The sequence below is a fragment of the Rhodopseudomonas pentothenatexigens genome (genome assembly GCF_900218015.1).
GTDB classification, from domain to species: Bacteria; Pseudomonadota; Alphaproteobacteria; order Rhizobiales; family Xanthobacteraceae; genus Rhodopseudomonas; species Rhodopseudomonas pentothenatexigens.
This window is the reverse complement of the sequence record NZ_UFQQ01000015.1, coordinates 1-57,139: the sequence shown is the minus strand read 5'-3', so window position 1 is coordinate 57,139 and position 57,139 is coordinate 1. Positions and strand designations below refer to the sequence as shown.

The window sequence follows — 57,139 nt, the reverse complement described above, 5'->3', positions numbered from 1 at the left end:
GGAATGTAGCCGGACACCGGGTTGAAATACACCGCGCAGACCAGCGCCGGTCCGCGATAGCCTTTTTCGGCCTTGATCGTCTCGGTGCGCTTGTACTCGAGACGGAGGTCGTAGCGCATCCGACCGTCGAAGATCGGTGTCGAAATCCGGCAGGACTCCGGGCTGAGAAGATCACCGGTCCCCGGCACACGCAGGAACGATGCGGTCATCGGATCGATCACGCCGCGGCGATGCGCGTCGGTCACCGGGATGCGGTCGTCGTCCGGCGGGGGCTCCGGCTCGATGCTGGAATCCTTGACGTTGCCGTTGGCGAGCGTGATCCGGATGGTCTCGGTCTTCTTGCCGCCGGTGATGCTCGCCGTGTAGCTGCTCGGCACCAGCTGGCCGTTGACGACCCGGCCCTGCGACTCGCCGCGGCCGTGTCCGCTGGAAAATGCCTGCATCACGCCGGATGTCGCGCCGCTCGCTGATGCCGAGTACCAATTGTCGTCGACCTGAATCACCCAGGCTCCCTTGCCGACCTCGATACCGGCCAGCGACGCCTCGTAGCGGGCGTCGAGAGTGGCCTGCGCTGCCGCCGGTTCGGCGGCCGCCACAAGGGCGACGAAGGTCAGCGGCCAGGCAAAAGTCTCTGCACGGCGGATCGCGGGAAAAAGGCGGCGGATACTGGTGCTCACGAAAGATGTCCTGCCAGACGTCGGCGACGCCGTCCAATGGTCAAACTCACGCACCTGGCCGATCGTTTCGTTTCGTGACGGATTACGTCGTTTATATGATGTCCGCCGCCCGGCGCGACGCGGCCTCCAGGCGACGCCGCATTTCGTTGCGGCAAAGCTGTCGATTCGCGCATTTTCGGGTTCCGGCGCGGCGGTCGCTTGACGCTGCGGCCCAGCCCTTTTATACGTCCGCGGTTCCTGAAAATGGACGGATGATGAAACCCCGTGCCTGCCGGTGGGTCGGCGGGGGATGACAGAGGATTTTCGCCATGTCCCGGCGCTGCGAACTGACCGCCAAGGGTGCCCAGGTCGGCCACAAGGTCAGCCATTCGAACATCAAGACCAAGCGGCGTTTCCTGCCCAATCTGGTCAACGTCACCTTCCTGTCGGATGCGCTCGGTCGCGCGGTGCGGCTGCGGGTCTCGACCAACGCGCTGAAGAGCGTCGACCATCGCGGTGGCCTCGACGCCTATCTGCTCAAGGCTTCCGACGCCGAGCTGTCGCCGAAGGCGGTGGAGTTGAAGCGCGCGATCGCCAAGAAGGCCGCCGGCGCTCCGGTTGCTGCGGCGAGCTGATCGCAGCCGAGCTCCGCTAAGTTTGCACAGTTCGACGGCCGGGTCGTCTCGACCCGGCCGTTTTGTCGTGCGCGCCACCGGGTGAGGCCGGCGCAGAGTCGGCCGGCATGATCGCCGATCGGGCGTGCGAAATCCCGGTATCACTACCAGGGATATACCTTCTTCCGAATCAAGTACTTTTCCGAGGTGACGGGGCGGTCGGCCGACCGCACAACTTGTCGTGGTCGGTCGGATCGGCGCCAGATCGTGGACCGCAGCATACGCCGCGGGTGCGTCATCGCGCGCCCGGGCGGCCGCCATTGCAGGGGCCTTGATGAAACTCTCGACCCGGCTGACCCTCGCCATGGTAGCGCTGGTTCTGGTGACCACCGCGGTCCTCGGATTTCTCAACTACCAGAACGTCGTCGACCTTGTCGTGCCGCGCGCCCTGATACGGCTGCACACCCACGCCCAGCTCAACGCGCTGCTGATCGAGAGCTCGCTCAGGAGCACCCATGCCGACGCCGTCGGCGCGCAGTATTCGTCTGCGATGCGCGATCTGTTGACGGCGCGGCGCGACAGCCTGCGGACCACCGGTCAGGAACTGCCCAACTGGCGCAAGCGGATCGAGGACCGCTTCATCGCCGAAATGGTGGCCAAGCCGAATTGCGCCATCCTGCGCGTCATCGGTCCGGACGACGGCGGCCGCGAACTGGTGCGGGTCGATCGGCTCGGTCCCAATGGCAGCATCCGCGCAGTGCCCGCGGAGGAACTGACGCGACGTGGCGATCGCGCCTACTTCAAGGAGGGAATGGCCCTGCCGCCGAATCAGGTGGTGATGTCCAGGGTCGAACTCAACAAGACCGCGACCGGCCTGGAAACGCCCCATGTGCCGACCGTGCGCACCATGGCGCCGATCGACGCCGCCGACGGCACCCGGCTCGGCGTCCTGGTGATCAACACCGATCTGCGAGCTTTGCTGAACCGAGTCCGCGACAGCAGTGACGGCAGCAGCATCATCTATGTGGTCAACAGCGAAGGCGATTACTTGCTTCACCCGGACCGGTCGCGGGAATTCGGCTTCGATCTCGGCAAGCGCAACCGGATCCAGGACGACTTTCCCGGCATCGCCGATCTGCTGATCGCGAGGTACTCTGACCATGTCGAGCCGGCGTTGGTGAAGGATCGCAACGGCGAGCGCTTCGGCGTCGGCTGGGATTGGATCCAGCTCCCGCAGGGGCCCCGCCTCGCGGTGGTCGAGGTCAGGCCATATTCATCGCTGACCTCGGTGAAGACCGCGGTCCGCAATTCCACCATCGTCGGCGGCTTGGTGGCGGTTCTGGTCGCGATGCTGATGGCGATTCCGCTGGCCCGGTCGCTCACCCGGCCGCTGGTTCGGATCACCAATTCGATCGAAACCTTCGCCAGTAGCGGCGTGCCCGTCGAGGTGAAATCGGGCGGTGGCCGCGAGATCGGCGTGTTGGCTGCGGCGTTCACGCGGATGGCGTCGGAATCCCAGCGCAAGGCGGAGGCGCTCGCCAGCGAAGTCGAAGAGCGTAGCCGGATCGCCGACGTGCTCCAGAACACCATCGACAATATGGTCGACCCGGTCCTGGTCGCGGACGCGCGCGGGATGGTGATCCTGACCAATCCGGCCGCGCGCGAGCTCTTCGGACGCCTGTCCGGCGTCGGCGTACTGAATACCACCCGGTCGTTCGATCGGTTCGATGCCGACGGCAATCCGATGTCGCAGGACCAGTCGCCGCTGCTGCGCGCCTATCGCGGTGAGACCATCGTCAACTTCGAGTTCGCCGTGCAGCCGATCGGCTCGGGCCGGCGCTCATATCTGATCGCCAATGGCCGGCCGCTGCGTAGCGAGACCGGCGAAATTCAAGGCGCGGTGATGGTGTATCACGACATCACCAAGACGAAGACGGCCGAGGACGCGTTGCGCAGGAGCGAACAGATGGCGAGGGCGATCATCGATACCGCGCTCGACGCATTCGTGCAGCTCGACGCCGAAGGGCGGATCACGGACTGGAGCCCGCATGCCGAGGCGCTGCTCGGCTGGAGCCGCCAGGAGGCGCTGGGGCAGGAGCTCGGCGAGTTGGTGCTGGCACCGGACCGGGTCAGCGAAGCCAAGACCGGATATCGGCGATTCATCGAGGCGATCGAGCACGATATGGGGGTCATCCATGGCCATCGGATCGAGGTCGAGGCGCAGCGCCGCGACGGCTCACTGATCTCTCTGGAAGTATCGATGGCCGCGCTGCCGGTCGAGGGACGGTTCGTGGTCAACGCTTTCATGCGCGACCTGACCGAGAAGATCGCGTTCGAAGAACAGCTTCGGCAGTCTCAGAAGATGGAATCGATCGGCCAGTTGACCGGCGGCATCGCTCACGACTTCAACAACATGCTGACGGTGATCACCGGCACCATCGACATCATCAGCGACGGCGTCGCCGACCAGCCGCATCTGGCGGCGATCGCCAAGCTGATCAGCGAGGCCGCCGATCGCGGCTCCGAGCTCACCCGGCTGCTGCTCGCCTTCGCCCGCAAGCAGCCGCTGCGGCCCGACGAAACCGAGGTCAATGGGCTGCTCGCCGGACTACAGAGCCTGTTGCGTCCGACCCTTGGCGAACCGATCGAAGTGGCGACGGTGCTGGCGAAGGACGCCTGGCCGATCTACGTCGATCGCGGCCAGCTCGAGTCGGCACTCGTCAACTTGGCCGTCAACGCTCGCGACGCGATGCCGAAAGGCGGCAAGCTCACGATCGAGACCAGCAATGCCGTGGTCGATCCGGACCTGGGCAAGCGCTTCGGCGACCTCGCCCCGGGTGACTATGTGATGATCGCAATCACCGATACCGGTTGCGGCATTCCCGAGGCGATCCGCAGCAAAGTCTTCGATCCCTTCTTCACCACCAAGGAGGTTGGCAAAGGAACCGGTCTCGGCCTCAGCATGGTGTATGGCTTCATCAAGCAGTCCGGCGGGCACATCACCCTCGACAGCGAGGAGGGCCAAGGCACGACGTTCCGGCTGTACCTGCCGCGGGCACGCGTCGAATCGGAAGTCGAGACGGAGCCGGCGACCGAGCAGAGCGCGGTGGGCGGCACCGAGACCATTCTGGTGGTCGAGGACGACGCCATGGTCCGCAGCTACGTCAACGCCCAGCTCAAGAGCCTCGGCTACACGACCCTGTCGGTCGGCAATGCGGCCGCGGCGCTGTCGATCGGCCAAAGCGATACCTCGTTCGATCTGCTGTTCACCGACGTCGTGATGCCGGGTCCGATGAACGGCGTTCAGCTCGCCGCCGAGATGGCCAAGCTGCGTCCCGGTCTGAAAGTGCTCTACACCAGCGGCTATTCCGAGAACGCACTGATCCACAACGATCGGATCGATTCGGACGTTCTGCTGCTGTCGAAGCCGTATCGGCGCAGCGATCTGGCGAGAATGATTCGCCGCGCGCTGGCGAGCCACGAGGTCGAGACACCGCGGCCGTCGCCGGCCGCCGAGGAATCGGCCAAGGCCGTCAAAACGGCCTCTGCACGGCCGCTCTGATCGACTCGTCGGTCCTCGTTCCGACGATGCATCTTCACGTCGCTGCTCAGTCGGGACTGAGCGCAAACTGCAGCAGCAGTGTCCTTTGCAGCATGGAGAAATTATCGTCCGATACCATCGTCAGTACGATCTCGCCCGCCGCATCGACATGAACGTCGAGGGCTTCCATGTTGTCGATCTCGTGGCCGAGATCGGCTTCGAAGATCGCCGGCCCGTCGACGGTCGCGCCCGGCGCGACGGCGCGTAGCGCGATCCGCCGGATCCGGATGTGGACGCCTTCGATCCAGGAGAATTTGCGCTCCAGGATCAGCAAATCGCCGTCCGGCAGCAGCGCCGCATCGGCGATGTCGTAGTTGGCGGTGCGGCAGACCGCGAACTGGCCCGGCGTTCTGCCGCCGATCAGGAAGCCGATGGTGTTTCGCTCAGCATCCAGGCCGCGCTCCGAGATGGCGATCAAGGTTCCGCCGAGCGGGTGAGGCTTCGGCACGACGACGAGCGTCTCAATGCCCTTGTTGTTCGGCAGCTTGCGCAATGCCGGGGGCACCGCGATCGGCTGACCGCGAGACTGCACGCCGTCGCGTCCAAAGTCGAACTTCACGATCTGGTTGACGCGCTCGAAGCCCACATAGGCAATGCCGCCATGGAACGCGAGCGACTCGCTGTCGTACCATTTCCGGGCACGGAACGGCGCCCCGTCGGCTGCCAGTAGCGGCGCGGCCTCGACGCCGATGAGCCCGGTCATGGCGGCGCCGGAATAGGCGATGCGACCGGTGAACCAAGTCGCCTTGTCGCTGATTGCGACAAAGCGTTCGCCGCGCGGATCCAGCCGCAGGCCGGACAGTCCGCCGAAGCCGCGAAACGACGAGGTCAGGATCAGCCCGCTGCGAAACTGCAATGCGCCGAATTGGCGGCGGGCACGGTCGCGCAGATCGAAATGATCAATGCTCCGGGCGCGAACCTCGATCGCACGCGGGGCGGGCGGCGTCAGTTCGTCGGGTTCGGCAGGCTTGGCCTGCGCCAGCACCGGGGGTGGCGCGCACCAGGCGAGCGCCGCGCCACAGCCGAGAGTCAGGCCGCCTGCGAGCAGGCGCCGGCGCGTCGTCACGCCGAAGCCGGGCGGCTCGCTTGAACCATCAGCGATGGCCAGCCTCCCTCGACCGTTCCGCTCCCCAGCCTTGCCCCGCGGAGCGCTCATCGGCTGCTTCCGGCCTCTCGGCGCTCAATGCAGCCGGCGGCGGCGTTGCCCCGTTCCGGCGGCGGGTACGGCGGTTTCGCTGAACAGCTCGGCGAGCTTTTCGGTGATGGCGCCGCCGAGTTCTTCGGCATCGACGATGGTCACCGCCCGGCGATAGTAGCGGGTCACGTCGTGGCCGATACCGATGGCGATCAGCTCGACCGGCGAACGGGTCTCGATCTCCTCGATGATGTGGCGCAGGTGCCGTTCGAGATAGTTGCCGGGATTGACCGACAACGTCGAGTCGTCGACCGGCGCGCCGTCCGAGATCATCATCAGGATCTTGCGCTGCTCGGGCCGGCCGAGCAGGCGCTTGTGCGCCCAGTCCAGCGCTTCGCCGTCGATGTTCTCCTTCAGCAACCCCTCGCGCATCATCAGCCCGAGATTCTTGCGCGCACGGCGCCACGGCGCGTCTGCCGACTTGTAGATGATGTGGCGCAGGTCGTTGAGCCGGCCCGGGTTGGCCGGCTTGCCGGCGGCGAGCCACGCCTCACGCGACTGCCCGCCCTTCCAGGCTCGCGTCGTGAAGCCGAGGATCTCGACCTTGACGCCGCAGCGCTCCAGCGTGCGCGCCAGAATGTCGGCGCAGGTCGCCGCCACGGTGATCGGTCGGCCGCGCATCGAACCGGAGTTGTCGAGCAGCAGCGTCACCACGGTGTCGCGGAACGTCGCTTCCTTCTCGCTCATGAACGACAGCGGATGGAACGGGTCGATCACCACGCGCGACAGCCGCGCCGGGTCGAGAATACCCTCCTCGAGGTCGAAGTCCCAGGCGCGGTTCTGCTGCGCCATCAGCCGGCGCTGCAGCCGGTTGGCGAGGCGGGCGACGATGCCCTGCAGATGCGCCAGCTGCTTGTCCAGATAGCTGCGCAGCCGCTCCAGCTCGTCGTGATCGCAGAGGTCTTCGGCGGCGACGATCTCGTCGAATTTCGGCGCGAAGGCGTGATACTCCGGCCCACGCGGCTCGTTGGCGCCACGATTGTGCGGCCGGGTGGCTTCGCCCGGCGTCTCGTCCTCGCCGAGTTCGGAGTCGTCGAAGGCATCCGAAGTCGACGCCTGCGCGCTTTCCATCTGGCTGTCGCTGGCGTCGTCGGTCGTCGCCTCGGCCTGTTCGGCGCTCATCTCCTGCGCCGATTCGCCTTCCGGCTGCCCTTCGGCGCCGCCCTGGTCGTTTTCGCCTTCCTGCTTGTCGTCCTGGTTGTCTTCCTCGTCGGTCTCGGTGTCGCGGTCGTCACCGAGTTCGAGCGCATCAAGCATGTCGTGGATGGCGTCGCCGAACTTGGCCTGATTGTCGGCGAAACGTTCGAGCTGATCGAGCCGGGGCCCAAGCTTGTCTTCCAGCACCGGGCGCCACAGGTCGACCAGCTTCTTGGCCGCCGTGGGCGGCGCCATCCCGGTCAGCCGCTCGCGCACCAGCATCGCCAGCGCGTCCGACAGCGGCGCGTCGGCGCGGTCGGTGATCTCGTCGAACTTGCCGCGGTGGAAATGATCGTCGAGCATTGCGGTGAGGTTCTTGGCGACGCCGGCCATCCGCCGCGCGCCGAGCGCCTCGACCCGCGCCTGTTCGACCGCCTCGAACACGCCACGCGCCTGCGGATTGCCCGGCATCAGCTTGCGATGCACTTTCGGATCGTGACAGGCGAGCTTCAGCGCGATCGAATCGGCATGGCCGCGCACGATCGCCGCATCGCGCTTGCTCATTTTTCGCGCGGGTTCGGGGAGCCGGGCTTTGCCGGGGGCGAGGCCGGGACGCTCGGCCGCAAAGGTCACTTCCAGCTCCGGCGCCTTGGCGATCGCCCGCAGGCACGAGGTCACCGCCCGCTTGAACGGCTCGGTCGGCGCTTCCTTCGATCCGGTACGGAGTTTGGTGTTCGAGGTGGTCATGGGTGCTCGCTGCCGTCGGGTGACTCGGCGCCTTGGAATTCGACCAGCCGGCCCCGGATCGTCTCCCAATCATAAGGGCAATCAGGCGCGAAGGCCGAGTCGGGCAAATCGGAATCCCGGATCATGTCGTAGATCGCATAATGATAACCTTCGGCGAGCGCCTCTGGCGCGCGGGCCGCGAGACTGGGATTGCGATCGAGCAGGCGCGCAATGCGATCGCGGTGGGCGTCGATCGAAAACACCATGCTCTGCGACCGCCGGTCCGGCTGAAGATCCCATTTCAGCAGATTGTAAATCAGCGCCCGAGCGGCATTCTCAAGTCTGTCGTATTGCCGAGTCCCGACGTCCTTGATCTCTTCGGCGATGTTCTGGACATCGATCTCCGACAGCCGCCCTGCCTTCAACAGCGCGATCTGATCCTGGATCCAGCCGTAGTAGTCGGTCTCGTAGGATCGACAACCAGGCTCGGTGTTGCCGAGTGTGTCCGCTGTCATCGATTCGAATGATCAACGTCGTCCCAAGAAACGGGGCGCAGCGTGATCGCGTCCCAGTCATAAGGACATGTCTCGGGAAAAACGCTCTCGGCCAGCCCCGTCTCACGATGGACGTCGTCGACGGCGTCGAGATAGGCGCGAACGGTAGCTTCCTTGATTTTCGACTTTAGGCTCGGGCTGTCCTTGATCTCGTAAGCAATATGCCTGCGCTGCTGCCTTATTGTGATCGCCCAGCTGCGCGAGCGTCGCTCAGGCTGGTAGTCCCATTTCAAGAGGTGGTGCAGAACGAGGCGAATGGCGCTGACCAGCCTCTGGAATTCGCTGCGTCCCAACTCGGCCAACTCCTGCGTGACGTGGGAGGCATCGATCGATCCGACCTCGTTCGCCCGCAGCAGCGCGATCTGATCCTCGACCCAGCCGTAAAGATCGTCGCTATACCGGCGCGGCGTCTTTGACGTCACTGTCGGTTCGAGCCGATCCTTGCGCTGCTTGGTGTCGGTTGTCATCGCCTGCCTTCCGCCTCTCCCCGCTGGCGAGGAGAGGCTGTTGCATCAGCTCATCGCCACGTTCACTGAGCTTTCCGGCAGCTCGGCGTTGAAGCAGCGCTGGTAGAATTCGGCGACCAGCGGTCGCTCCAGCTCGTCGCATTTGTTGAGGAAGGTCACGCGGAACGCGAAGCCGAGGTCACCGAAGATCTCGGCGTTCTCCGCCCAGGTGATCACCGTGCGCGGGCTCATCACCGTCGACAGGTCGCCGTTGGCGAAGGCGTTCCGCGTCAGATCGGCGAGCCGCACCATCTTGCCGACGGTGTCGCGGCCTTCCGGGTTGCGGTAGTGCTTGGCCTTGGCGAGGATGATTTCGACCTCCTCGTCGTGCGGCAGATAGTTCAGCGTGGTGACGATCGACCAGCGGTCCATCTGGCCTTGGTTGATCTGCTGCGTGCCGTGATACAGGCCCGAGGTGTCGCCGAGACCGATGGTGTTGGCGGTGGCGAACAGCCGGAACGCCGGATGCGGCTTGATCACCTTGTTCTGATCGAGCAGCGTCAGCCGGCCGGAGACTTCCAGCACGCGCTGGATCACGAACATCACGTCGGGTCGGCCGGCGTCGTACTCGTCGAACACCAGCGCGACATTGTGCTGCAGCGCCCAGGGCAGGATGCCGTCGCGGAATTCAGTGACCTGCTTGCCGTCGCGCACCACGATGGCGTCCTTGCCGACCAGGTCGATGCGGCTGATGTGGCTGTCGAGATTGACGCGGACGCACGGCCAGTTCAGCCGTGCTGCGACCTGCTCGATGTGGGTCGACTTGCCGGTGCCGTGGAAGCCGGTGACCATGACGCGGCGGTTCTTGGCGAATCCGGCCAGGATGGCGAGCGTGGTGGCGCGATCGAAGCGGTAATCCGGATCGACGTCCGGTACGTGGGGGTCGACCTCGGAATAGGCCGGAACTTCAAGATCGCTGTCGATGCCGAAGACCTGCCGGACCGACACGTTCATGTCGGGAAGGCCGGTGATCTCCGAGGCAGTGGTCGTGGCGGCGGTCATCAATCCTCCGTGGTCCCGGACGCGCCCGAAACCCGATCTTCATGGTGGATGCGGTTGAGTGCGGAATTGAACCCTAGCAGAGAGCCGCGATCCGCAGAAGCCCGCCGCTTGATCAAAGTTCCATCGATGTTTCATTGAGATAGGAGCGAGAAGCGGTTTTGTGAAGGCTGTGTTGCGAATCCGGCGGGCAATGCTCAGCCCGCGCGCAACTTTTCAGCAGGGCGCGGGTCGTAAGCTGCTGCGATCGTCCATGCCGCACCTCCAGGAGCGCAAATCGTCTTGAGCGCGTTGCTCGATTCGCTGGTGCAGTTCGCCGCGGCGCATGCCGGCTGGGCCTATCTGGCACTGTTCCTGGCGGCGCTGCTCGAAGCGGTGCCGGTGGTCGGATCGCTTGTGCCGGGGTCGACCGTGATCCTGGCGCTGAGCGCGCTGATTCCCGGTGGCGAATTAAACCCGTTTGGCGTGCTCGCCTCGGCGATCGCCGGCGCAGCGATCGGCGACGGCGCCGCGTACTGGACGGGCCGCCGCGCGCAGCGACGGATTCTCAGCGCCTGGCCGCTGTCGAACTCTCCGGACCTCGCGGCGCGCGCCGAAGCCTTCTTCCTGCGCTGGGGCACCTGGGCGGTGCTGCTCGGCCGGTTCGTGCCGCCGATCCGGGCTTTCGTGCCGGTGACTGCCGGCGCGTTGCAGATGACACCGCGCCGGTTTTTCTCGGTCGATATCCTGGCGATCCTGATCTGGGCGCCGGCCCATGTGCTGCCGGGCGTGCTCGCGGCCACGATGCTGGAGCGAAGCCACGCGACGCTGCATCACTGGCTGCCGGTGATCGCCGGGGTCGTCGGGATGCTGCTGCTCGGCGTGTGGGCGTATCGGCGATGGAAGGGCACGCCGACGTCGGCCTGAGCCCGGCGAACAGCCAGAAGGCCGCGCGGTCCGTTGCGCCCGCCGGGTGGTTCAGCTCCGAACCACCGTCTTCAGATAATTGTACGCCTTGATGATTTCGATCAGGCGGTCTTCGGTCGAGCGGTCGCCGCCGTTGGCGTCGGGGTGATGCTGTTTCACCAGCGCCTTGTACTTGGCCTTGACCACTTCCAGCGTGGCGTCGCTGTCCAGCCCCATCACCTGCAGCGCCTTGCGCTCGGCGTTGAACACCTTGCGCGGCTCGGCGCGCACCTCGTCGGCTGGATCCGGACCGCGACGACGGCGGCTGCTGCCGGTGAATTCGTTGAACACGTTGAACGGATCGGCGGCGCCTTCGAGATCCTCCGGGCTGCGGGCGCGGCTGCGGGCGCCGTTCTGCCCCATCTTCCAGGTCGGCCGATGTCCGGTCAGCGCATCCTTCTGATAGCGCGCGACGTCGTCGGGATTCATCCCTTGGAAGAAGTTGTAGCCCTGGTTGAATTCGCGGACGTGATTGAGACAGAAATGCCAGTAATCCTTCTCGTGACCGCGCCCCTTCGGCGCGCGGTGCGCGGCGCGGCTGGTGCAGCCGGGTGCATCGCACATCCGCACCTGCTCGCGCGCGGCCTCCCGCGCCGCCTCGGCGGCCCGCGGCTTGACGCGGATCTTGTCGAAGAACTTGGACGAGTCGATTGGCATGGGCGAACTTTGACTACGCAACGCTTTGGGCTTCAAGTCTTGACATTCCGGGCGAGCCCCCGGTTGATGCGTCGCAGACGGGTTTGACGAAACAACGGCCGACGGTGGGCATCAGCGCATGGGCACGCAGGACACTATCACGCAGAAGTTGCGCGAAGCTTTCACGCCGGAAAGCCTCGACGTCATCGACGAATCCAATCTGCACGAAGGTCACGCCGGCCACGCCGGTCGCAGCGAAACTCATTTCCGGGTGAATATCGTGTCGGCGGCCTTCTCGGGCAAGAGCCGGATCGATCGTCATCGCATGGTCAACGAGCTGCTGGCGCCGGAACTGAAGGGCGGCGTCCACGCGCTGGCGATCAAGGCCAAAGCGCCGGGCGAAGCATGAGCGCGTCGCGGGCGCCGCTCACAGCGCAGGGCCGGCGCGGGCCTTCCTGAGTTTCTTCTTCTCGACGATTTCGACGGCTCCTTCGCCCGGCACCGGCGAGATCCGTAGCGCGGTGATGCGGTTGCGCTCGCGGCGCAGAACCCGGAAGCGGAAGCCGTGGAAGGTGAAGTTCTGGCCGCGCTCCGGGATCGACCGCGCCTCGTGAATCACCAGGCCCGCCACCGTGGTGGCCTCTTCGTCCGGCAGATTCCAGTCCATCGCGCGGTTGAGATCGCGGATCGGCACCGAGCCGTCGACCACCACCGAGCCGTCGGGCTGGGTGCGGACGCCGGCAACCACCACGTCGTGTTCGTCCGAGATGTCGCCGACGATCTCCTCGAGGATGTCTTCGAGCGTCACCATGCCTTCGACTTCGCCGTATTCGTCGACCACCAGGGCGAAGTGAGTCTTGCGGGTGCGGAACGCCTTGAGCTGTTCGGAAACCGGGCGCATCTCCGGCACGAACCATGGCTGCAGCAGGATCTTGGCGATGTCGAGCTTGGATGCGTCGCCGTCGGCAGCGCGCAAGGCGCGTAGCAGATCCTTGGCGTGGAGCACGCCGATGATGTTTTCCGGCTTGTCGCGCCACAGCGGCACGCGGGTGTATTCGGTGGCAAGAACCTCCTTCACCAGCTGTTCGGTGGGCTGATCGGCGTTGATGGTGACCATCGAGGTCCGGTGCACCATCACGTCCGACACCACCAATTCGCCGAACCGGAACACGTTCTGGATGTACTCGGCCTCGCCGCTTTCGATCTTGCCGTGCTCGGCGGATTCGCCGACCAGCCCCTCGATCTCGACGTCGGTCAGGATCTCGTGCTCGGAATTCTCCTCGACGCCGAGCAGCCTCAGGATGCCGCGCGAGGCCTGGTTCAGCAGCCAGTTCAGCGGATACAGCAGAATGAAGGATAGGTGCAGCGGATAGGCGATCCACTGCGACACCGGCTCCGGCTGACGGATCGCCAGTGTTTTCGGCACCTGTTCGCCGATCACGATGTGCAAAGACGAGAAGAACAGAAAGCCGCCGAGAAACGCGATGAAGTGCTGGGCCGACTCGGACAGGCCCATCGGTTGCAGCACCGGCGCGAGCAGCGCCGACACGGTCGGCTCGCCGACCCAGCCGAGGCCGAGCGACGCCATGGTGATACCGAGCTGGCAGCAGGCGAGATACGCCTCGACGTTGCCGAGAATATGCTGCACCAGATCGGCACCGAACCGCCGTTTCTCCACCATCGCCTTGATGCGAAAGCCGCGGCTGCGCACCAGCGCGAATTCCGCCGCGACGTAGAACGCGTTGGCGGCCAGCAGCAGGACCGCGATCAGGACGTTGCTCAGAGTCGAGTTCATGATGCTCTTGGGTTGGCCGCGGCGACCGCGACGCGGCGCAGCTCAGGTCTGCGCCAGCTTCCGCTGCAGGAAATCCCGTACCGGCGCCGGTTCGACTTTGTTGGCGATCACGGCGCGGCCGATGCCTTCCATCAGGATGAAGGTGAGTTCGCCGCGCTTGACCTTCTTGTCCTGTGCCATCAGCGCCATCAGCGCGTCGGCGTCGGCGAGGCCTTCCTGGGCGAAGCCGGCGATGTCCTGCAGCCGCGTCGGGAGCCCAACGTCGGCGAGATGCTTCGCCAGCCGCTGCGCATCGGAGGCCGGCATCATGCCGCGTTCGGCGGAGAACTCCGCAGCCAGCACCATGCCGATCGCGACCCCCTCGCCGTGAAACAGCCGCTCGGAGAATCCGGTCGCCGCTTCCAGCGCGTGGCCGAAGGTGTGGCCGAGATTGAGCAGCGCGCGTTCGCCGGTCTCGCGCTCGTCGCGGGCGACGATCGCAGCCTTCGCCCGACACGAGGTAGCGACCGCGTGCTCGCGTGCGGCGCCGCCGCTGAACAGTTCGGCATGGTTGGCTTCGAGCCAAGTGAAGAACGCCTCGTCGCCGAGTGCGCCGTATTTCGCAACTTCGGCGTAGCCGGCACGAAACTGCCGCGGCGACAGCGTGTCGAGGACGGCGGTGTCGGCCAGCACCAGCACCGGCTGATGGAATGTGCCGATCAGGTTCTTGCCCTGCGGCGAGTTGATCCCGGTCTTGCCGCCGACCGAGGAATCGACCTGGGCGAGCAGCGAGGTCGGCACCTGCACGAAGTCGACGCCGCGGCGCAGCAGCGACGCCGAGAAGCCGGCAAGGTCGCCGATCACGCCGCCGCCGAGCGCAATCACCAGATCGTTGCGCTCGATCCTGGCGGCGATCAGCGCCTCGCAGACCTGCTGAAGCCCCGCATAGGTCTTGGAGTTTTCGCCTTCGCCGACGATCACCGAGGCATGTGCAATGCCAGCCTGATCCAGCACCTCTTCGGTGCGCTTCAGCCACGTCTTCGCCACGGTGCGATCGGTGACGATCGCGGTGCGGGCGCCGGGGCGGAGCCTGGCGATCCGCGTTCCGAGCGAGCCGAGCACGTCGCGACCGATCAGGATCTCGTAGGTGCGGTCGCCGAGTGCGACCTCGACGGTGATCGGCGTGGAATTCTTCTGCGGGGCGTTCATGAGGTCTCGCTTGGGGTGGAGGCGGGTGCACCGCACAGATAAGCGTGCAGGGCGGCGACGCATTCCTCGACGATCTTCTCGTGCGGCACGTCGCGGGACGCGATGGTGATGTCGGCTTCCCGATACAGCGGATAGCGCTCGGAGATCAGGCGCGCGATGGTGCCGGCCGGATCGGGGGTCTTCAGCAGCGGGCGGTCGGCGCGGCGCTTGACCCGGCGCAGAATCACATCGGCGTCGGCTTCGAGCCACAGCGAGATCGCCTTGTGGCGAATCCGGTCGCGGGTCTCCTCCCGCATGAACGCGCCGCCGCCGGTCGCCAGCACCTTGGCGCCGCCGTCCAGCAGCCGGGCGATCACCCGGGCCTCGCCGTCGCGGAAATGCGGCTCGCCGTGGGTTTCGAAGATCTCCGGGATGGTCATCGCCGCGGCATGCTCGATCTCGGTGTCGGCATCGAGAAACGGCAGACCGAGCCGCAGCGCCAAGCGGCGTCCGACGGTCGATTTGCCTGCGCCCATCATTCCGATCAGCACGACCGGACGATCATCCAGTGCCGCGACGATCTCGGCTTCCTGGGACCTGCCGGCAGCAGCCGTCGGTGCGGTTTCAGACATTCGCGGCATCCGTGGGGACTGAAAGGGCCAGCTATACTACCCCGGTCGCCGCGCAGGCCAGCGTCTCTTGCAAGGACCGGGCGAACATGGTCGTAGTCGCCCATCCCCGCTCCAACGCCGCGCCGAGATCAGCGTATGCCCACCTTGTTCCGATTCCTCACGGTGATCGCCGTGGCCGGCGGTATAATTTACGGGGTGGTTTTCGCGCTGGCGCATTTCGTCGGGCCGAACACCCGGGAAATGACGGTGACCATCCAGCCGGACAAGTTTCTCAAGAAATAGACGCTAGGCTGGTCGGATGCGACGACCGCGAAAATCAACGGCTGCTGCCGTGGCGACGGAGCCTGAAACCGGCCAGGCGCCGCTGCGCCCGACCTCGTATTCGGATGCGGGCTTGACCGAGCTGTTTCTCGACATGATCGCGGCCGAGCAGGGCGCTTCCGCCAACACGCTCGACGCCTATCGGCGCGATCTGGCTGATCTGTCGCATTTTCTGGCCCGCCGTCGGCTCGGCATCGGCTCCGCCGACACCGCGGCGCTGCGCAGCTATCTGGCTGATCTCGATAAGCGCGGCTTCGCCACCTCCAGCGTCGCACGGCGGCTGTCGGCGCTGCGGCATCTGTTCCGGTTTCTGCTCAGCGAGCGGATCCGGGCCGACGACCCGGCCGCGATCCTGTCAGGCCCCAAGCGCGGCCGCAGCCTGCCGAAAGTGCTGTCGATCGCCGACGTCGACCGGCTGCTTGCCTGCGCGCGGCAGGAGGCCGATGCAGCGGAAGGAACGGCACGGCTGAGAGCAGCGCGGTTGAACTGCCTGCTGGAGGTGCTCTATGCGACCGGGCTGCGCGTCTCCGAGCTTGTGTCGCTGCCACTGTCGGCGGCCCGGCGCGACGCCAGGATGATCGTGGTTCGCGGCAAGGGCGACAAGGAGCGGCTGGTGCCGCTCAACGCCGGCGCCAAGCAGGCGATGAGTCGCTATCTCGAAGAGGTTGCGGACGCCGCCAAAGACCCCAAGGGCACGCCGGCTTCGAAGTGGCTGTTTCCATCCTTCGGCGAGAGCGGGCACCTCACCCGCCAGCATTTCGCCCGGGATCTGAAAGACTTGGCGGCGCGCGCCGGGCTGTCCCCGCGCCTGGTGAGCCCGCACGTGCTGCGCCACGCCTTCGCCAGCCATCTCTTGCACAACGGCGCCGACCTGCGGATCGTGCAGACGCTGCTCGGCCACAGCGATATCTCGACCACCCAGATCTACACCCACGTGGTCGAGGAGCGGCTGAAGAGCTTGGTGCGCGACCTGCACCCGCTGTCCGAACAGGCCTGACCGAGCAAAACTACCCGAACGTCTTCGTTAGCCATGAAGATATATCACAGACTGATCTTGACCTAGATCTTTCATGATATATCTTGAGCGCATCACGAGCCATGAGGTTGATGAATATGTTTGGATTTCACCGCGAAATGCAGTTCCCCGGCCGGCACGGCCGCTCCGGCCGCGACCATGGGCTTCACCAGCGACCGGTTCACGCCGGCCCGCGCCGCGGCGGCTGGGAGGACGAGACCGGCGGGTTTGGTCATCCAGGGCATGGCCGGCGCGGCGGCGGCCGGCGAATGTTCGACGGCGGCGAACTGCGGCTGCTGCTGTTGAAGCTGATCGCCGACAAGCCGCGTCACGGCTACGATCTGATCCGGGCGATCGAGGAACGGACTGCCGGCGCCTATGCGCCGAGCCCCGGCATCGTCTATCCGACGCTGACGATGCTCAGCGAGATGGGGCTGATCGAAGAACAGGTCACCGACGGCGCGCGCAAGCAGTTCGCGGTCACCTCGGAGGGTGCCGCCCATCTGGACGCCCACGCAGCAGAGCTTGCGGCGATCACGGCTCGGCTCGACGCGCTGGGCGCGATGCGCGAGCGTATCGATGCCGCCCCGGTGCGGCGCGCGATGCACAATCTGCGCAGCGTGCTGCAAAATCGCCTCGGCGAGGGGCTCGACAAGACCAAGCTGCACGAGGCCGTGGCGCTGATCGACGAAGTCGCGGGCCGGATCGAACGGCTGTAACGCCGAGGCCGCGACCGCGCGCTCCGCCGTCGATCTGAAGCTGTTGGCTGAGGGCGCGCCGCGACGCATTCGCATCCACCCGGTCGGTGGATGCGAAGCGCCGCTTGTCCCATCCGCTTGACTTGGCTCCCAGATGGCTAGAAAAGCCGGGCGGCCCCTATCGGCCGCAGCTTTCCTCCCCATATCGCCAAAGTCATGTCCGGGCCCATGCGCAGCTATCTCGACTTCGAAAAGCCGGTGGCGGAACTCGATTCCAAGATCGACGAACTGCGCACGCTTGCGGCGTCCGGCAGCGATATCCACGAGGAAATCGAGAAGATCGAGGAGAAGGCGCAGCAGGCGCTGCAGGATCTCTATGCCGCGCTGACGCCGTGGCAGAAGACCCAGGTCGCGCGGCATCCGCAGCGGCCGCATTGCGTCGACTACATCGAAGGGCTGATCACCGAGTTCACGCCTTTGGCCGGCGACCGCAAGTTCGGCGACGACGAAGCGCTGGTCGGAGGCTTCGGCCGTTTCCGCGGCGAGAGCGTCTGCGTCATCGGCCAGGAAAAAGGATCGACCACCGAGACCCGGCTGCGGCACAATTTCGGCATGGCGCGGCCGGAAGGCTATCGCAAGGCGGTGCGGCTGATGGAAATGGCCGATCGCTTCGATCTCCCGGTGCTGTCGCTGGTCGACACCGCGGGTGCCTATCCCGGGATCGGCGCAGAGGAGCGTGGCCAGGCCGAAGCGATCGCGCGTTCGACCGAGGCCTGCCTGCAGCTCGGCGTGCCGAACGTCGCCATGGTGATCGGTGAGGGCGGCTCCGGCGGCGCGATCGCGATTGCCACCGCCAACAAGGTGCTGATGCTGGAGCACGCGGTGTACAGCGTGATCTCGCCGGAAGCGGCGTCGTCGATCCTGTGGCGTGACGGCACCAAGGCCCAGGAAGCGGCGAACTCGATGAAGATCACCGCGCAGGACCTGCTGAGGTTCGGGGTGATCGATCAGATCCTGCCCGAGCCCAAAGGCGGCGCTCACCGTGATCCGGCGGTGATGATCGCGACGGCCGGAGACGCGATCGCGGCGGCTTTCGCCGAGCTGAAGGGCCAGGGCCGCGATGCGATCCGCGTCCATCGCCGGCAGAAATTCCTCGAGATCGGCCGCAAGCTGGCGTGATCAGGATCGCCCGCGCGGCGAATTGATCGAATCTTAACCAAATCCGCACCGCTGATGCAAAGTCCGGCGCTCGCCGCAGTTTCGCCGCGCCCCGGCGATTCAATGTTCCTTGACCAAGATTTCCGGACCGCCCCACCGCCGGCCTGATCGGCTTGCGACCCCAAGGGCTTAAGGATAATCTTGGCAGAGTGCACACGGCGTCAATACGTTGGCGCCGATGATGGTGCAGGATTTGGTAAAGGCGAGCGGTCGAATCCGCCGGATCTTGCAAAGGTCAGGTGACGCGACGGCCGCGCGGAAGCTGGACGGGCTGAGCTGCTCGAATGTGGGGTGCGGGTTTGCCGGTCGTCGGGGGAGCTTCGTGGTGACGAAAAGTCCGCTTGTACGCGCGCTGATGCTGACGGCTGCGCTCGCGACCATGCCGTTGCTCGCCGGCTGCAACAGCGACCAGATGGCGCTGGCCACCAATGCCAAGGCCAATCAGCCGGTGCCGCCCAAGCTGGTCGCGGCGATGCAGGAAAAGAACATGGACCTGCAGTCGCCGATTCTGGTGCGGCTGTTCAAGCAGGAAGCCGAGCTCGAGGTCTGGAAGCAGGACCGCACCGGCGTGTTCCAACTGCTGAAGTCCTATCCGATCTGCCGCTGGTCCGGCGATCTCGGCCCGAAGATCCGCGAAGGCGATCGTCAGGCGCCGGAGGGGTTCTATTCGATCTCCCCGGGCCAGATGAACCCGCAATCGTCGTACTATCTGTCGTTCAACACCGGCTATCCCAACGCATTCGACAAGTCGCTCGGGCGCACCGGCTCGCAGCTGATGGTGCACGGCGACTGCTCGTCGCGCGGCTGCTACGCGATGACCGACGAACAGATCGCCGAGATCTATGCGCTGGGGCGCGAGTCGTTCTTCGGTGGCCAGCGCGCCTTCCAGCTCCAGGCCTATCCGTTCAAGATGACGCCGGCGAATTTCGCCAAGCATCGCAACAATCCGAACATGCCGTTCTGGAAGATGCTGAAGGAAGGCTACGATCATTTCGAAGTGACGCGGCAGGAACCGAAGGTCGATTTCTGCGAACGCAAGTACGTGTTCGACGCCGCGCCGCCGCCGGGTTCGACCAAGCCGTTGCAGTTCAACGCCTCGGCCAAATGCCCGGCCTACGAGGTCCGGCCCGACATCGCCGAGGCGGTGCGCGAAAAGGACAAGCAGGACAACATCAAGATCGCCGAACTGATCGCCAAGGGAACGCCGGTGGCGCGTCTCAACACCGGCATCGACGGTGGCATGAACCACGTGTTCGCCTCGAAAATTCCCGACGCCTCGACCGGGCTGTCGGAGGCCCCGGAAGACAAGTCGCTGTCGGTCGCCTCGTTCGAACGCGCACCTGGCACGATCCCGCCCACCGTCAATCCGCCGCGTCCGTCGGATAATCTGCTGGTCGCTGCGCCGGCTGAATCGAGCGGAGTCGCCGCGAAGGCACGCGTCGCCTCGGCGTCGAAGGACGATATCGGCAGTCTGCTCGCCGGCAGCCGCAAGCCGGGCAATGAGTCGACCACGTCTGCCCGGCCGTTGCCGTCGGCGCCGGTCAGCACCGCGGCGCGGCACGAGCCGGCGCCGCGTCCGCACGGAGCGTTGCCGAAGGCTGCCGAGACCAAGCAGGCCGCTGCGCGGCCGCCGCTGAAGCCGAGTCTCGAGGCCGCCGAGACCACCTCGTCGGCCTCCCCCAGACCGTCCGGCATGATCTCCGGCGGCGCTCCGGTGGTGTCGTCGAATTCGTTCGACAGCCGGTTCTCGGCGTTTCGCTGAGGCGGCGCGCTCTTCGTTAGAAACTCCCACGTCGGTCATTCCGGGGCGCTCGCGTCAGCGAGCGAACCCGGAATCTCGCCGTTCAGGGCACCTTGCATACTTCCACAATCTCGGGATTCCGGGTTCGCGCAGCGTTGCTGCGCGCCCCGGAATGACGGCTGGGTTTTGAGGGCCAGACAGCAAAATGCCCGGCACGAGGCCGGGCATTGCTTGTCCTGATCTGGCCTGCGCCGGTTACGCGTAGCGGCCGTGGCAGTGCTTGTACTTCTTGCCGGAGCCGCACGGGCAGTCCTCGTTGCGGCCGACCTTGCCCCAGGTCTCGGGTCTGTTCGGGTCGCGCGCGGGCTTGTCGGCGGCCTGGGCCGGAGCCAGCGAGACGTTGGCGAACGCCATCTCGTCCTGCCCGGTGTCCGGGTCCATCTTGTGGACCTCCATCGGCGGCAGTTCCTGCGGCTGATCCGGCGGAATGATTTCCACGCGCATCAATTGCGCCGTCACTGCCTCGCGCAAATGCGAGCTCATCTCCTGGAAGAGATTGAAGGCTTCGGACTTGTACTCCTGCAGCGGATCGCGCTGGCCGTAGCCGCGCAGCCCGATCACCTGGCGCAGATGGTCGAGCATCACCAGATGCTCGCGCCACAGATGGTCCAGCGTCTGCAGCAGGATGCTCTTTTCGGCATAGCGCATCACGTCCGAACCCCACTGGCCGACCTTGGCGGCCATGTGCTCGTCGAACACCCGCTCCAGCCGCGTGATCAGCTCCTCGTCGGCGATGCCTTCTTCCTTGGCCCATTCGTCGACCGGAATGTCGAGGCCGACGACCCGGTCCAGTTCGGCCTTCAGCCCGGCGACATCCCACTGCTCCGCATAAGCGTGTTCGGGAACGTATTTGGCCACCAGGTCTTCGATGTAGGTGTGGCGCATGTCGGTGACCGTCTCGGCCACGCTGTCTTCTTTCATCAGCTCGATGCGCTGATCGAAGATCACCTTGCGCTGATCGTTCTGGACGTCGTCGAACTTGAGCAGGTTCTTGCGGATGTCGAAGTTGCGTGCTTCGACCTTCTGCTGCGCCTTCTCCAGCGCCTTGTTGATCCACGGATGGATGATCGCCTCGCCTTCCTTGAGGCCGAGGCGGGTCAGCATGGTGTCGAGCTTGTCGGAGCCGAAGATCCGCATCAGATCGTCTTCCAGCGACAGGAAGAACTTGGAGCGGCCCGGGTCGCCCTGACGGCCGGAGCGGCCGCGCAGCTGGTTGTCGATACGGCGGCTCTCGTGGCGCTCGGAGCCGATGATGTAGAGGCCGCCGGGACGCCTCGCGGTCTTGGCCGGCTTGTTGCCCTTGGCGGGCTCGAGTTCGATCTCGTCCTCGGCCTTCAGCACGATGTCGCGGAAGCGCTCGATGTCGGCCTTGATCTCGGCGATCTTCGCCGCCTTCTCGGCTTCATCGGTGATGTGCCCGGCTTCCTGCTGAAGCCGCATCTCCAGCGAACCGCCGAGTTTGATGTCGGTACCGCGGCCCGCCATGTTGGTGGCGATGGTGATGGCGCCCGGCACGCCGGCCTCGGCGACGATGTAGGCTTCCTGCTCGTGGAAGCGCGCATTCAGCACCGCGAACAGTTTGGCCGGCTTGCCGGCGCGGGCGGCGGCATACAGCTTGTCCATCCCCTTCGGGTCGGTGAAGTCAATCTGCTTGTAGCCGTTCTTCTTCAGATACTCGGCCAGCACCTCGGACTTCTCGATCGACGCGGTGCCGACCAGCACCGGCTGCATCCGCTTGTTGGCGCGCTCGACCTCGGCGAGGATTGCGGCGTATTTCTCCTGCTGGGTGCGATAGACCTCGTCGTCTTCGTCGAGACGGGCGATCGGCAGGTTGGTCGGGATCTCGACCACTTCGAGCTTGTAGATGTCGAAGAACTCGTCGGCCTCGGTGGCCGCGGTGCCGGTCATGCCGGCGAGCTTGTCGTACATCCGGAAGTAATTCTGAAAGGTGATCGACGCCAGCGTCTGGTTTTCCGGCTGGACGGTGACGTGCTCCTTGGCTTCGAGCGCCTGGTGCAGGCCTTCCGAATAGCGCCGGCCCTGCATCATGCGGCCGGTGAATTCGTCGATGATCACCACCTCGTCGTTGCGGACGATGTAGTCCTTGTCGCGCTGGAACAGGGTGTGGGCGCGCAGCGCCTGGTTGACGTGGTGCACCACCGAGACGTTCTCGACGTCGTACAGCGACTCGCCGCGGAGCTGCCCGGCGTCCTTCAGCAGCGTCTCGATCTTCTCCATGCCGGCTTCGGTCAGCGTCACGGTGCGCTGCTTCTCGTCGATATCGTAGTCCGACTTGTCCAGCCGCGGAATGAAGGTGTCGATGGTGTTGTAGAAATCCGAGCGGTCGTCGAGCGGGCCGGAGATGATCAGCGGGGTGCGCGCTTCGTCGATCAGGATCGAGTCGACTTCGTCGACGATCGCGAAATTGTGCCCGCGCTGGACCATGTCCTCCAGCCGGTACTTCATGTTGTCGCGCAGATAGTCGAAGCCGTATTCGTTGTTGGTGCCGTAGGTGATGTCGCAGGCGTAGGCGGCCTGGCGCTGGGCGTCGTCCAGCCCGTGTACGATCACGCCGGTGGTCATGCCGAGGAAGCCGTAAATCTGGCCCATCCAGCCGGAGTCGCGCTTGGCCAGGTAGTCGTTCACCGTGACGACGTGGACGCCCTTGCCGGCCAGTGCGTTGAGATAGACCGCGAGCGTCGCGACCAGGGTCTTGCCTTCGCCGGTCTTCATCTCGGCGATGTCGCCCTCGTGCAGCACCATGCCGCCGATCAGCTGCACGTCGAAGTGGCGCTGGCCGAGGGTGCGCTTGGCGGCCTCGCGAACGGTGGCGAAGGCCGGCACCAGAAGATCGTCGAGGGACTTGCCGTTCGCGAGCTCGGCGCGGAATTCGGCGGTGCGGGCCTTCAGTGCCTCGTCGGACAGCTTGGCCAGTTCCGGTTCGAGCGCATTGATCGCGGTGACCCGCGACTGGTAACCCTTGACCCTGCGGTCGTTAGCGGAGCCGAAGAGTTTGCGGGCGAGCGCGCCGATCATACCAGCTTCCTGTTGTTGTAGTGTGACGTAGCAGCCGTGATGCCGTCCGCTCGGGCCACTATCAACTCATCGTGACGCTCAGGCGCCCATCAGGATACAGGCGCGCGCGCGAAATGATTGGTAATCCAGCAATCCGAGGACCGGTTGCCAGGCGCGGTCGCGCGACGACCGCCCGACCCGAGCCTGTGGCGGCACAGATATGGCTGGGCCTGAAGGTTGTCAACGCGGCCGCCTTTCAAGGATTTCATCATTTTGACAGACTTTTCGCGTTGCCAAGGTGCCGCGATTGGGTGACTGTTCCGCCGCCCCGACACCCCGGCTTTCAAGACAAGGATTTTCCATGACACCTGCGTCCAACGCAGTCCCATCCGGCCTGCGCGCCGGCCTGCTCAGCGCGGCTGTGACAGGTTGTCTCGCATTCGCGCTGCTGGCTACTCCCGTCGCGCGCGCCCAGGATGCCAACCCGGTACTGGCCAAGGTCAACGGCGCCGAGATCCGCCAGAGCGACGTCGACCTCGCCGAGCAGGAGCTCGGTCCGAGCCTGGCGCAGATGGACCCGGCGACCAAGAAGGAGAACGTGCTCGCCTTCCTGATCGACATGAAGATCGTCGCCAAGGCAGCCGAAGACAAGAAGATCCAAGACAACGCCGATTTCAAGAAGCGCCTGGAATTTGCCCGCAACCGGCTGCTGATGGACGACGTGCTCTCCGCCGAAGGCAAGGCGGCGACCACCGATGCGGCGATGAAGACGGTGTATGACGAGGCTGCCAAGCAGATTTCGGGCGAGCAGGAAGTCCACGCCCGCCACATCCTGGTCGAGACCGAGGACGAGGCCAAGGCGGTCGCCGAAGAGCTGAAGAAGGGCGCCGACTTCGCCGAGTTGGCGAAAAAGAAGTCCAAGGATCCGGGCGCTTCCGACGGCGGCGACCTCGGCTTCTTCACCAAGGACCAGATGGTGCCGGAATTCTCCGCGGCGGCGTTCGCGCTGGAGCCGGGCAAGATCTCCGAGCCGGTCAAGACCCAGTTCGGCTGGCACATCATCAAGGTCGAAGAGAAGCGCAACCGCAAGCCGCCGAGCTTCGACCAGGTCAAGGCGCAGATCGAGCAGTACGTCGCCCGCAAGGCGCAGTCGGACTATGTCAGCAAGCTGCGCCAGGCCGCCAAGATCGAGCGGATGGACCAGCCGGCCGCGAAGCCGGATGCCGCCAAGCCGGCGGACGCGGCGAAGCCTGCCGATGCGGCCAAGCCCGCCACCCCGGCGCCGGCCAAGAAGTAAACTCTTTCAAAGTGTTGATTGTCGAAATGGCCGGGCTCGTCCCGGCCATTTTTCGCTTTCGGGTGCGGTTCAGTTCGTAGGATGGGTTGAGCGGCAGCGAAACCCATCTGACCCGTGCTGGGCGTTGATGGATTTCGCGTGCGCCCAACCCATCCTACGATCGCGGCAGCTTAGCCTTCAGGGCGTACAGCGCCTCCAGCGCCTCGCGCGGGGTCATCTCGTCGGGATGCAGCGCCTTGACGGCCTCGATCAGTTGCTCGGCCTCGCTCGGAAGGGCGGCTTCGGCCGGTGCGCGGGCGGTGATGGCGAACAGCGGCAGGTCATCGATCAGCGTCTTGGGCTGGCCGCGGTCGTTGGCTTCGAGCTTGGCGAGTACGGTCTTTGCTCTGGCCACCACCGCGGGCGGTAGGCCGGCAAGCTTGGCGACCTGAATACCATAGGAGCGGTCGGCCGAGCCGGGCAGCACCTCGTGCAGGAAGACGACCTCGCCGCGCCATTCCTTGACCCGCACGGTGGCGTTGAACAGCCGCGGCAGCTTGGCCGACAGCGCGGTCAGCTCGTGGTAGTGCGTCGCGAACAGCGAGCGGCAGCGATTCTGTTCGTGCAGGTGCTCGATCGCCGCCCAGGCGATCGACAGGCCGTCGAACGTCGCGGTGCCGCGGCCGATCTCGTCGAGGATCACCAGCGCGCGTTCGGACGCCTGATTGAGGATCGCCGCGGTCTCGACCATTTCGACCATGAAGGTGGAGCGGCCGCGGGCGAGATCGTCGGCGGCGCCGACGCGGGAGAACAGCCGGTCGACGATGCCGATCCGCGCACGGTTCGCCGGCACGAAGCTGCCGACCTGGGCGAGCAGCGCGATCAACGCGTTCTGGCGCAGGAAAGTCGACTTACCGGCCATGTTCGGGCCGGTCAGCAGCCAGATCTGGCCGTTCTTCTGCGCCGGGCCGGGCGACAGGTCGCAGGCGTTGGCGATGAACGGCTCGCCGGCTTTCTTCAGCGCCTGCTCGACCACCGGATGCCGGCCGCCTTCGATGGCGAACGCCAGCGAGTCGTCGACTTCGGGCCGGACGTAGTTGTCGTCACTCGCGAGCTTGGCCAGCGCGGTGGCGACATCGAGCAGCGCGAACGCATGCGCGGCGGCGCGCAGGTCGTCGCCGGCAGCATCGATCATCGCCGCGAGGCGGTCGAAGATTTCCAGCTCGAGCCCGAGTGCGCGGTCGCCCGCATTGGCGATCTTGGCCTCGATCTCACCGAGCTCGGCGGTGGTGAAGCGGACCTGCCCGGCCAGCGTCTGGCGATGGATGAAGGTGGCGTTCAGCGGCGGCGCCATCAGCCTTTCGCCGTGCTGCGCCGAGACTTCGACGAAATATCCCAGCACGTTGTTGTGCCGGATCTTCAGTGCCTTGATGCCGGTATCGTCGGCGTAGCGTGCCTGCATCGACGCCACCACCAGCCGCGAGGCGTCGCGCAGCTTGCGGGTTTCGTCGAGCGCGGGCTCATAGCCTTCGCGGACGAAGCCGCCATCGCGTTTGAGCAGCGGCAGATCGTCGGCGAGCGCGCGGCCGAGCTCGGCGCACAGCTCGCGCGAGGGGCGCTGCAGCGCCGCCATCGCGGCGGCGATCTCCTGCGGCGGGCTGGCGAGCTGCGCCAGCTGCACCAGCACCTCGTCGGCGGCGCGGATGCCGTCGCGCAAGTTCGCCAGATCCCGCGGGCCTCCGCGGCCGAGCGACAGCCGGGCAAACGCGCGCGCCATGTCGGGCGCCGCCCGCAGCGAGCTGCGAATCTGTTCGCGAAGTCCGGAATCGCCTGCGAAGGCTTCGACCGAGTCCAGCCGGCGGGCGATCGTGACCGCATCGGTCAGCGGCGCGGCGAGCCGCTGCGCCAGCAGCCGCGACCCCGCGGCCGTCACCGTGCAATCGATCGCGTCGAGCAGCGAACCGCGGCGCTCGCCGGCGAGCGTGCGGGTCAGTTCGAGGTTGGCCCGGGTCGCCGGGTCGATCGCCATCGTGGTGCCGACCGCTTCGCGCGACGGAGGCGACAGCGGCGGCCGTTTTCCGAGCTGGGTGCGGTCGACGTACGTCACGCAGGCCGCGGCCGCCGTGGCTTCCAGCCGAGACAGCGCGGCGAGGCCGTCCATGGTGGCGACCGCGAAGTAATCGCACAGCCGTCGCTCGGCGGTGGCTGAATCGAACACGTCGCGGGTCAGCGGCGTGACGGCGGCGAGCTCGCGCAAGGTCGGGGCGAGTTCAGCGTCGCTATACAGCGCGTCGGGCACGATCGCTTCGTTCGGATTGATCCGCGCCAGCGTCGCGGCGAGTTCGCCGGTCGAACACTCGGTGACGCAGAACTCACCGGTGGAGATGTCGATCCAGGCCAGCCCGATCCGATCGGTGCCGGCGGAACCGCGGGCACGCGCGATGGCCAGCAGATAGTTGTTGGCGCGGGCGTCGAGCAGGGTGTCTTCGGTCAGTGTACCGGGGGTGATCAGCCGCACCACGTCGCGCCGCACCACGCTCTTGCGGGCGCGGGCCGCGGCCGGATCTTCGGTCTGCTCGCACACCGCGACGCGATGCCCGAGCGCGATCAGCCGGTGCAGATAGTCGTCGGAGCGCTCGACCGGCACGCCGCACATCGGAATGTCGGCGCCCAGATGCTTGCCGCGCTTGGTGAGCGTGATGCCGAGCGCGCGCGAGGCGATTTCGGCGTCCTCGAAGAACAGCTCGTAGAAGTCGCCCATCCGGTAGAACAAGAGCAGCCCCGGATTGGCGGCCTTGATCTCGTGGTACTGCTCCATCATCGGCGACATTTTTGCCGGCGCCTCGGCGGGCGGAGCGGCGTCGGGCGGCACGGCGATGTCGGGGCGGATGGTCATGGCCGATGCATAGCAAAAATCCCGCCGGGGTTCCTACCTCGCGCGGCGAGCCATGCACGGGTTTCAACCGGGACCGCGCCGATCGGCGGCGCATTGACCTGTTCGGCGACGCTTTCTACAAACCGGCTTCAAGTCCGGCGTCCCAGCCCGGATCGGCAAAACAGGGAGAGTTTCGATGGCCGACGTGTTTGTCTGCGACGCGGTGCGCACCCCGATCGGCCGTTACGGCGGATCGCTCGCCAAGGTGCGAACCGACGATCTCGCGGCGGTGCCGATCAGGGCGCTGATGGCCAGGCACCCCGACATGGACTGGAGCGCGGTCGACGAGGTGTTCTTCGGCTGCGCCAATCAGGCCGGCGAGGACAACCGCAACGTCGCCAGGATGGCGGCGCTGCTGGCGGGCCTGCCGGATTCGGTGCCCGGTCAGACCCTGAACCGGCTGTGCGCCTCCGGGCTCGATGCGGTCGGCGCCGCGGGCCGCGCGATCCGCGGCGGCGAGATCGACTTGGCGATCGCCGGCGGCGTCGAATCGATGACCCGCGCGCCGTTCGTGCAGGGCAAGGCCACCGAAGCATTTTCCCGCGCCGCGGACATCTTCGACACCACAATCGGCTGGCGCTTCATCAATCCGCTGATGAAGCAGCAATACGGCGTCGATTCGATGCCCGAGACCGGCGAGAACGTCGCCGAGGAGTTCCAGATCTCGCGCGCCGATCAGGATGCGTTCGCGATCCGCTCCCAGCAGCGTGCCGGTGCGGCGATTGCCGCCGGCTACTTCGCCGAGGAAATCGCGCCGGTGACGTATTCGGGCGGCAAGGCCGGCTCGATCACCGTCGACAAGGACGAGCACCCGCGTCCCGAAACCACGCTCGAAGGCCTCGCCAAGCTGAAGCCGATCGTGCGCAATCCCGGCACGGTGACGGCCGGCAACGCCTCGGGCGTCAATGACGGCGCTGCGGCGCTGCTGATCGCCTCCGCAGCCGCGGTGAAGAAGTACGGCCTGACGCCGCGCGCCAAAATCCTCGGCCTCGCTTCGGCCGCGGTGCCGCCGCGGATCATGGGCATCGGCCCGGTGCCGGCGACCAGGAAGCTGATGGAACGGCTCGGGCTCAAGATCAGCGACTTCGATCTGATCGAGCTGAACGAAGCCTTTGCCTCCCAGGGCATCGCCTGCATGCGCCAGCTCGGAGTCAAGGACGACGCGGACTTCGTCAATCCGCACGGCGGCGCGATCGCGCTCGGCCACCCGCTCGGCATGAGCGGCGCGCGCCTGGCGCTGACGGCGGTGCACGGCCTGGAGAAGCGCGGCGGCAAGCTGGCACTGGCCACGATGTGCGTCGGCGTCGGCCAGGGCGTCGCAATGGCGATCGAGAAGGTGAACTAAAGAAGATGCTACGTCATTGCCGGGCTTGACCCGGCAATCCATCCTCTTCGCAAGGCTTTCGTGAGGCGCGCTCGGCGCGCGATGGATGCGCGGGTCAAGCCCGCGCATGACGCTGGGGTGTGGAGCGGCCCCGTGATCTCTCTCGCACCGCTCTTTCGGGCAGAGGTTAAGAGCTACTCCATCACCGCCGCATGGTCCGCCGCGGCTTCGCCCTGTTTGCGCAGCGCCGCTTTGGTCGAGCCGATGATGATCGCCATCGGCACCGCGGCGGCGGTGAGGAACATCACCATCGCGTAGTCGTGCGAGAATGCGATGATCTGCGCCTGCATGGTGACGATCGCGTCCATCATCGCCTTGCCGGTGGTGGTCGACAGGTCGATCATGCCGGTGACGTTCGGCATCTGCAGCGCGTCGTTGAACGGGTTGATGTGTTCGGTGAGGATCGCGTGTGCCGTCGTGGTGCCCGACGACAGCTTGGCGATCACCACCGAAATTCCGACCGAACTGGCGACGTTGCGCACCAGCGTCAGCATTGCGGTGCCGTCGGTGCGGAGCTGTCCGGGCAGGGTCATGAACGCCACTGTCGACAGCGGCACGAACACCAGACCGAAGCCGAACCCCTGAACGATGCTGGTGACGACCACGCTCGACACGGTGGTCTGGTCGGTCCAGGCAGTCATCACGTAAAGCGACGCGCAGGTCAGCGACAGGCCGGTGGCGATCAGGGTGCGCGCCTCGATGTGGCGCATGATCCGGCCGACGATCATCATCGCCACGAAGGTGCCGCAGCCGCGCGAGGCGAGCAGCAGGCCGGCGGTCATGATCGGATAGCCTTCGACGTTCTGCAGGAACGGTGACGACAGAGCCATCGTCGAGAACAGCACCAGCCCCATCACCGTCATGAAGATCACGCCGCCGATGAAGTTGCGGTCCTTGAAGATCGCGAACTGGATGAACGGGCGTTCGGTGGTGAAGGAGTGGGCGAAGAAGTAGTAGAACCCGATCACGGAGACGATCGACTCGATGATGATCTCGGGTGAATTGAACCAGTCGAGCTGCTCGCCGCGATCGAGCGCGAGCTGCATCGCGCCGATTCCGACCGCGAGCGCGGCGAAGCCGAACCAGTCGAATTTGAGCTCGTGGTTCTTGTCGGTTTCGTCCATGAACATCGCCAGGCCGAGCACCGTGATGGCGCCGAACGGGAGATTGACGAAGAACACCCAGTGCCAGGAGTAGGTTTCGGTCAGCCAGGCGCCGAGCGACGGACCCATGATCGGCCCCATCATCACGCCCATGCCCCAGATCGACATCGCCTTGGCGCGCTCGTGCAGCGCGTAGCTGTCGAGCATCACCGCCTGCGACAGCGGCACCAGCGCCGCGCCGAACACACCCTGCAGCAGCCGGAACGCCACCATCTGGGTGATGTCCTGCGCCAGCCCGCACATCACCGAGGCGGCGGTGAAGCCGGCCGCGCAGATGATGAAGATGCGCTTGCGCCCGAACCGGTTGGCGATCCAGCCGACCGGCGCCGTCATGATCGCAGCGGCCACGATATAGGACGTCAGCACCCAGTTGATCTGGTCCTGCGACGCCGACAGCGAGCCCTGCATGTAGGGCAGCGCGACGTTGGCGATGGTGGTGTCGAGCGCCTGCATGATCGTCGCCGTCATGGCGCAGATCGTCACCATGTTGCGGCGAAAGCCCGGAACCGCAGACGGGTGAGCGGCGCTCGACATCGCTTACTTGGCCTCGCCCGCGTCGATGTCGGGCTGTGCAGCCCTGGCGGGGCCGAAGCCGAGCAGACCCGCCAGCGAACGCCGGTGGTTGGTATCGATCGAGACGTTCACACTCATGCCGGCCTTCAACCGGCGTACCATCGCGTCGCCGTCGTCGAACGCGATCCGCAGCGGCACACGCTGCACCACCTTGACGAAGTTGCCGGTGGCATTCTGCGGCGGCAGCACGGCGAACTGCGCGCCGGTGCCGGGCGACAATGACGTCACTCGGCCTTTGAAGGGATGATCCGGGAAAGCATCGACATCGAGCGTCACCTTCTGCCCGACCGCCACATAGGTGAAGTCGCTCTCCTTCGGATTGGCGTCGACCCACGGCCGCGACGTGTCGATGACACTGAACACCGGCGTCCCCGCTGCCACGAAGCGGCCGAGCTGAATGTTGTCGACCTGGGTGGCGGTGCCATTCATGGGCGCGCGGACCGTCGACAGATTGAGGTTGCGTTCGGCGTCGTCCAGCGCCGCCTTGGCCTGGGCATAAGCGGGGAATTTTTCCAGCGGCAGCTCGGGATCGCCGAGCAACTGATTGAGCGCGGTCGACTGCTGCTGCTTGACGAGCTGCAGCTGCGCCTGGGCGGTCACCAGCGCGGCGGTGGAGTTGTCGAGATCGAGCTGCGAGCCGGCACGGCTCTGAACCAGCGAGGTCTTGCGCTCGACGTCGCGTTGCTTCAGCGCGATGCCGGCATTCACCAGCTCGACGGTCTGGCCGTACAGCTTGACGTTGGCGACCAGGTTGGCGTGGCTGGTCTTGGCGTCGGCCAGCTTGGCCTGGGCCTGCGCGACGGCGAGGCGGAACGGCACCGGATCGATCTGGAACAGCTCGTCGCCGGGCTCGACATGCTGGCCTTCCTTCACCGTGACCTCGACGATCTTGCCTGCGACGTCGGGCGTGATCAGGACCTTCTGGGCGCCCACATAGGCGTCGTCGGTGGTCACATAGCGGCCGCCTTCCAAATAGAAGGTGATGCCGCCGATCAGCGCCACCAGCGGCAGCACGACCAGCAGCAGCGGCCGGCGATAACGGCGCAGCGTGCCGCCGAGATCGCGGCGCGGTCCGCCGCTCGCCGCGACGACCGGATCGGCCAGGGGGGTCTTCTGTTCGATTGGAAGTTTCAGGGCCGGTTCAGCCATAGCGCTCCTCCCGTCGTCGTTCTTCACGGTGGCAGTGGTGTTGGATCGCGCCACGCAAATTCTCCTTGATCATCTGCATCTGTCGCACCAGGCGCTGGGCGTCCTCCGGTGTCAGGCCGGCGAGCGCGGTCGCAGTGAGTTCGGCGCGGAGTTCGGCCAGCTTGCCGAGCAGCGGCCGGGCCGCCTCGCGCAAATAGAGTCGCTTGCAGCGCCGGTCGCTGGCGTCGCTGCGGCGTTCGAGCCAGCCGTGGTCGCACAGCTTGTCGATCAGCCGGGTGAGGGTGATCGGCTGCAGGTCCATCTGTTCGGCGAGTTCGGACTGCTTCAGCCCTTCGGCGCGTTCCACCTTGGCAAGCACCGCCCACTGGGCGCGGGTGATGCCGTGCCGGGACGCCTGCTTGTCCGCATAGGCGCGGATCAGCCGCTGCACCTCGGCGAACGCAAAGATGAAGTTCTGGTCCTCCGGACCCCGGGTCATGGCGCCACTCCTGAGCTTCGCATAAGATAAGCTTGCTTATTATTTCTCAAGACACCGATTCGCATGTGACCGATCCGAGTTGCGCATGCCTTTCAAATCCGGCCGGTCGCGAGACTTGAACTCCGGCCCGGTGTAGGGTGTTGCTCGAATTCGAAGATGAGCCGGTCGGCTGGCCGGCACGTGAGTGGTGATGGGCCCGATGACCGCACTGAAGTCGACATTCCCCGCGCCGGGTCACGATCACGACCGCTGCGCCGCCGAAGGCATCGAGCACGCCGAGCGGGTCTGCGCCGGACGTTCGCAGAACCTCACGCCGATCCGGCGCAACGTGCTGCAGGCGCTGCTGTCGAGCCATCGGCCGCTCGGCGCCTACGAGGTGATCGAGGAACTGGCACGGGTGATGCCACGGCCGGCGCCGATCACGGTCTATCGGGCGCTGGATTTCCTGATGCAGAACGGTCTTGTGCACCGGATCGAGAGCCGCAACGCGTTTTTGGCCTGCGGCCACGATCACAGCGACGCCGCCACTGTGGCATTCCTGATCTGCGAAGTTTGCGGATCGGTCGGTGAGGTGTCGGCATCGGACGTGACGGAAATTCTCAACCAAGCGGCGCGCCAGACCGGCTTCACGCCGAAGATGTCGGTGGTCGAGATCACCGGCGTATGCGGCCATTGCCAAGCCGCCTGACGCGGTTTACGCCTTGATCGATGGGAGGAGCGAGGCGCGCCAGCGCCCGCCACAACACGGCGAAAAGCCGGAGGCACCATGTCGATCAAGATGTCTCGCCGGACGACGGCGATCCCCTCGAATCTGATCACTCAGCTCGCGCGACCGCTGCGGTGAGCGCCACCATGGGGCGTCCGCTGAGCGCCGGTGCGATCGCGCTGATGCTGCTGTGCTGCCTGTCGTGGGGCTTCAACCAGATCGCGGTGAAGCTGGTGCTGCCGGACATCCCGCCGTTCCTGCAGGCGGCGATCCGCTCGGCCGGCGCGCTGATCGTCATCCTGATCATCGCCAGATCACGCCGGGTCAAGCTGTTCCAGCGCGACGGCACGCTGCGGGCTGGGTTGTCGGCCGGGGTGCTGTTCGGGCTCGAATTCGTGCTGATCTATCACGGCCTGACCCTGACCACGGCGTCGCGGGCGGTGGTGTTCCTGTACACGGCACCGTTCTTCGTCGCGCTCGGGTCCTACCGGCTGCTCGGGGAGCGGCTGCGCCGGCTGCAATGGGCCGGGCTAGGGCTGAGTTTCGCCGGGGTGGCGCTGGCGATCGGGGTTCCGCAGGCCGATGTCGACACCAGCGTCCTGGTCGGCGACCTGATGCTGGTCGGCGGGGGAGCGCTGTGGGCCGCCACCACCCTGATCGTCAAGTCGACCCGGCTGCAGCGTGCCCCGGCCGAGAAGGGGTTGGCCTATCAGGTGGCGGTTTCGGTCCCGATCCTGGCCGCCGCGGCTGCCCTGTCCGGCGAGACCATCACCAAAATGCCGTCTCCGTTGTCGCTCGGCCTGATGGCCTATCAGACCATCTGGGTGGTCGGCCTGACGTTCCTGCTGTGGTTCGGGCTGGTGAAAACCTATTCGGCCAGCAAATTGTCGGCTTTCACCTTCATTACCCCTTTATTCGGGGTGGCGGCCGGCTATCTGATCATGCACGACCCGCTGACCCCGGCATTCGGCGCCGCGGCGGTGCTGGTGATCGCCGGCCTTTATCTCGTGAACCGGCCGGCTCCGGTTCCTGCACCCAACGATCCATTGCTGAATGTCACCAAAACCTGATATTCGGACCGCCATGAACAAGCTCGAAAATCCGCTGCGAGACGACGTCGCCGGCCCCGCGCCGCGGCACCAAACCACTCAGGTCATGGTCGGCGATGTGGCCGTCGGCGGCGGTGCCCCGATCGTCGTTCAGTCGATGACCAATACCGACACCGCGGATGTCGAGGGCACCATCAAGCAGATCGCCGCGCTGGCCCGCGCCGGTTCGGAGATGGTCCGGATCACCGTCGATCGCGAAGAGGCGGCCGCCGCCGTCCCGCACATCCGCGACGGCATCCGCAAACTCGGACTGACCACACCGCTGATCGGCGACTTCCACTACATCGGCCACAAGCTGCTGGCCGAATATCCGGCCTGCGCCGAGGCGCTCGACAAGTACCGGATCAATCCGGGCAATGTCGGCTTCAAGAACAAGCGTGACACGCAGTTCGCCGACATCGTCGAGATCGCGATTCGGAACAACAAGGCGGTCCGGATCGGCGCCAATTGGGGCTCGCTCGACCAGGAGCTGCTCACCAAGCTGATGGACGAGAACGCCGCCAGCGCCAATCCGCGCGACGTCCGCGCCGTCACCCGCGAGGCGATGGTGCAGTCGGCGCTGCTGTCGGCCGCGCGTGCCGAAGAGATCGGCCTGCCGAAGACCAAGATGATCCTGTCCGCCAAGGTCTCGGCGGTGCAGGACCTGATCGCCGTGTACCAGGATCTGGCCTCGCGCTCCGACTACGCGATCCATCTCGGCCTCACCGAAGCCGGCATGGGTTCGAAGGGCATCGTCGCGTCGTCCGCCGCACTCGGCATCCTGCTGCAGCAGGGCATCGGCGACACCATCCGGATTTCGCTCACTCCCGAGCCGGGCGGTGACCGCACCCGCGAGGTTCAGGTCGCGCAGGAATTGCTGCAGACGATGGGGTTCCGCACCTTCGTGCCGCTGGTCGCGGCCTGCCCCGGCTGCGGCCGCACCACCTCGACGACGTTCCAGGAGCTGGCGCGCTCGATCCAGGACTTCATCCGCGACGAGATGCCGGAATGGCGCAGCCGTTATCCGGGCGTCGAGAACCTCAACGTCGCGGTGATGGGCTGCATCGTCAACGGCCCGGGCGAAAGCAAGCACGCCAATATCGGCATCTCGCTGCCCGGCACCGGCGAGTCGCCGGCCGCCCCGGTGTTCGTCGACGGCCAGAAATTCCGCACCCTGCGCGGCGACACCATCGCGGCCGACTTCAAGGCGCTGGTGATCGACTACATCGAGCAGCGCTACGGCGCGACGCCGAAGCCCGGTGCCGCCCAGATGGTGCCAGCAGCGGAGTAAGCGAGGCCGCCGCGCGCGCTCATTCGGAACGGGTGGGATCGCGCCTTGTGGTGTGGCGGACGCTGAAGTTCGGCCGCGACATCGGCAGTCAGATCGGACGCCACTCGCTCGACTCGTGCTGCTCAGGCTTCCACGTCTTTGAGCCCTCACCGCAGGACGAGAACGTGGATGGCTGGGACGAGCCCGGCCCTGGCGAACACCGAGCGACTCAGCCGCGCCCCGAACGTGCCCTACAATGGCGCCGTTCCACTTTCGCGATTGGTGAGGCTCGCCTCCTCCAGATCGAGATCCCGCTCGATCCGGCGCCGGGCTTCGTCGTTGATCTTGCCGGCGCGGAGCTGGGCATGGATGAATTTGCGCTCGGCGGCGATCAGTTCGCGCACCAGCGCCCGGGCGTTTGCGGTCGCCGCATAGGCGTCGTCGTCGAGCGAGGCGGGCAGTTGCTGGGACCGGATGTCGTGGCGGGCGCGCAGCAGTGCCACCACCTGGTTCGACAATTCCCGGTGGTCGGTGAGCGCGTCAAGCGAGGTAAGCGCCGCTGCCAGCGCCTCGCGGCGCGCGGCGATTTCGTTTTCGTGCTCGAACACCAACTCGCTCCGGCCGTCGCGGGCGACGCCGAGCGTCGTCACCAGCGCCGGCAGCGTCAGGCCGAGCCCGACCAGCGTGATCAGAATCACGCCGAAAGCGACGAACAGGATCAGGTCGCGATCGGGAAACGGCGAGCCGTCCGGCAGGGCAAACGGCAGCGCCAGCGCGGTCGCCAGCGACACCGCCCCGCGCACGCCGGTGAAGCCGACCACGAACACCGCCTGCCACGACGGTGCCGTCTCCCGTGTCCTGATCCTCCGGCTGAGCAGCCGCGGCAGATAGGTCGCGGGGTAGACCCAGGCAAAACGGGCGACGACCACGATCGCGGCCACCAGCAGCGTCGCGACTGCGATGTCCTCGAACGCAATCCCCTGCGACCGCTCCAGGATCGCCCTCAGCTCAAAGCCGATGAGCAGGAACAGCATCCCCTCGATCAGGTAGATCACCAGATCCCAGAAGAAGATGCCTTGCAGCCGCGTCGCCGCCGAGATCAGCAGCGGGCCGTTCCAGGAGATGTAGAGACCGCAGGCGACGGTGGCGATCACGCCGGAGCCGCCGTGGTGCTCCGGAATCCAGTAGGCGATGTAGGGCGTCAGCAGCGACAGTGTGATCTCGATCTGCGGATCGCGCACCCAATGCCGGGCGCGTAGGCTGAGCCAACCGACCGCGATCCCGAAGGCGATTTCGCCCGCCAGGATCGCCACGAAGGTGCCGGAGGCCTTGGTCAGCGAGAACGCGCCGGTCATGATCGCCGCCACCGCGAAGCGGTACAGGATCAGTGCCGTGGCGTCATTGGCGAGCCCTTCGCCTTCCAGCACCACCACGATCCGTCGTGGCAGGCCGAGCCTGCGGGCGATCGCCAGGGGCGCCACCACGTCAGGCGGCGCGACGATGGCCCCGAGCAGAAAGCCGACCGGCCATGACAGGCCGATCAGATAGTGCGTCGCGACCGCCACCGCGCATGCGGTGAAGATCACGCAGCCGATCGCGAGCAGGCCGATCGGGCGCAGATTGGCGCAGAATTCGCGCCAGCTCATCGCAACGCTGGCCGAATAGATCAGCGGCGGCAACACCAGGAGCAGGATGAGGTCCGGCGGCAATTCGATTGCCGGCATTCCGGGAATGAAGGCCAGCGTGATGCCCGCGATCAGCAGCAGGATCGCGGGTGCGATGTTGACCCGTCGGGCGAGCAGCGCCGTTCCAGCCAACACAGCGAGCAGCGTGAGAAAAATCTGGAATTTGGCTTCCACGTCGCCACGCTGCGCTTGATCAAAGGGACTGCAACTCTGCATCGCCCGGCTGGTTCGGGCGGTCAAGCGGTAGCGAACTACGCTCAAAGGCGCCGCATGAGGACAGTTGCGTGCGACTTTCGTATCAAACTCCCACCCTTCGACTAACGCGGGATTCACCGTCGCCGAGGCGAGCGCAGAGCAATTATGCTTTTGGCAACACTCCCGGCGTCTTGTTCACGGTTATGGGGGTAATTGCAGCCATTCGACCGACCGATCTCACGCCGCCGCAGCCGAGCAGCAGCTCGCCGCACGCCGAGGAAGGTAATCGGCTATACGGCGACGCGGCGCAGCTGACGTTGAGTGCCTTCATGGCGATCGACACCGGCTTTGCTGTGGTCACGGCGGACGGCCGGATCGCGGTGAGCAATCCGGTGTTCGATCTCATCTTCGGCGCGGTGCCCCGCGAGCAGTTGCTGCCACGGCTCGGTTTCGACGCCTGCCGCGATGGCGGCAAGACTTCGCGCCCGGTGACTCTCGCGGACGACCGCATCTACTGGATGGACATCTCCCCGTTTCCCGAGGGGTGGCTGATCAGCGCCGTCGACATCAGCGAGCGGATGCGACAGGGCATGTTCGGCGCCGAACTGGCGCGCACCGACCGGCTGACCCAGCTCGCCAATCGTCTGGTCCTCCGCGAGCGTCTCGCCGATCTGCTGGTGCAGCCCGTCGAGATTCGCTGCGATTGCGCGGTGCTGACGATCGATCTGGATCGCTTCAAGGCGATCAACGACACTCTCGGCCGCAGCATCGGCGATGCGCTGCTGTGTCTGGTGGCCAAGCGCATCAGCTCGGCGCTGAGCGAGAGCGATGTGCTGGCCCGGCTGGATGCCGACGAGTTCGGCGTGATTCAGATGGGGCGCGACCAGCCCGAAGCCGCAGTGATCCTGGCCAAGCGGCTGGTCGATCTGCTCGGCCGGCCCTATCTGCTGGAAGGCCAGATCATCAATGTCAGCGCCTTCGTGGGCATTGCGCTGCTCGGCGATGCCGAACTCGATGTCGAGGGCGTACTGAAGAACGCCGATCTCGCTCTGCATCGCGCCAAGCAGGAACGCTACGCCGGCTATCGGGTGTTCGAGTCGGCGATGGACGAAAGCATGCGGGCGCGGCGGGCGCTGGAGACCGATCTGCGTCGCGCGCTGGCGCTGCGGGAATTCTCGCTGGTCTATCAGCCGCAAGTCAATCTGCAGAGCCGCCGGGTGTTCGCCTTCGAGGCGCTGCTGCGCTGGCGCTGCCCGACACGCGGCGCGGTGTCGCCGCTCGAGTTCATTCCGATCGCCGAGGAGACCGGGATCATCGGCCCGATCGGCGAGTGGGTGCTGCGCACCGCCTGTCGCGACGCCGCCGGCTGGCCGGGTGACTACACCGTCGCGGTCAACATCTCTGCGATCCAGTTCGCCAACCGGTCTCTGGTGGCCACCGTGGTGTCCGCGCTCGCCGACAGTGGTCTTGATCCGCGCCGGCTGGAGCTGGAAATCACTGAGAGCGTGATGCTCGATTCCCGCGGCAATGCGCTGGCGGTGCTGCAGCAGCTTCGCGGGCTCGGTGTCCGGGTCTCCCTCGACGATTTCGGCACCGGCTATTCGTCGCTCGGCTATCTGCGCAGCTTCCCGTTCGACAAGATCAAGATCGATCAATCGTTTGTGCGCGAAGCGTCCGACGATCGCGGCAACCGTGCGATCGTGCGCGCGATCGCCTCGCTCGGCGCCAGCCTCGGCATGGCGACCGTCGCCGAAGGGGTCGAGACCGAGGATCAGCTCGCGCGGGTGGCCGCGGACGGCTGCACCGAAGTGCAGGGCTACTTGATCAGCCGGCCGATTCCGCCGGGAGACATCGAGCATTTCCTCGCTGAAAGCCGCAACGTGATCGATGCGGCGACGGCGATCACCCTTTGACCGAGGACCGTCTGCCGATGCCGAGTGGACTTTATCGCTGCATCTACTACAGCAAGAACCGGATCGACGGGGGTCGGACCAGGATCGCCAGCGAGATCGAGTCGATCCTCGCGGCGGCTCGGCGCAACAATCCGCCGCTCTTGGTCACCGGCGCCCTGGTGTTCAACCGCGGCTTGTTCGCGCAGGTCCTGGAAGGGCCATGCCCGTCGGTGGAGAAGGTGTTCGAGAAGATCCTGCGCGATCCGCGCCACGGCGACGTCCAGGTGCTCGGCTTCGAAGCCGCACGGGAGCGGATGTTCAGCAACTGGTCGATGGCGTTTCTCGGACAGTCGCGGGAGGACCAGAATCTGTTCGGCCATATCGGACCGCAGACCGGCTTCAGCACCGAGCGGATCGAGGGTGATCGTCTGCTCGACATCGTCCGCAACCTCGCCTTCGAGGAAGAAGCCCGCGCGGCATGAGCCGCCACGTCAGATCGCGCTCGCCGCGATGTTGACCATCAGCGCTACCAAGGCGGTGTTGAAGACGAACGAGGCCACGCCGTGCGCGGTCGCGGTGCGGCGGATGGTTCGGTCGGTGATGCCGACGTCCGACACCTGCGCGGTCATGCCGATCACGAACGAGAAGTACACGAAGTCCCAATAGTCGGGCTCGGTGTGCTCGTCGCTGCCCGGAAACGCCAGCCCGCCTTCGCGATCGCCACGATAATATTCGTGGGCGTAGTGCAGCGCGAAGGTGGTGTGCACAGCCCCCCATGACAGCGCGATGGTGAAGGTGGCGAGCGCCAGCTCGGCGGCGCCCCGATGCGCGTTGCCGAGTTCGGAGACGATCGCTGCGATGCTGGCATAGGCGCCGAGCGCCGTGACCATCAGGATCAGGAACCGGCCGTCATCCTGCAAAACGGCGTTGCGGCGGATATAGGCGACGCCGCAGCGCGCCATCATCGAATAGGCCAACGGTCAGATAGACGACGATCGAGACGTCCCAGCCGATCAGCGCCCGCGTCACCGGCCGCAGCCAGTCCGGCAACAGCAGCGCCGCAACGATGCCGACCGCGATCGAGACGAACAATCGCGGCCGCGAATACACCAGCCGGACCACGCGTGGCAGCTTTCGAAACCGAAGCAGCCGCGCATCGTCGTCCGGATGGTGGGGCATGCGCCGATCAGTTTTTCCGCTCGGCGACGAAGCGGGCGGCAGCGCGCAGCACCTCGCCGCGGTCGCCGAACGGCGCCAGCGCCTGGTCGGCGCGCGCGATCAGATCGCGCAGCCGCTGCTTGGCGCCGGCGATGCCGAGCTGGGTGACGAAGGTGGTCTTGCCGAGCGCGGCGTCGGCGCCGGCCGGCTTGCCGAGCGCGGCGGCGTCGCCTTCGACGTCGAGCAGGTCGTCGGCGATCTGGAACGCCTCGCCGAGCGCGCGGCCGTAATCGTCGAGCGCCCGATACTGCTCGGCGTCGGCCTGGCCGAGGATCGCGCCGGCGACGCAGCCGTAGCGGAGCAGGGCGCCGGTCTTCATCTGCTGCAGCCGCGCGACGTCGACCGGTTCGCGATCGCCGAACCGGCCTTCGCCGGCGAGATCCAGCATCTGGCCACCGACCATGCCGCCGAGCCCGGCGCAGCGCGCCAGCACCCTGGTCAGAAGCAGCCGCACGGTCGGATCCTTGTGCACCTCGTCGCGGGTGACGATGTCGAACGCGAAGGTCAGCAGCGCGTCGCCGGCCAGAATGGCGGTGGCGTCGTCATAGGCCTTGTGCAGCGTCGGTCGGCCGCGACGCAGATCGCTGTTGTCCATGGCCGGCAGATCGTCGTGGATCAGCGAGTAGCAGTGGATGCACTCCAGCGCGGCGCCGACCAGCAGCGCAGCAGCGCGATCGATGCCGAACACCGCAGCGCTTTCGACCGCCAGGAACGGCCGCAGCCGCTTGCCGCCGCCGAGCGTGGAATAGCGGATCGCCTCCATCAGCCGGCGCGGCCGGGCAATCTCGTCGGTCATCAATTCGTCGGACAGCAGCCGGCCGAGCAGCGCTTCTGTATCCTCGGCGGTAGTGTCGAGCCGCTTGGCAAAGTCGATCGTGGAAGTGCCGGTGGCCATTCGGAAGTGCTCCAGATAAAATTCGGCCGGACCATTCATCATGGCACCGGCTTCGTCAATTCGGCGGTGGGCAAGGGGCCAAGCCAACATCGGGAGCGATTGTGTCTGATCCCATTGCGTTTGCGCCTCTGGGGAAGCGCATGGTTCGCATTGTCGTTCTCGCTGTGCTCGCGCTGCTGGCGCTGCCTTACATTCTGACCATTCTCTACGCGGGCGGCCAGCCGGCGTCGGCGCTGATGGCTTGGCGCTGGCTCTCCGGCGCACCGGTCAATCGGACCTGGATCGACATCGAACAGATCTCGCCGGCGTTGCCGCGCAGCGTTGTGGCGGCCGAGGATGCCAAATTCTGCAGCCATCACGGCATCGATTGGGATTCGGTGCGCGACGTGATCGACGACATGCAGGACGGCGAGGCGAGCCGCGGCGGCTCCACCATCACCCAGCAGGTCGCCAAGAACCTGTTCCTGTGGCCGGGGCGCAGCATCATCCGCAAGGCGCTGGAGGCGCCGCTGGCGCTGTGGATCGACTTGGTGCTGTCGAAGCAGCGGATTCTGGAGATCTATCTCAACATCGCCGAATGGGGGCCGGACGGCCAATTCGGCGCGATGGCCGGGGCTGATTATGCGTTCGGCCGCTCCGCGGCTCAATTGTCGGCCAAGGAAGCCGCGCTGATGGCGGCGGTCCTGCCGAATCCCCGCATTCGCAGCGCCAAGGCTCCGGGGCGTGGCGTGCGCCGCCTCGCCGCCACCTATGTCGCGCGCGCCCGATCCGCCGAATTGCGGCAATGCTGGCGGGAAAATCCCGAGTCCTGACGACGGCTTGGGACGCATTTTGCGCGCCGACCGCCCTAGCATTCCGGTCCGGCTTCCGTTATAAGCCCAGCCTTACGCATTTCGCCTGCGCGCAAGCGGGCAGTCCCACTGTGGACGCCGAGATTTCGCCAGGGAACCTCCGTTAAGGATTACCGATATGGCCGTTCCGAGAAGAAAAACTTCGCCCTCGCGGCGTGGCATGCGCCGGTCCGCAGACGCGATCAAGCGCCCGACCTATGTCGAGGACAAGGATTCCGGCGAACTGCGTCGCCCGCATCATCTCGACCTCAAGACCGGGATGTACAAGGGCCGCCAGGTTCTGAAGAAGAAGGATTCCTGAGCTCGTTAGCTCGGACGTTCGGCGCGGCATCGCTGTCGCGCCGAACCTTAGGGTGGACGCATCGTTAGCCGCATCTGTGCGGCGGCGGACAGCGAAAGCGATCCAGCCGATGCCTGAATTCGTGCCAAATGTTGCGTTAGTGCGTTGACGTCCGCGTCCGGCCGAACGCCCGCTCGCGTCTGGTTGTCGTGAACCACAGGCTTCGCCGATGTCGATTATCGGTTTCCCGCTGCTGCTGATTCCGGTCGCGATCTGCAACATCATCGTCTTCCTGATGCCGGGATTGGCGTTCGACGCGGCGCTTACCCGCGTCGTGCTGCCCTCCGGCGCCACCTGGACGATTGCGCTCGGCGATGTGCTGGTGGCGCTCGGCGTGCTGCTGCTGCTGCCCGAAGTGATGAAGGCAGCGCGGCCCGGCGCCAAGTATCTCATAGACCATCTGTTATCGCTGCTGGTGCTCGGCGGCATCGCGGCTGAATTCGTGATGCTGCCGCAGTTCGCTCATCCGACCGTGTTTCTGCTGGCGATGCTGGCGCTGGTTGATTTCCTCAGCGGCATCGCGCTGCGCAGCCGGCACAAGCGCGACGCCCGCGCGACGCGTCGGGCCGCTGCCAAAGCGCCTGACCCGAGCCTTGAAGACAAAGCGGAGCATCCGGTTGCGGTGGCCGTGCCGGCGCCCGTGGCGTCGCCGATTGAACTCGCGCCGCGGACCGTCGAGCCGGCCTCCGCGTCCGCCGCATCCGCGGCATCGATTGCTGAAGCGATTTTGCTCGACCGTCCCGAGCCGGTGAAGCCGGCCGAAGCCGTGAAAGAAGACGAGAAGTCGCCCGCGCGGTGAGGCGCAGCGATCAGGACATCCGCTGGGTCCGGAAGCCGGCTGGAGGCGCCGTAAAGGCGTGCCCGGTGGTCGAGCGATAGGCCGCATTGGCTTGGCCAGGCTCGGCCCGGTTGCAGTCGCGGGTCTGCGGATAGCCGCCGTCGATCGCCATCAATTGAGCCACAAAGTTGGACGACGGCCGGACCAGCCGGTCGGTATAACGGGTCCGCGTCGGCGGTGGCGTCACCGGAATCGGGAGTGGCTCGATCAGCTCGCCCTCGGCGCAATCCGGCTCCGCTGAGGCGGTGTGGGCATCGCTTCCGTCGTCGATCCAGACGTTTGCCATCATTGCACCCGCGTTCACTTGTCCCGTTTCAGGGCGGCTCAACCCGTCCTGATGCCGTCGTCGCAAGTCGTGTGCCGGAGCCTCCACCTCGTAGTATGCCGAGGCTGGGCGTTCCGTTCCTGCCCCGCAATCCGAATTGGTTTCCAATTTCTTTATATTATCGAGCTAGTGTTGGGGCGTTCGGCCGACCTATCCTGCACAGGAGAATCACCTGACAGCGTCCCGAAACGAGGCAATCGTGTCGTCCGCCGCGCCTGCGCCCTGCACCCCGACCACGCAGACCACGGTCGCGCCTGATCGGTCGCTGCTGTCGCTTCTCGGGCAAGCTGCCTTCACGTGGGATCTCGCTTCGGACGCACTGAGCTGGACCGGGCGGGTTGACGACCTGTTTCAGGATATTCCGGCCGAGATGCTGGCCACTGGCGCGAGTTTCGCGGCGATGCTGGAGCCATCCCGCGCCATCCGGTCCGAAGCCTTGCTCCACGGCGCCGCCTCGGTAGGCCCCGGCTGTGTGCCGTACCGGATCGAATACGGAATCCGCGCATCGACATCGGCCGCGGTGAGCTGGATCGAGGAGACCGGCGTCTGGTTCGCGGGACCAGATGGTCGTCCGGCGCGGGTCGAGGGTATCGTTCGCATCAACAACGAACGCCACGCCCGTGACGAACAGCTCTTGAAACTGTCGCAGCACGATCCGCTGACCGGTGAACTCAACCGCACGCACCTGATCGCCGCGCTGGCTGAAGCGATCGAGGAAGCTTCGCGTTTCCGCACCAATCTGTCGTTCATGCTGGTCGGTGTCGATCATCTGGCGCGCGTCAATGATTCGTTCGGCTTCGATGTCGCAGACGAAGTGATCTCGACCATCGCCGGACGGATCCGCAGCCGGTTGCGCGCCGGCGATCAGCTCGGCCGGTTCTCCGGCAACAAGTTCGGCTTGGTTCTGAAGAACTGCACGGTCGACGACGCCCATATCGCGGCCGAGCGATTTCTTGCCGCGGTGCGCGACGAGATCGTGCCGACCAAGTCCGGTCCGGTCTCGATCACCGTGTCGATTGGCGCGGTCAGTGCGCCGCGCCACGCTCGCACCGCCGATGAAGCCATCAACCGCGCCCAGGAGGCACTGGCCGCCGCCAAGCACCGACGCAGCGGCTCGTTCGCGATGTGGCGGCCCAATGTCGAGCGAGACACCCAGCGGCGGGTCAATATTCGCGTCACCGACGAGATCGTCACCGCGCTGAACGAGCGCCGCATCGTGCTGGCTTACGAGCCGGTGGTCGACGCAGCCTCGCGTGTGCCGGCCTTCCACGAATGCCTGGTGCGGATGAAAACAGACGACGGCCAGGTGCTGCTCGCGCCGGACATCGTGCCGGTGGCCGAACGGCTCGGCCTGATCCGGCTGGTCGATCATCGCGTGCTGGAACTGGTGGTGGCCGAACTCGCCGCAGCGCCGGGCGTGACCCTCAGTCTCAACATCTCGCCCGACACCACGATCGATGCCGATTGGTGGGCCGGAATCGAATCGTTGATGCTGGCGCATCCCGGCATCGCTGAACGGTTGATTGTCGAGATCACCGAGACGGTGGCGATTCCCGACCTCGACGAGGTGCGCGGCTTCGTCAATCGGCTCAAGACCCTCGGCGCCAAGATCGCGATCGACGATTTCGGCGCCGGTTACACTTCGTTCCGCAATCTGCGCAACCTCGGCGTCGACATCGTCAAGATCGACGGGGCGTTCGTGCAGAACATCGCCCGGTCTCCCGACGATCGTGCCTTCGTGCAGACGCTGATCGACCTGGCGCGCCGGCTCGGCATCAAGACCGTGGCCGAATGGGTGCAGGACGAAGAATCCGCGCAGCTGTTGCGCGATTGGGGCTGCGATTACATCCAAGGCCGCTTGATCGGCTTGGCGTCGCAGCAGCGGCCGTGGCCGCTCGCCGCCGGCGGCGCGGCCGTGAACGCCATCGGCCAAGGCGCTCAGTAAGATGGCCGGAAAAAGCCGGGAGATGACGGGAATTCGGAGAGAACCACTCGGCCGATGAGCCGAGGGCACCGGGTCCTCATCCTCAGGAGCCCGGCAAAGCCGGGCGTCTCGAAGGATGAGGAGCCGTAGTATCTGTGGCGCATAGTTTGTCTGCGACGCATAGTGTGTCTGCGGCGCATGGATCGAGACGGCGCTTCGCGTCTCACCATGAGGCTCTGGTGAGTACGCGGAGGTTCGGCCCGGAGTCCGCCAAAAACAGGACCGCCCTATTCGTCTTTCTTCGGCTGTTCGAGCGACATCCGCTCCAGTCGGTCCTGCATCTCTTTCATCTGCCGCCGCAGATCTTCGATGCTGTCGGTGCCGCCGCCGGCTTCGGCCGGAGCTTCCTCCGCTGATTCGTGACTCGGTGGACGCGGCACGAACATCGAGAAGGTCTGCTGGAACAGCTCCATGTTGCGGCGGACGGTTTCTTCCAGCGGCGCGAACGGCGTCATGCTGAAGGTCGACGCCATCTGCTTGCGGAATTTCTCCTGCTCGCGCGTCAGCGAATCGATCGACTGCTCGAGATACTTCGGCACCACCATTTGCATGCTGTCGCCGTAGAACCGGATCAGTTGTCGAAGGAAAGTGGTCGGCAGAAGATTCTGCCCGGCCTTGTTCTCTTGCTCGAAGATGATCTGCGCGAGCACGCTGCGGGTGATGTCGTCGCCGGTCTTGGCGTCATAGACGAGGAAGTCCTCGCCATTCTTCACCATGGCGGCGAGATCTTCGAGCGTCACGTAAGTACTGGTGCCGGTGTTGTAGAGTCGCCGGTTCGCGTATTTTTTGATGGTGGTCGGTTGGTCTGATTTCGCCATGTCACCCACACACACGGAGGATAAGGAACCCGCCGCCTCCCGACAGCAGGCTGAGACGCAATGCAATAAAGTAAGCACTTTCAATGCCCTTCGGCTACCGTTTTGTGCAGGGTCGACGAAGCGCCGCCGCCGGGGCGAATTTGTCGGCCATAAAGGCCGGGACGCGTGTGCCGGATTGACACGCCGCCGCCGGCTTCACAGGATGTGCGCCGACACCGGCACGCCAACCAGGCCCCGCCGTCCAAGAGACCGTCGAAAAACTCAAGCCCAGGAGATGTCCATGTCGGACGATGTCGTCATCGTCAGCGCCGCTCGCACCGCTGTCGGAAGTTTTAACGGCGCTTTCGCCACCACGCCGGCGCACGAACTCGGTGCGGTCGCGATCAAGGCCGCGCTGGAGCGCGGCGGAATCGATCCGGCGCAGATCTCCGAAGTGATCATGGGCCAGATCCTGACCGCCGGCCAGGGGCAGAACCCGGCGAGACAGGCCTCGATTGCCGCCGGTATTCCTGTCGAAAGCCCGGCCTGGGGCGTCAACCAGCTGTGCGGCTCCGGCCTGCGTTCGGTTGCGCTGGGTTATCAGGCGCTGATGAACGGCGATTCCGACATCGTTGTCGCGGGCGGACAGGAATCGATGAGCATGGCGCCGCATGCGCAATATTTGCGCGGAGGCGTAAAAATGGGCGCGGTCGAACTGGTCGACACCATGCTCAAGGACGGCCTGTGGGACGCCTTCAATGGTTACCACATGGGCAACACCGCCGAAAACGTCGCGCGGCAATGGCAGATCACCCGCGATCAGCAGGACGAATTTGCGGTGGCTTCGCAGCAGAAGGCCGAAGCGGCGCAGAAGGCCGGCAAGTTCAAGGACGAGATCGTCCCGGTGACGATCAAGACCCGCAAGGGCGACATCGTGGTCGACAGCGACGAGTATCCGCGCCACGGCGCCACGCTCGAAGCGATGGCCAAGCTGAAGCCGGCGTTCGAGAAGGACGGCACCGTCACCGCGGGTTCGGCGTCGGGCATCAACGACGGTGCCGCGGCGGTGGTTCTGATGACCGCCAAGCAGGCGGAGAAGCTCGGCAAGAAGCCGCTGGCGCGGATCGTGTCGTGGGGCCAGGCCGGCGTCGATCCGAAGATCATGGGGACCGGTCCGATCCCGGCGTCGCGCGCGGCGCTGAAGAAGGCCGGCTGGTCGGTCGGCGATCTCGACCTGATCGAGGCCAACGAAGCGTTCGCGGCGCAGGCCTGCGCCGTCAACAAGGATCTCGGTTGGGATACTTCCAAGGTCAACGTCAACGGCGGCGCGATCGCGATCGGGCATCCGATCGGTGCGTCGGGTGCGCGCGTCCTTGTGACGCTGCTGCACGAGATGCAGAAGCGCGACGCCAAGAAAGGTCTCGCCACGCTGTGCATCGGCGGCGGCATGGGCATCGCGATGTGCCTCGCGCGCGATTGATCGCTGCGTGTCGCGACGATGTCGCGATACACGGACTGATCAGTTGCAGTGCAAGAACGATTGTTCAAACGCCCGGCAGATTGCCGGGCGTTTTTGCTTGATGTTCACGAGCGAGCATCCTTTTATTCGAAAAGACACAATCGCGTTCTAGACAAAAAAGGAATTGCGGGAGGAGCTTTGCAATGACGCGGGTGGCGTTGGTGACTGGGGGAACGCGCGGTATCGGTGCGGCAATCAGTAAGGCGTTAAAGGCGGCGGGTTACAAAGTCGCAGCGTCTTATGCGGGCAACGATTCGGCAGCAGAGAAATTCAAGAACGAGACGGGTATTCCGGTATACAAATGGGACGTGAGTTCGTTCGACGCCTGTGCCGAGGGGGTCAAGAAGGTCGAAGCCGAACTCGGGCCGGTCGACGTTCTGGTCAACAATGCCGGCATCACCCGCGACGGCGCCTTTCACAAGATGACGCTCGAACAGTGGAACGCGGTGATCAACACCAATCTCGGATCACTGTTCAACATGACGCGTCAGGTGATCGAGGGCATGCGCAATCGCAAGTTCGGGCGCGTCATCAACATCTCGTCGATCAACGGCCAGAAGGGGCAGTTCGGCCAGGTCAATTATTCGGCCGCAAAGGCGGGCGACATCGGCTTCACCAAAGCGCTCGCGCTGGAGAATGCCCGCGGCGGCATCACCGTGAACGCGATCTGCCCGGGCTACATCAACACCGAGATGGTGCAGGCGGTGCCGAAGGACGTGTTGGAAAAAGCGATCCTGCCGCTGATCCCGTGCAACCGGCTCGGCGAAGCCGAGGAGATCGCTCGTGCGGTGGTGTTCCTCGCCGGCGACGATGCCGGCTACATCACCGGCTCGACCCTGACCATCAACGGCGGCCAATACATGGTGTGAGGCACACCGGCGGGCTTTCGATCCTCGCGCGGCGCGTCGTTCGCGCTGTCGCAAGGTTCTGCCATCAGGTGTGCGCATGACGTCGCGCGTTGCGACACTGATCGGGCTGTCGGCGATCCTGATGTGGTCGCTGCTGGCGGTGATGACGGTGGCGACCGGCACCATCCCGCCGTTTCAGCTCGCGGCGATGACATTCGCGATCGGCGCGCTGGCTGCGGCGGTCGGGTGGATCGTGCGTCCCGGCGCGATCCGCGCGCTGCGCCAGCCGCCGCTGGTGTGGGCGGTCGGCGTCGGCGGGCTGTTCGGATATCACGCGTTGTATTTTCTGGCGCTGCGGCTGGCGCCGCCGGCCGAGGCCGGGTTGCTGAACTATCTGTGGCCGCTGCTGATCGTGCTGTTCTCGTCGCTGCTGCCGGGCGAGCGGCTGAAGCTGCATCATGTCGCCGGCGCGTTGCTCGGACTTGCCGGCACGGTATTGCTGTTCACCGGTAACGGCGCGGCGATCGAGCGGGCGTATCTGCCGGGGCTGGCTGCGGCATTCGTGGCGGCATTCGTGTGGGCGAGCTACTCGGTCTTGTCGCGCCGGCTGAGCGCGGTGCCGACCGATGCGGTCGCCGGGTTCTGCCTGGCCACCGCGCTGCTGGCTGCACTGGTGCACGGACTGATCGAAACCACGGTGTGGCCGGACGGCGGGCTGCAATGGATGGCGATCGTCGCGCTCGGCATCGGGCCGGTCGGTGCGGCGTTCTATGCCTGGGACATCGGCATGAAGCGCGGCGATATCCGCGTGCTCGGCGCTGCGTCCTATGCGACGCCGCTGCTGTCGACCGCCTTCCTGATCGTTGCCGGTTACGCCCGTCCCACCGCGGCACTGGCAGTGGCGGCGCTGCTGATCGCCGGTGGCGGATTGCTGGCAGCCAAGGACATGCTGAAGCGCGGCTGACGGTGCGCCGACCGCCGCGCGTGCGTCGAGAAGAGGCCTATTGTTCGAGCACCATCCGGCCGTCGGCATAGGCGAAGCGCTTCAGCTTCGACAGATACGACAGGCCGAGCAGGTTTTCCGACAGCGCCTCGTCCGGCAGCACCAGCGCATCGACGTCGCGCACGATCAGCCCGCCGATGTCGAGCATCGCGATCCGCGCCCGCGCGGCTTTGACCTGGCCGTTCGCGGTCGATACCTGCGCGGTGTAGTCGCTGCGCGACGGCCGCAAACCGAACCGCGCCGCCGAGCTTTCGTTCAGAGCCACCACCGACGCGCCGGTGTCGACCATGAAAGTGAGGCGCTGGCCATCGATCCGACCGTCGGTGCGGAAATGGCCGCGGGCATCGCTGTTGATCGCCACGCTGCGGATCGCGATGGCCGGGCCCGCCGCCACGCCCGCGGTGCGGGTCGCGGCATGGGCTTGTGCGGGGGCGGGCATGATCCGATCGGCAAGCTGGGCCATCGCGAGACCGAGCCCGATCATTACACCGGCAAGAATCAGGATGCTACGCATGACGCATACTCACGGAACGAGACGCCGCGGCGATTGGATCACGCGCGGGTGCCGGGCGCGACCGCGTCGCCCGATGCACCTGGCTGTTTTTGGCCAAAACGGTGAGCGAAAGCTTAATGCCGGCGGCGCCTCAGGTGCCTTTCGGCTTGGCGCGGCGGGTCGGCGGCGCCGACGCGGGGTCCTCGGGCCAGGGGTGGCGCGGATAGCGACCGCGCAGATCGGCCCGCACCGCGGCATAGGAGCCACGCCAGAAGCCCGGCAGGTCGCGCGTGACCTGCACCGGGCGATGCGCCGGCGACAACAGTTCCAGCACCAGAGGCACCGCGCCACCGGCAACCGAGGGGTGGCTGGTGAGGCCGAACAATTCCTGCAGTCGCACCGCGATGGTCGGGCCCTGTTCGGCCTCGTAATCGATCGGCAGTTTCGATCCGGTCGGCGCTTCGAAATGCGTCGGCGCTTCGCGGTCGAGCCGGGCGCGCAGCTCCCACGGCAGCAGGTTCATCAGCGCGTCCGACAGGTCGGACGCAGAAAAATCCTTCAGCCCGGTCTTGTCGAACAACGCCGGCACCAGCCAAGTCTCGCGCGCCGCAGCCAGAGCGGCGTCGGATAGGTCCGGCCACGGTTCGCCTTCGGCCTTGCGCAGGAAGAGCACCCGGCCACGCCATTGCTGAAGCGGCTTCGACCACGGCAGGCGGTCGAGCCCGGCCGTGACGAGACCATCGGCGAGCACGCGGGCGGTCTGTTCGGAGGGCGTCAACGCCAGCGGCGTTTCGGCCAGCGTGATGGCGTGCAGCGAGCGCCGCCGCCGGGCCCGCAGGGTCATGGCGGCGCGGTCGAAACTCACTTCGTCGGCGTCGGTGATCTGATCGCCGAAATGCCGCTCGATCTCGGCGAACGTGATCGGCGCCGCCAGCAGGATCCGGCCCTGCGCGGCACTGCCGGTGAGTTCGCCGACCGCCAAATACGGCGCGCGCGCCAGCGCAGAGCTCTGTTCGATCGCCGCGCCGCGGCCGTTGGCCAGCGTGAAGCTGCCATTGCCGCGGGTTTTAGCGACGCGATCGGGGAAGGCGAAAGCGAGGAGGACGCCGGTACTTAGCTCCCCTCCCCCTTGCGGGGAGGGGTCGGGGGTGGGGGTGCTCCGAACCGCAGCCGTGCCCGTTGTCCCCCCACCCCGACCCTCCCCCGCAAGGGGGGAGGGAGAAGAGGGTGCCGCGTTTTGCGGCGAAGCGGGTGAAGTCGCGCCGCGATTGTCCGCCTGCCTTGCCCAGCGCTGCGCCATTTGCTTCGCGCTCGTGGCGCGTTGCGAACGATCGCGGCGAAACTGGTCGCGCCGATGGTCGAGGTCGACGCTGTCGCCGCCCAGCCCGCGCTCGGTCAGGATCGCGGCGATTTCGGCGGCATCGTCGGCGCAGCCGTGGCGGGCGGCATCGACGATCATCCGTGCCAGCCGTGGCGGCAGCGCCATCGCTCGCAGGCTGCGGCCCTCGTCGGTGATGCGCCCGTCCGGGTCGAGCGCGCCGAGCTCGCCGAGCAGCTCGCGGGCTTCCTTGAGCGCCGGGAGGGGCGGCGGATCGAGAAAGGCCAGCGACGACGGATCGGCAACCCCCCATTGGGCGAGATCGAGCAGCAGTGACGACAGATCGGCGGACAGGATTTCCGGCTGCGTATAGGCCGGCAGCGAGGCGGTCTGCGGCTCGTCCCACAGCCGGTAGCAGACGCCGGGTTCGGTACGGCCGGCACGGCCGCGGCGCTGGTCGACCGCGGCGCGAGACGCCCTTACCGTCTCCAGCCGGGTCAGGCCGAGATCCGGCTCGTAGCGCGGCACCCGCGACAGTCCGCAATCGACCACGATCCGCACGCCCTCGATGGTCAGCGAGGTCTCGGCGATCGAGGTCGCCAGCACCACTTTGCGCTGGCCCTTCGGCGCAGGCTGGATGGCGCGATCCTGAACCGCGGCGTCGAGCGCGCCAAACAGCGGCACGATCTCGACCGCCGGATCGTGCACCCGCTCGGCCAGCATCGTCTCGGTGCGGCGGATCTCGGCGGCACCGGGCAGAAACGCCAGCACCGAGCCGGGCTCGCCGCGCAGCGCCTGCGCGATCGCCTCGGCCATCTGCCGCTCCAGCGGCGCATCGGCCTTCCGGCCGAGATAGCGGGTCTCGACCGGAAACGCCCGGCCGAGGCTCTCGACCACCGGCGCATCGCCGAGCAACCGGGCGACGCGGGCGCCGTCGATGGTTGCCGACATCACCAGAATGCGCAGGTCTTCGCGCAGGCCCTGCTGGGCGTCGCGGGCCAGCGCCAGGCCGAGATCCGCGTCGAGCGAGCGCTCGTGAAATTCGTCGAACAGCACCGCCCCGACGCCGTGGAGTTCCGGATCGTCCAGGATCTGGCGAGTAAAGATGCCTTCGGTGACGACCTCGATCCGGGTCTTGCGCGACACCTTGGAGCCGAACCGGACGCGGTAGCCCACGGTCTCACCGGCGCTCTCGCCCAGCGTCCTGGCCATCCGCTCGGCGCTGGCGCGGGCGGCGATCCGTCGCGGCTCCAGCACAATTATCTTCTGCCCCTTCAGCCACGGCGCATCGAGCAGCGCCAGCGGCACCCGCGTGGTCTTGCCGGCGCCCGGCGGCGCCACCAGCACCGCGGTGCTGCCGGCCGCGAGCGCGGACGTCAGGTCACCGAGGGCGTCGTCGATGGGAAGCGGCGTGTCGAAGATTGTGGGCAAGGATCACTCGGAGCTGAACAGCGCGGTTGGTTAACAGAAACCATAATCGGCGGCAAAACCGCCGCGGCGATCACAATCCACCAAACCCGGCACATTCCTTGATCCGCGCAACACTAACGCAACCGATCGTGCCGAAGATGCGTCCGAGCCGCATCAGACGGGAACAACCATGACTGCGAACGGCACATATGCTCCGGCCCGCATGCACGGCGACCGCGTCGACTGGGTCGACTATGCGAAGGGGATCTGCATCATCATGGTGGTGATGATGCACTCGGTGCTGGGCGTGGAGGCCGCCGCCGGCCAGACCAGTTTCATGCATTACGTGGTGGAGTTCGCCCGTCCGTTCCGGATGCCGGACTTCTTCCTGATCTCCGGCCTGTTTCTGGCGGTGGTGATCGACCGCGACTGGCGCACCTATCTCGACCGCAAGGTGGTGCATTTCGCTTACTTCTACGTGCTGTGGGTGACGATCCAGTTCGCCTTCAAGGCGCCGAGCTTCGCCGCCGAGATCGGCTGGGCCGGAGTCGCCAAGCTGTACGCGCTGTCGTTCATCGATCCGTTCGGCACGCTGTGGTTCATCTATCTGCTGCCGATCTTCTTCGTCGTCACCAAGCTGACGCGGCGGCTGTCGCCGCTGCTCGTCTGGGGAACCGCGGCGCTGCTGGAATCGCTGCACGTTTCCACCGGGTGGATGGTGCCCGACGAGTTCTGCGGCAAGTTCTTCTATTTCTACACCGGCTATCTGTTCGCCCGGCAGGTGTTCGCGCTGTCGGACACGGCCCGTGCCCGGCCGGCGCTGGCGCTCGGAGGGCTGATATTGTGGGTGGCGATCAACGCCGCGATCGTATCTCTCGGCTGGGCGGACCTGCCGCTGGTCTCGCTGCTGCTCGGCCTCGCCGGCGCCTGCGCGATCATCACGGCGGGCACGCTGCTCGCCGAGAGGCGCTGGCTCGACGGCCTGCGGTTCTGCGGCGAGCATTCGATCGTGATCTATCTGGCGTTCTTCCTGCCGATGGCCGTCAGTCGCACGCTGCTGCTGAAGTTCGCACCGTTTCTCGATGTCGGCGTGATTGCAATCGCCGTGAACGTCGCCGGGGTCATCGGTGCGCTGATCATCTGGAAGCTGGCGGTCAAGAGCGGGGCGACCTTCCTGTTCGAGCGACCCGACGCATTCTGGATCGCTCCTCGGAGGAAGACCGCCGGATTGCAGCCGGCTGAATAATCAAAGTTTGCTTCTCGTCGGTGCCAGGAGCGAAGCGACGAAGCAATCCAGCTCAGTGCACCGAGCTTTGGATTGCTTCGCTTCGCTCGCAATGACGCGAGAGGGACGTAGTCGGTCCCTACCGCCAGGCGTCGGCCTGCACCACGGCGTCGTCGCGCCAGGCCTCGCGGGCGGCCTTGTTGGCCATCCAGTTCGGCAGGAAGGTCAGCGCTTCGTCTAGAATGTGCGGGGTGTGGAGGCCCGGCGAATATTCCAGCGCGCGCTTGAAATACTCCTTCAGCGCCGGCCGGAAGGTCGGGTGTGCGCAGTTCTCGATGATTACCTTGGCGCGCTGCTTCGGCGACAGGCCGCGCAGATCGGCGAGACCCTGCTCGGTCACGATCACCTGGACGTCGTGCTCGGTATGGTCGACGTGCGAGGCCATCGGCACAATACAGGAGATCTTGCCGCCTTTTGCGGCCGACGGTGTCATGAAGAACGACAGGAAACTGTTTCGGGCGAAGTCGCCGGAGCCCCCGATGCCGTTCATGATGCTGGTACCCATCACGTGGGTCGAGTTGACGTTGCCGTAGATGTCGGCCTCGATCATGCCGTTCATAGCGATTACGCCGAGCCGGCGGATCACCTCCGGGTGGTTGGAGATCTCCTGCTGCCGCAGCACGATCCGCTCGCGATAGAAGTCGAGATTGCGCAGGAATTCATCGTAGCCGTCGGGCGACAGCGACAGCGCGGTCGCCGAGGCGTGGGTCAGCTTGCCCTTGCGCAACAGGTGCAACATGCCGTCCTGCAGCACTTCGGTATAGGCGGTGAGATTTTCGAACGGCCCGTCTTCGAGCCCGGCCATTACCGCGTTGGCGACATTGCCGACGCCCGATTGCAGCGGCAGCAGGTTATGCGGCAGCCGACCCTTCTTCACCTCGTGGCCGAGAAAATCCAGGATGTGGCCGGCGATCGCCTGCGACATGTCGTCGGGCGGCGAAAATGCCGAGTTGCGGTCGGGCAGGTTGGTCTCGACGATCGCGACGATCTTGGCCGGGTCGCAGCGCAGATACTGCTCGCCGATTCGATCGCCGGAGGCGACGATCGGGATCGGCTTGCGGTTCGGCGGCAGTTGGGTGCCGTAGTACACGTCGTGCATGCCTTCGAGGCGGATGTCCTGCCAGGCGTTGACCTCGAGGATCACCTTGTCGGCGAGATCCAGCCAGGTCTTGTTGTTGCCGATCGACGACGACGGGATCAGGCTGCCGTCCTCGCGGATGCCGGCGACTTCGACGACCGCGATGTCGAGCTTGCCGAGGAAGCCGAACCAGGCGTGCTGGGCGACGTGCGACAGATGGATGTCGATGTACTCCATCCGCCCGGCGTTGATGCGTTTGCGGCAGGTCGGATCGGATTGATACGGCAGCCGCATTTCGATGCCGTCGACCTTGGCCAGCGCGCCATCGAGCTCGGGCGCGGTGGAGGCGCCGGTCCAGACGCTGACCTTGAACTTCTGGCCGCGGGCGTGATGCGCGTTGATGCGTTCGGCGAGCGCCAGCGGCAGCAGCTTGGGATAGCCGGCCCCGGTGAAGCCGCTCATGCCGACATGGGCGCCGGACGGGATCAGCGCGGCCGCATCGGCTGCGGTCATGACCTTGGAGCGGAGGTGGGGAGCAAGGATGCGCTCGGCGTTGACCATCAACGACTCTTTCTTGCTAGGAGCGGCCAGGGGATTGATGCGATTCGTCTAGTCGCTGTGACGAAAAGAACCATGCAACCTATGGCGAAGGAGGCATGCGCGCAGCCCGGGAAGGGCGCCCTGCGCGGCATCTGATCGCCGCATCCGGCACAGCGCTATTCGGCAGCTGTTTGATTCCTCAATCAAACTCCGTCGCATGAATTGACCGCCGATGCCGAAGACGTCCGAGTTAAGCGAGGCGGGTGGCATGCTGTGTTTGCAAGGCTGGTCCGCGCCGATAACGGTCGTCGACCGGTCCGTGTGCCGGAGGTGCTGGCCGGCCGTCGCTGGCCTTGCAAAAGCGAAAACCTCCGGCAGGGCATTGCCGGAGGTTTCCTGGAGGTCTCATGAAGGAATCGAAATCTTCTCCTTCGACGGTCACCGATCACCCGCTGACCTTGCTCATAAGTATATGAGTATTTTGCCTGACTACAACAGGTAATTTACTCAATGAGTACCGCCCATCGACAGCCGATATCCGCACTGATGCGCGAAAACAGACCTGTGGCGAGCAGAAGGGACGAACTCTGCTGATAACGATGCGCTGAGCCGAGCGCGTCTTCAGATCCGAACTTGCGTTTGTGCAGTCGGTCAGCTGACAGCCGGAATCAATCAGATCGTCTCCGCCCGCAAAGAAAAACCCCGGCGGTTGCCCGCCGGGGTTGGTCGATGATCGCTTTGGAAGCGAGGATCAGAAATTGCGCTGAACGCGGAGGTTGCCGCTCCAGACGCCCTGGTCCTTGAACTCGTAGAACGCGGCCGGCTTGGTCGCCGCAGCGGTCAGCGGCAGCACGCCGGTCGAGGCCTGGTCCAGATAGGTGTACATCACTTCGCCCGACAGGGTCAGACCCTTGACCGGAGTCCAGCGGGTGACGGTACCGATCTGGGAGATCGCGAAGTCCGGGTTGCAGCTGAAGCCGGCCACGTTGGCGCCCAGACCGGTGCAGATCAGAGCGGTCGCGGTGCCGTTGTAGTCGATCTTGGTGTACGATCCGAACAGCGAGGTCGACCAGTACGGGCTCCAGTTGTGGTTGAACGCACCACGGACGCCCCAGGCATTGGTCTTTTCGATGCCGGTGCCGTTCAGGTTGTTGGTGCCGGCGAACACGCCGTCAGACGCAACGCCGAACGCGACGCTCTGGTAGGTACCCGGCACCGAGTTGTTGCCGTAGATCGCGAACGAGTTCGGGCTCACGCCGCCCAGCACGTACCGGCTGGCGCCGTTCGAGTAGGTCGCCGTGATGTTGATGCTGTCGCCGGGGCCGGTCGGCAGGTTCTTGAGCGACAGAGCGCCCTGCACGGCGTAGCCCCA

The 57,139-nt window shown here is 65.8% G+C and carries 47 protein-coding genes and 1 pseudogene (1 of these 48 cut by a window edge); 24 read left to right on the top strand and 24 right to left on the bottom strand.

The genetic code is table 11. From position 1 onward, the window contains the following. A protein-coding gene (locus DWA33_RS15370; RefSeq protein ID WP_430707900.1) for a DUF3108 domain-containing protein crosses the window boundary here: on the bottom strand, positions 1-644 show its 5' portion. It extends 190 nt beyond the left edge of the window; only the first 644 of its 834 coding nucleotides appear in the window; the start codon lies at positions 642-644; its stop codon lies off the left edge, out of view. 341 nt (positions 645-985) lie between these two features. Between DWA33_RS15370 and rpmB the strand changes: the two genes are divergently transcribed. Continuing rightward, positions 986-1,291 carry a 50S ribosomal protein L28 gene (gene rpmB / locus DWA33_RS15365; protein WP_114358948.1) on the top strand — a complete coding sequence of 102 codons (306 nt, stop codon included), beginning with the start codon at positions 986-988 and terminating at the stop codon, positions 1,289-1,291. 313 nt (positions 1,292-1,604) lie between these two features. After that, positions 1,605-4,832 (top strand): PAS domain S-box protein, encoded by a 3,228-nt coding sequence (locus tag DWA33_RS15360; RefSeq protein WP_114358947.1) that lies wholly within the window; start codon positions 1,605-1,607, stop codon positions 4,830-4,832. A 46-nt stretch (positions 4,833-4,878) separates the two neighbouring features. Here DWA33_RS15360 and DWA33_RS15355 read toward each other — a convergent pair whose 3' ends face one another. From DWA33_RS15355 to cobS, 5 genes are read right to left on the bottom strand one after another with little or no spacing between them, the layout of a single operon-like run. Further along, entirely contained in the window at positions 4,879-6,027 is a 1,149-nt protein-coding gene (locus tag DWA33_RS15355) for an esterase-like activity of phytase family protein (protein ID WP_114358946.1), read from the bottom strand. 24 nt (positions 6,028-6,051) lie between these two features. Further along, complete coding sequence (cobT, locus tag DWA33_RS15350) at positions 6,052-7,950, bottom strand: cobaltochelatase subunit CobT (RefSeq protein WP_114358945.1); 1,899 nt, start codon at positions 7,948-7,950, stop codon at positions 6,052-6,054. Continuing rightward, complete coding sequence (locus tag DWA33_RS15345) at positions 7,947-8,444, bottom strand: DUF29 domain-containing protein (protein WP_114358944.1); 498 nt, start codon at positions 8,442-8,444, stop codon at positions 7,947-7,949. The genes cobT and DWA33_RS15345 overlap by 4 nt, the downstream gene beginning before the upstream one ends. Then, on the bottom strand, positions 8,441-8,950 hold the full coding sequence (locus tag DWA33_RS15340; RefSeq protein WP_114358943.1) for a DUF29 domain-containing protein: 510 nt from the start codon (positions 8,948-8,950) through the stop codon (positions 8,441-8,443). Before DWA33_RS15340 ends, DWA33_RS15345 begins: the two co-directional genes overlap by 4 nt. Positions 8,951-8,995: 45 nt before the next feature. Continuing rightward, positions 8,996-9,991 (bottom strand): cobaltochelatase subunit CobS, encoded by a 996-nt coding sequence (gene cobS / locus DWA33_RS15335; protein ID WP_114358942.1) that lies wholly within the window; start codon positions 9,989-9,991, stop codon positions 8,996-8,998. A gap of 279 nt (positions 9,992-10,270) precedes the next feature. Between cobS and DWA33_RS15330 the strand changes: the two genes are divergently transcribed. Continuing rightward, the gene (locus DWA33_RS15330) at positions 10,271-10,894 is read left to right on the top strand and encodes a DedA family protein (RefSeq protein ID WP_114358941.1); all 624 of its coding nucleotides are present in this window, start codon (positions 10,271-10,273) and stop codon (positions 10,892-10,894) included. A gap of 51 nt (positions 10,895-10,945) precedes the next feature. On the opposite strand, the gene DWA33_RS15325 is transcribed toward DWA33_RS15330, so the two are convergent. Further along, positions 10,946-11,590: a J domain-containing protein gene (locus DWA33_RS15325; protein ID WP_114358940.1), complete on the bottom strand. Its 645-nt coding sequence runs from the start codon at positions 11,588-11,590 to the stop codon at positions 10,946-10,948. A gap of 118 nt (positions 11,591-11,708) precedes the next feature. Here DWA33_RS15325 and DWA33_RS15320 point away from each other — a divergent pair, with 118 nt between their 5' ends. Beyond that, complete coding sequence (locus tag DWA33_RS15320; protein ID WP_114358939.1) at positions 11,709-11,978, top strand: BolA family protein; 270 nt, start codon at positions 11,709-11,711, stop codon at positions 11,976-11,978. A gap of 18 nt (positions 11,979-11,996) precedes the next feature. Here DWA33_RS15320 and DWA33_RS15315 read toward each other — a convergent pair whose 3' ends face one another. Genes DWA33_RS15315 through DWA33_RS15305 form a run of 3 tightly spaced genes read right to left on the bottom strand, consistent with a single transcriptional unit; the run spans position 11,997 to position 15,163 of the window. After that, positions 11,997-13,364 (bottom strand): HlyC/CorC family transporter, encoded by a 1,368-nt coding sequence (locus tag DWA33_RS15315; protein ID WP_114358938.1) that lies wholly within the window; start codon positions 13,362-13,364, stop codon positions 11,997-11,999. A 42-nt stretch (positions 13,365-13,406) separates the two neighbouring features. Further along, entirely contained in the window at positions 13,407-14,552 is a 1,146-nt protein-coding gene (aroB, locus tag DWA33_RS15310; RefSeq protein WP_114358937.1) for a 3-dehydroquinate synthase, read from the bottom strand. Beyond that, complete coding sequence (locus DWA33_RS15305) at positions 14,549-15,163, bottom strand: shikimate kinase (RefSeq protein ID WP_114358936.1); 615 nt, start codon at positions 15,161-15,163, stop codon at positions 14,549-14,551. Before DWA33_RS15305 ends, aroB begins: the two co-directional genes overlap by 4 nt. A 135-nt stretch (positions 15,164-15,298) precedes the next feature. On the opposite strand from DWA33_RS15305, the gene DWA33_RS15300 reads away from it, so the two are divergent. The 5 genes from DWA33_RS15300 (at position 15,299) to DWA33_RS15280 (ending at position 20,177) form a co-directional block, all read left to right on the top strand. Further along, positions 15,299-15,445: a histidine kinase gene (locus DWA33_RS15300; protein WP_114358935.1), complete on the top strand. Its 147-nt coding sequence runs from the start codon at positions 15,299-15,301 to the stop codon at positions 15,443-15,445. Positions 15,446-15,461: 16 nt separating this feature from the next. Further along, entirely contained in the window at positions 15,462-16,481 is a 1,020-nt protein-coding gene (gene xerD / locus DWA33_RS15295; protein ID WP_114358934.1) for a site-specific tyrosine recombinase XerD, read from the top strand. A 110-nt stretch (positions 16,482-16,591) separates the two neighbouring features. Further along, complete coding sequence (locus tag DWA33_RS15290) at positions 16,592-17,218, top strand: PadR family transcriptional regulator (protein ID WP_244601311.1); 627 nt, start codon at positions 16,592-16,594, stop codon at positions 17,216-17,218. 195 nt (positions 17,219-17,413) lie between these two features. Further along, on the top strand, positions 17,414-18,376 hold the full coding sequence (locus DWA33_RS15285; protein WP_114358933.1) for an acetyl-CoA carboxylase carboxyltransferase subunit alpha: 963 nt from the start codon (positions 17,414-17,416) through the stop codon (positions 18,374-18,376). A 364-nt stretch (positions 18,377-18,740) separates the two neighbouring features. Continuing rightward, positions 18,741-20,177 (top strand): L,D-transpeptidase family protein, encoded by a 1,437-nt coding sequence (locus DWA33_RS15280; protein ID WP_114359049.1) that lies wholly within the window; start codon positions 18,741-18,743, stop codon positions 20,175-20,177. A gap of 234 nt (positions 20,178-20,411) precedes the next feature. Here DWA33_RS15280 and secA read toward each other — a convergent pair whose 3' ends face one another. Continuing rightward, positions 20,412-23,252 carry a preprotein translocase subunit SecA gene (gene secA / locus DWA33_RS15275; protein WP_114358932.1) on the bottom strand — a complete coding sequence of 947 codons (2,841 nt, stop codon included), beginning with the start codon at positions 23,250-23,252 and terminating at the stop codon, positions 20,412-20,414. 340 nt (positions 23,253-23,592) lie between these two features. Between secA and DWA33_RS15270 the strand changes: the two genes are divergently transcribed. Further along, the gene (locus tag DWA33_RS15270; RefSeq protein WP_114358931.1) at positions 23,593-24,528 is read left to right on the top strand and encodes a peptidylprolyl isomerase; all 936 of its coding nucleotides are present in this window, start codon (positions 23,593-23,595) and stop codon (positions 24,526-24,528) included. A 154-nt stretch (positions 24,529-24,682) separates the two neighbouring features. Here DWA33_RS15270 and mutS read toward each other — a convergent pair whose 3' ends face one another. After that, complete coding sequence (gene mutS / locus DWA33_RS15265) at positions 24,683-27,403, bottom strand: DNA mismatch repair protein MutS (RefSeq protein WP_114358930.1); 2,721 nt, start codon at positions 27,401-27,403, stop codon at positions 24,683-24,685. A gap of 175 nt (positions 27,404-27,578) precedes the next feature. Here mutS and pcaF point away from each other — a divergent pair, with 175 nt between their 5' ends. After that, positions 27,579-28,787: a 3-oxoadipyl-CoA thiolase gene (gene pcaF / locus DWA33_RS15260; protein WP_114358929.1), complete on the top strand. Its 1,209-nt coding sequence runs from the start codon at positions 27,579-27,581 to the stop codon at positions 28,785-28,787. A gap of 173 nt (positions 28,788-28,960) precedes the next feature. Here the strand turns inward: pcaF and DWA33_RS15255 are convergent, their stop codons facing one another. From DWA33_RS15255 to DWA33_RS15245, 3 genes are read right to left on the bottom strand one after another with little or no spacing between them, the layout of a single operon-like run. Then, on the bottom strand, positions 28,961-30,523 hold the full coding sequence (locus DWA33_RS15255) for an MDR family MFS transporter (RefSeq protein ID WP_114358928.1): 1,563 nt from the start codon (positions 30,521-30,523) through the stop codon (positions 28,961-28,963). 3 nt (positions 30,524-30,526) lie between these two features. Continuing rightward, positions 30,527-31,711, bottom strand: a complete 1,185-nt coding sequence (locus tag DWA33_RS15250) for an HlyD family secretion protein (RefSeq protein ID WP_114358927.1) — start codon at positions 31,709-31,711, stop codon at positions 30,527-30,529. Next, on the bottom strand, positions 31,704-32,189 hold the full coding sequence (locus tag DWA33_RS15245; RefSeq protein ID WP_114358926.1) for a MarR family winged helix-turn-helix transcriptional regulator: 486 nt from the start codon (positions 32,187-32,189) through the stop codon (positions 31,704-31,706). The genes DWA33_RS15250 and DWA33_RS15245 overlap by 8 nt, the downstream gene beginning before the upstream one ends. Positions 32,190-32,388: 199 nt before the next feature. On the opposite strand from DWA33_RS15245, the gene DWA33_RS15240 reads away from it, so the two are divergent. From DWA33_RS15240 to ispG, 3 genes are all read left to right on the top strand, one after another. Further along, complete coding sequence (locus DWA33_RS15240; protein ID WP_167443219.1) at positions 32,389-32,877, top strand: Fur family transcriptional regulator; 489 nt, start codon at positions 32,389-32,391, stop codon at positions 32,875-32,877. 164 nt (positions 32,878-33,041) lie between these two features. Then, entirely contained in the window at positions 33,042-33,965 is a 924-nt protein-coding gene (locus DWA33_RS15235) for a DMT family transporter (protein ID WP_114358925.1), read from the top strand. 13 nt (positions 33,966-33,978) lie between these two features. Then, positions 33,979-35,274 (top strand): flavodoxin-dependent (E)-4-hydroxy-3-methylbut-2-enyl-diphosphate synthase, encoded by a 1,296-nt coding sequence (gene ispG, locus DWA33_RS15230; RefSeq protein WP_114358924.1) that lies wholly within the window; start codon positions 33,979-33,981, stop codon positions 35,272-35,274. Positions 35,275-35,504: 230 nt separating this feature from the next. Here the strand turns inward: ispG and DWA33_RS15225 are convergent, their stop codons facing one another. Beyond that, positions 35,505-37,112, bottom strand: a complete 1,608-nt coding sequence (locus tag DWA33_RS15225; protein ID WP_181902421.1) for a Na+/H+ antiporter — start codon at positions 37,110-37,112, stop codon at positions 35,505-35,507. A 350-nt stretch (positions 37,113-37,462) separates the two neighbouring features. Between DWA33_RS15225 and DWA33_RS15220 the strand changes: the two genes are divergently transcribed. Next, positions 37,463-39,046, top strand: a complete 1,584-nt coding sequence (locus DWA33_RS15220; protein ID WP_244601310.1) for a putative bifunctional diguanylate cyclase/phosphodiesterase — start codon at positions 37,463-37,465, stop codon at positions 39,044-39,046. A 17-nt stretch (positions 39,047-39,063) separates the two neighbouring features. Then, complete coding sequence (locus DWA33_RS15215; protein ID WP_114359045.1) at positions 39,064-39,507, top strand: BLUF domain-containing protein; 444 nt, start codon at positions 39,064-39,066, stop codon at positions 39,505-39,507. 9 nt (positions 39,508-39,516) lie between these two features. Here the strand turns inward: DWA33_RS15215 and DWA33_RS15210 are convergent. Continuing rightward, positions 39,517-40,204, bottom strand: a pseudogene (locus DWA33_RS15210) (DUF1345 domain-containing protein). A 7-nt stretch (positions 40,205-40,211) separates the two neighbouring features. After that, positions 40,212-41,138: a polyprenyl synthetase family protein gene (locus DWA33_RS15205; protein WP_114359043.1), complete on the bottom strand. Its 927-nt coding sequence runs from the start codon at positions 41,136-41,138 to the stop codon at positions 40,212-40,214. Between the two features lie 101 nt (positions 41,139-41,239). Between DWA33_RS15205 and mtgA the strand changes: the two genes are divergently transcribed. From mtgA to DWA33_RS15190, 3 genes are all read left to right on the top strand, one after another. Continuing rightward, positions 41,240-41,950, top strand: a complete 711-nt coding sequence (mtgA, locus tag DWA33_RS15200) for a monofunctional biosynthetic peptidoglycan transglycosylase (RefSeq protein ID WP_114358921.1) — start codon at positions 41,240-41,242, stop codon at positions 41,948-41,950. 157 nt (positions 41,951-42,107) lie between these two features. Further along, positions 42,108-42,290, top strand: coding sequence for a 50S ribosomal protein L32 (rpmF, locus tag DWA33_RS15195; protein ID WP_011156094.1), 183 nt, complete (start codon positions 42,108-42,110; stop codon positions 42,288-42,290). Between the two features lie 208 nt (positions 42,291-42,498). Then, positions 42,499-43,128: a hypothetical protein gene (locus tag DWA33_RS15190; protein WP_114358920.1), complete on the top strand. Its 630-nt coding sequence runs from the start codon at positions 42,499-42,501 to the stop codon at positions 43,126-43,128. A 10-nt stretch (positions 43,129-43,138) separates the two neighbouring features. On the opposite strand, the gene DWA33_RS15185 is transcribed toward DWA33_RS15190, so the two are convergent. Continuing rightward, a complete protein-coding gene (locus DWA33_RS15185; protein WP_114359041.1) occupies positions 43,139-43,453 on the bottom strand; it encodes a hypothetical protein in 315 nt (104 codons plus the stop codon). 238 nt (positions 43,454-43,691) lie between these two features. On the opposite strand from DWA33_RS15185, the gene DWA33_RS15180 reads away from it, so the two are divergent. Beyond that, positions 43,692-45,437, top strand: a complete 1,746-nt coding sequence (locus DWA33_RS15180) for a putative bifunctional diguanylate cyclase/phosphodiesterase (protein ID WP_114358919.1) — start codon at positions 43,692-43,694, stop codon at positions 45,435-45,437. A 266-nt stretch (positions 45,438-45,703) separates the two neighbouring features. Here DWA33_RS15180 and phaR read toward each other — a convergent pair whose 3' ends face one another. After that, a complete protein-coding gene (gene phaR / locus DWA33_RS15175; protein WP_114358918.1) occupies positions 45,704-46,294 on the bottom strand; it encodes a polyhydroxyalkanoate synthesis repressor PhaR in 591 nt (196 codons plus the stop codon). Between the two features lie 280 nt (positions 46,295-46,574). Between phaR and DWA33_RS15170 the strand changes: the two genes are divergently transcribed. The 3 genes from DWA33_RS15170 to yddG all read left to right on the top strand — a co-directional run bounded on the left by DWA33_RS15170 (position 46,575) and on the right by yddG (position 49,604). Continuing rightward, entirely contained in the window at positions 46,575-47,753 is a 1,179-nt protein-coding gene (locus DWA33_RS15170; RefSeq protein ID WP_114358917.1) for an acetyl-CoA C-acetyltransferase, read from the top strand. A 182-nt stretch (positions 47,754-47,935) separates the two neighbouring features. After that, a complete protein-coding gene (phbB, locus tag DWA33_RS15165; protein ID WP_114358916.1) occupies positions 47,936-48,661 on the top strand; it encodes an acetoacetyl-CoA reductase in 726 nt (241 codons plus the stop codon). Between the two features lie 76 nt (positions 48,662-48,737). After that, complete coding sequence (gene yddG / locus DWA33_RS15160; RefSeq protein WP_114358915.1) at positions 48,738-49,604, top strand: aromatic amino acid exporter YddG; 867 nt, start codon at positions 48,738-48,740, stop codon at positions 49,602-49,604. 37 nt (positions 49,605-49,641) lie between these two features. Here the strand turns inward: yddG and DWA33_RS15155 are convergent, their stop codons facing one another. Beyond that, a complete protein-coding gene (locus DWA33_RS15155) occupies positions 49,642-50,157 on the bottom strand; it encodes a TIGR02281 family clan AA aspartic protease (protein WP_114358914.1) in 516 nt (171 codons plus the stop codon). Between the two features lie 130 nt (positions 50,158-50,287). Then, positions 50,288-52,885, bottom strand: a complete 2,598-nt coding sequence (hrpB, locus tag DWA33_RS15150; protein ID WP_114358913.1) for an ATP-dependent helicase HrpB — start codon at positions 52,883-52,885, stop codon at positions 50,288-50,290. Positions 52,886-53,054: 169 nt separating this feature from the next. Here hrpB and DWA33_RS15145 point away from each other — a divergent pair, with 169 nt between their 5' ends. After that, complete coding sequence (locus DWA33_RS15145; protein WP_114358912.1) at positions 53,055-54,110, top strand: acyltransferase family protein; 1,056 nt, start codon at positions 53,055-53,057, stop codon at positions 54,108-54,110. Between the two features lie 118 nt (positions 54,111-54,228). On the opposite strand, the gene scpC is transcribed toward DWA33_RS15145, so the two are convergent. Together scpC and DWA33_RS15130 are read right to left on the bottom strand one after the other, a co-directional pair. Next, positions 54,229-55,788: a succinyl-CoA:acetate CoA-transferase ScpC gene (scpC, locus tag DWA33_RS15135; protein WP_114358911.1), complete on the bottom strand. Its 1,560-nt coding sequence runs from the start codon at positions 55,786-55,788 to the stop codon at positions 54,229-54,231. 730 nt (positions 55,789-56,518) lie between these two features. Beyond that, on the bottom strand, positions 56,519-57,139 hold a 621-nt coding region (locus DWA33_RS15130; protein ID WP_181902420.1), incomplete at its 5' end, for a porin.

What these genes read in the sequence shown, in the direction of transcription:
- DWA33_RS15355 (WP_114358946.1), bottom strand. Translation starts at nt 6,027, where the DNA reads ATGAGCGCTCCGCGGGGCAAGGCTGGGGAGCGGAACGGTCGAGGGAGG.
- DWA33_RS15250 (WP_114358927.1), bottom strand. Translation starts at nt 31,711, where the DNA reads ATGGCTGAACCGGCCCTGAAACTTCCAATCGAACAGAAGACCCCCCTG.
- DWA33_RS15205 (WP_114359043.1), bottom strand. Translation starts at nt 41,138, where the DNA reads ATGGCCACCGGCACTTCCACGATCGACTTTGCCAAGCGGCTCGACACT.
- aroB (WP_114358937.1), bottom strand. Translation starts at nt 14,552, where the DNA reads ATGAACGCCCCGCAGAAGAATTCCACGCCGATCACCGTCGAGGTCGCA.
- scpC (WP_114358911.1), bottom strand. Translation starts at nt 55,788, where the DNA reads ATGGTCAACGCCGAGCGCATCCTTGCTCCCCACCTCCGCTCCAAGGTC.
- DWA33_RS15300 (WP_114358935.1), top strand. Translation starts at nt 15,299, where the DNA reads ATGCCCACCTTGTTCCGATTCCTCACGGTGATCGCCGTGGCCGGCGGT.
- phaR (WP_114358918.1), bottom strand. Translation starts at nt 46,294, where the DNA reads ATGGCGAAATCAGACCAACCGACCACCATCAAAAAATACGCGAACCGG.
- DWA33_RS15245 (WP_114358926.1), bottom strand. Translation starts at nt 32,189, where the DNA reads ATGACCCGGGGTCCGGAGGACCAGAACTTCATCTTTGCGTTCGCCGAG.
- cobS (WP_114358942.1), bottom strand. Translation starts at nt 9,991, where the DNA reads ATGACCGCCGCCACGACCACTGCCTCGGAGATCACCGGCCTTCCCGAC.
- DWA33_RS15185 (WP_114359041.1), bottom strand. Translation starts at nt 43,453, where the DNA reads ATGGCAAACGTCTGGATCGACGACGGAAGCGATGCCCACACCGCCTCA.
- DWA33_RS15215 (WP_114359045.1), top strand. Translation starts at nt 39,064, where the DNA reads ATGCCGAGTGGACTTTATCGCTGCATCTACTACAGCAAGAACCGGATC.
- rpmB (WP_114358948.1), top strand. Translation starts at nt 986, where the DNA reads ATGTCCCGGCGCTGCGAACTGACCGCCAAGGGTGCCCAGGTCGGCCAC.
- DWA33_RS15235 (WP_114358925.1), top strand. Translation starts at nt 33,042, where the DNA reads ATGGGGCGTCCGCTGAGCGCCGGTGCGATCGCGCTGATGCTGCTGTGC.
- DWA33_RS15340 (WP_114358943.1), bottom strand. Translation starts at nt 8,950, where the DNA reads ATGACAACCGACACCAAGCAGCGCAAGGATCGGCTCGAACCGACAGTG.
- xerD (WP_114358934.1), top strand. Translation starts at nt 15,462, where the DNA reads ATGCGACGACCGCGAAAATCAACGGCTGCTGCCGTGGCGACGGAGCCT.
- DWA33_RS15315 (WP_114358938.1), bottom strand. Translation starts at nt 13,364, where the DNA reads ATGAACTCGACTCTGAGCAACGTCCTGATCGCGGTCCTGCTGCTGGCC.
- DWA33_RS15155 (WP_114358914.1), bottom strand. Translation starts at nt 50,157, where the DNA reads ATGCGTAGCATCCTGATTCTTGCCGGTGTAATGATCGGGCTCGGTCTC.
- DWA33_RS15285 (WP_114358933.1), top strand. Translation starts at nt 17,414, where the DNA reads ATGTCCGGGCCCATGCGCAGCTATCTCGACTTCGAAAAGCCGGTGGCG.
- pcaF (WP_114358929.1), top strand. Translation starts at nt 27,579, where the DNA reads ATGGCCGACGTGTTTGTCTGCGACGCGGTGCGCACCCCGATCGGCCGT.
- DWA33_RS15360 (WP_114358947.1), top strand. Translation starts at nt 1,605, where the DNA reads ATGAAACTCTCGACCCGGCTGACCCTCGCCATGGTAGCGCTGGTTCTG.
- secA (WP_114358932.1), bottom strand. Translation starts at nt 23,252, where the DNA reads ATGATCGGCGCGCTCGCCCGCAAACTCTTCGGCTCCGCTAACGACCGC.
- rpmF (WP_011156094.1), top strand. Translation starts at nt 42,108, where the DNA reads ATGGCCGTTCCGAGAAGAAAAACTTCGCCCTCGCGGCGTGGCATGCGC.
- DWA33_RS15190 (WP_114358920.1), top strand. Translation starts at nt 42,499, where the DNA reads ATGTCGATTATCGGTTTCCCGCTGCTGCTGATTCCGGTCGCGATCTGC.
- DWA33_RS15170 (WP_114358917.1), top strand. Translation starts at nt 46,575, where the DNA reads ATGTCGGACGATGTCGTCATCGTCAGCGCCGCTCGCACCGCTGTCGGA.
- DWA33_RS15325 (WP_114358940.1), bottom strand. Translation starts at nt 11,590, where the DNA reads ATGCCAATCGACTCGTCCAAGTTCTTCGACAAGATCCGCGTCAAGCCG.
- DWA33_RS15270 (WP_114358931.1), top strand. Translation starts at nt 23,593, where the DNA reads ATGACACCTGCGTCCAACGCAGTCCCATCCGGCCTGCGCGCCGGCCTG.
- DWA33_RS15345 (WP_114358944.1), bottom strand. Translation starts at nt 8,444, where the DNA reads ATGACAGCGGACACACTCGGCAACACCGAGCCTGGTTGTCGATCCTAC.
- DWA33_RS15320 (WP_114358939.1), top strand. Translation starts at nt 11,709, where the DNA reads ATGGGCACGCAGGACACTATCACGCAGAAGTTGCGCGAAGCTTTCACG.
- phbB (WP_114358916.1), top strand. Translation starts at nt 47,936, where the DNA reads ATGACGCGGGTGGCGTTGGTGACTGGGGGAACGCGCGGTATCGGTGCG.
- ispG (WP_114358924.1), top strand. Translation starts at nt 33,979, where the DNA reads ATGAACAAGCTCGAAAATCCGCTGCGAGACGACGTCGCCGGCCCCGCG.
- mutS (WP_114358930.1), bottom strand. Translation starts at nt 27,403, where the DNA reads ATGACCATCCGCCCCGACATCGCCGTGCCGCCCGACGCCGCTCCGCCC.
- cobT (WP_114358945.1), bottom strand. Translation starts at nt 7,950, where the DNA reads ATGACCACCTCGAACACCAAACTCCGTACCGGATCGAAGGAAGCGCCG.
- DWA33_RS15255 (WP_114358928.1), bottom strand. Translation starts at nt 30,523, where the DNA reads ATGTCGAGCGCCGCTCACCCGTCTGCGGTTCCGGGCTTTCGCCGCAAC.
- DWA33_RS15305 (WP_114358936.1), bottom strand. Translation starts at nt 15,163, where the DNA reads ATGTCTGAAACCGCACCGACGGCTGCTGCCGGCAGGTCCCAGGAAGCC.
- yddG (WP_114358915.1), top strand. Translation starts at nt 48,738, where the DNA reads ATGACGTCGCGCGTTGCGACACTGATCGGGCTGTCGGCGATCCTGATG.
- DWA33_RS15290 (WP_244601311.1), top strand. Translation starts at nt 16,592, where the DNA reads ATGAATATGTTTGGATTTCACCGCGAAATGCAGTTCCCCGGCCGGCAC.
- DWA33_RS15145 (WP_114358912.1), top strand. Translation starts at nt 53,055, where the DNA reads ATGACTGCGAACGGCACATATGCTCCGGCCCGCATGCACGGCGACCGC.
- DWA33_RS15220 (WP_244601310.1), top strand. Translation starts at nt 37,463, where the DNA reads ATGGCGATCGACACCGGCTTTGCTGTGGTCACGGCGGACGGCCGGATC.
- DWA33_RS15240 (WP_167443219.1), top strand. Translation starts at nt 32,389, where the DNA reads ATGACCGCACTGAAGTCGACATTCCCCGCGCCGGGTCACGATCACGAC.